The organism is Ruegeria sp. CF3, assembly GCF_056537365.1.
On the sequence record NZ_JBQFRK010000007.1, the window covers coordinates 56,236 to 112,199 of the forward strand.

General features: G+C 57.7%; 57 protein-coding genes, 1 tRNA gene and 1 riboswitch (2 of these 59 only partly in view). Of the genes, 36 read left to right on the forward strand and 22 right to left on the reverse strand.

What is annotated here, in order from left to right:
* Window positions 1–553, forward strand: partial view of an SDR family oxidoreductase gene (locus tag ACR0KC_RS19235; protein ID WP_480772143.1) — the 3' portion only. It extends 149 nt beyond the left edge of the window; 553 of the gene's 702 nt are visible here — the last part of the coding sequence; the start codon falls outside the window, past its left edge; the stop codon is at window positions 551–553.
* A 2-nt stretch (window positions 554–555) separates the two neighbouring features.
* Here the strand turns inward: ACR0KC_RS19235 and ACR0KC_RS19240 are convergent, their stop codons facing one another.
* From ACR0KC_RS19240 to ACR0KC_RS19250, 3 genes are read right to left on the reverse strand one after another with little or no spacing between them, the layout of a single operon-like run.
* Window positions 556–1,827, reverse strand: coding sequence for an NAD(P)/FAD-dependent oxidoreductase (locus ACR0KC_RS19240; RefSeq protein ID WP_480772144.1), 1,272 nt, complete (start codon window positions 1,825–1,827; stop codon window positions 556–558).
* Window positions 1,828–1,868: 41 nt separating this feature from the next.
* Window positions 1,869–2,903, reverse strand: coding sequence for an ACP S-malonyltransferase (locus ACR0KC_RS19245; RefSeq protein WP_480772145.1), 1,035 nt, complete (start codon window positions 2,901–2,903; stop codon window positions 1,869–1,871).
* Window positions 2,900–5,092, reverse strand: coding sequence for a dehydrogenase E1 component subunit alpha/beta (locus ACR0KC_RS19250; RefSeq protein ID WP_480772146.1), 2,193 nt, complete (start codon window positions 5,090–5,092; stop codon window positions 2,900–2,902). Before ACR0KC_RS19250 ends, ACR0KC_RS19245 begins: the two co-directional genes overlap by 4 nt.
* Before the next feature lie 217 nt (window positions 5,093–5,309).
* Here ACR0KC_RS19250 and ACR0KC_RS19255 point away from each other — a divergent pair, with 217 nt between their 5' ends.
* Window positions 5,310–6,209 (forward strand): LysR substrate-binding domain-containing protein, encoded by a 900-nt coding sequence (locus ACR0KC_RS19255; protein WP_223117389.1) that lies wholly within the window; start codon window positions 5,310–5,312, stop codon window positions 6,207–6,209.
* Between the two features lie 7 nt (window positions 6,210–6,216).
* Here ACR0KC_RS19255 and ACR0KC_RS19260 read toward each other — a convergent pair whose 3' ends face one another.
* Window positions 6,217–6,969 carry a nuclear transport factor 2 family protein gene (locus ACR0KC_RS19260; protein WP_170625426.1) on the reverse strand — a complete coding sequence of 251 codons (753 nt, stop codon included), beginning with the start codon at window positions 6,967–6,969 and terminating at the stop codon, window positions 6,217–6,219.
* Between the two features lie 216 nt (window positions 6,970–7,185).
* A complete protein-coding gene (locus ACR0KC_RS19265) occupies window positions 7,186–8,343 on the reverse strand; it encodes an acyl-CoA dehydrogenase family protein (RefSeq protein ID WP_480772147.1) in 1,158 nt (385 codons plus the stop codon).
* 219 nt (window positions 8,344–8,562) lie between these two features.
* Here ACR0KC_RS19265 and ACR0KC_RS19270 point away from each other — a divergent pair, with 219 nt between their 5' ends.
* From ACR0KC_RS19270 to ACR0KC_RS19280, 3 genes are all read left to right on the forward strand, one after another.
* Window positions 8,563–9,204: a pyridoxamine 5'-phosphate oxidase family protein gene (locus ACR0KC_RS19270; protein ID WP_480772148.1), complete on the forward strand. Its 642-nt coding sequence runs from the start codon at window positions 8,563–8,565 to the stop codon at window positions 9,202–9,204.
* A 114-nt stretch (window positions 9,205–9,318) separates the two neighbouring features.
* Window positions 9,319–10,245, forward strand: a complete 927-nt coding sequence (locus tag ACR0KC_RS19275) for an NAD(P)-dependent oxidoreductase (protein WP_480772186.1) — start codon at window positions 9,319–9,321, stop codon at window positions 10,243–10,245.
* Between the two features lie 104 nt (window positions 10,246–10,349).
* Window positions 10,350–13,415, forward strand: coding sequence for an aminotransferase class III-fold pyridoxal phosphate-dependent enzyme (locus ACR0KC_RS19280; protein WP_480772149.1), 3,066 nt, complete (start codon window positions 10,350–10,352; stop codon window positions 13,413–13,415).
* Window positions 13,416–13,460: 45 nt separating this feature from the next.
* Here the strand turns inward: ACR0KC_RS19280 and ACR0KC_RS19285 are convergent, their stop codons facing one another.
* Both ACR0KC_RS19285 and hemP read right to left on the reverse strand, forming a co-directional pair.
* Window positions 13,461–13,937 carry a hypothetical protein gene (locus ACR0KC_RS19285; RefSeq protein WP_170408198.1) on the reverse strand — a complete coding sequence of 159 codons (477 nt, stop codon included), beginning with the start codon at window positions 13,935–13,937 and terminating at the stop codon, window positions 13,461–13,463.
* Window positions 13,934–14,101 carry a hemin uptake protein HemP gene (gene hemP / locus ACR0KC_RS19290; RefSeq protein WP_170398358.1) on the reverse strand — a complete coding sequence of 56 codons (168 nt, stop codon included), beginning with the start codon at window positions 14,099–14,101 and terminating at the stop codon, window positions 13,934–13,936. Before hemP ends, ACR0KC_RS19285 begins: the two co-directional genes overlap by 4 nt.
* Window positions 14,102–14,326: 225 nt before the next feature.
* On the opposite strand from hemP, the gene gph reads away from it, so the two are divergent.
* Window positions 14,327–14,989: a phosphoglycolate phosphatase gene (gene gph / locus ACR0KC_RS19295; RefSeq protein WP_170514506.1), complete on the forward strand. Its 663-nt coding sequence runs from the start codon at window positions 14,327–14,329 to the stop codon at window positions 14,987–14,989.
* Window positions 14,990–15,202: 213 nt separating this feature from the next.
* Here gph and ACR0KC_RS19300 read toward each other — a convergent pair whose 3' ends face one another.
* Together ACR0KC_RS19300 and ACR0KC_RS19305 are read right to left on the reverse strand one after the other, a co-directional pair.
* Entirely contained in the window at window positions 15,203–16,375 is a 1,173-nt protein-coding gene (locus tag ACR0KC_RS19300; RefSeq protein WP_480707427.1) for an acetate/propionate family kinase, read from the reverse strand.
* Window positions 16,375–17,760: a bifunctional enoyl-CoA hydratase/phosphate acetyltransferase gene (locus ACR0KC_RS19305; protein ID WP_170802521.1), complete on the reverse strand. Its 1,386-nt coding sequence runs from the start codon at window positions 17,758–17,760 to the stop codon at window positions 16,375–16,377. The genes ACR0KC_RS19300 and ACR0KC_RS19305 overlap by 1 nt, the downstream gene beginning before the upstream one ends.
* A gap of 582 nt (window positions 17,761–18,342) precedes the next feature.
* On the opposite strand from ACR0KC_RS19305, the gene ACR0KC_RS19310 reads away from it, so the two are divergent.
* Entirely contained in the window at window positions 18,343–20,199 is a 1,857-nt protein-coding gene (locus tag ACR0KC_RS19310) for an SLC13 family permease (RefSeq protein ID WP_170398548.1), read from the forward strand.
* A gap of 9 nt (window positions 20,200–20,208) precedes the next feature.
* On the opposite strand, the gene ACR0KC_RS19315 is transcribed toward ACR0KC_RS19310, so the two are convergent.
* Together ACR0KC_RS19315 and ACR0KC_RS19320 are read right to left on the reverse strand one after the other, a co-directional pair.
* Window positions 20,209–21,309, reverse strand: a complete 1,101-nt coding sequence (locus ACR0KC_RS19315; protein ID WP_223117378.1) for a Gfo/Idh/MocA family protein — start codon at window positions 21,307–21,309, stop codon at window positions 20,209–20,211.
* A 12-nt stretch (window positions 21,310–21,321) separates the two neighbouring features.
* On the reverse strand, window positions 21,322–22,032 hold the full coding sequence (locus tag ACR0KC_RS19320) for a GntR family transcriptional regulator (protein WP_170398311.1): 711 nt from the start codon (window positions 22,030–22,032) through the stop codon (window positions 21,322–21,324).
* Between the two features lie 105 nt (window positions 22,033–22,137).
* Here ACR0KC_RS19320 and ACR0KC_RS19325 point away from each other — a divergent pair, with 105 nt between their 5' ends.
* The 6 genes from ACR0KC_RS19325 to ACR0KC_RS19350 are packed head-to-tail and all read left to right on the forward strand — an operon-like array spanning window position 22,138 to window position 27,715.
* Window positions 22,138–23,292 (forward strand): LLM class flavin-dependent oxidoreductase, encoded by a 1,155-nt coding sequence (locus tag ACR0KC_RS19325; protein WP_480772150.1) that lies wholly within the window; start codon window positions 22,138–22,140, stop codon window positions 23,290–23,292.
* Window positions 23,292–24,182: an aldo/keto reductase gene (locus tag ACR0KC_RS19330; RefSeq protein ID WP_480791461.1), complete on the forward strand. Its 891-nt coding sequence runs from the start codon at window positions 23,292–23,294 to the stop codon at window positions 24,180–24,182. The genes ACR0KC_RS19325 and ACR0KC_RS19330 overlap by 1 nt, the downstream gene beginning before the upstream one ends.
* A complete protein-coding gene (locus ACR0KC_RS19335) occupies window positions 24,182–24,697 on the forward strand; it encodes a flavin reductase family protein (protein WP_170408253.1) in 516 nt (171 codons plus the stop codon). Before ACR0KC_RS19330 ends, ACR0KC_RS19335 begins: the two co-directional genes overlap by 1 nt.
* A 53-nt stretch (window positions 24,698–24,750) precedes the next feature.
* Window positions 24,751–25,338 (forward strand): TRAP transporter small permease, encoded by a 588-nt coding sequence (locus tag ACR0KC_RS19340; RefSeq protein WP_170398319.1) that lies wholly within the window; start codon window positions 24,751–24,753, stop codon window positions 25,336–25,338.
* Complete coding sequence (locus ACR0KC_RS19345) at window positions 25,339–26,628, forward strand: TRAP transporter large permease (protein ID WP_170398321.1); 1,290 nt, start codon at window positions 25,339–25,341, stop codon at window positions 26,626–26,628.
* A gap of 25 nt (window positions 26,629–26,653) precedes the next feature.
* Entirely contained in the window at window positions 26,654–27,715 is a 1,062-nt protein-coding gene (locus tag ACR0KC_RS19350; protein ID WP_170408182.1) for a TRAP transporter substrate-binding protein, read from the forward strand.
* Window positions 27,716–27,745: 30 nt separating this feature from the next.
* Here the strand turns inward: ACR0KC_RS19350 and ACR0KC_RS19355 are convergent, their stop codons facing one another.
* Entirely contained in the window at window positions 27,746–28,216 is a 471-nt protein-coding gene (locus ACR0KC_RS19355; protein ID WP_480707430.1) for a tetratricopeptide repeat protein, read from the reverse strand.
* A gap of 15 nt (window positions 28,217–28,231) precedes the next feature.
* Between ACR0KC_RS19355 and ACR0KC_RS19360 the strand changes: the two genes are divergently transcribed.
* On the forward strand, window positions 28,232–29,500 hold the full coding sequence (locus tag ACR0KC_RS19360) for a cytochrome-c peroxidase (RefSeq protein ID WP_480707431.1): 1,269 nt from the start codon (window positions 28,232–28,234) through the stop codon (window positions 29,498–29,500).
* A 293-nt stretch (window positions 29,501–29,793) separates the two neighbouring features.
* Here ACR0KC_RS19360 and ACR0KC_RS19365 read toward each other — a convergent pair.
* Window positions 29,794–29,869: transfer RNA gene (locus tag ACR0KC_RS19365), tRNA-Lys, on the reverse strand.
* Window positions 29,870–30,078: 209 nt separating this feature from the next.
* On the opposite strand from ACR0KC_RS19365, the gene dapF reads away from it, so the two are divergent.
* A complete protein-coding gene (gene dapF, locus ACR0KC_RS19370) occupies window positions 30,079–30,921 on the forward strand; it encodes a diaminopimelate epimerase (protein WP_480707432.1) in 843 nt (280 codons plus the stop codon).
* A complete protein-coding gene (gene mtaB, locus ACR0KC_RS19375) occupies window positions 30,918–32,174 on the forward strand; it encodes a tRNA (N(6)-L-threonylcarbamoyladenosine(37)-C(2))-methylthiotransferase MtaB (RefSeq protein WP_170648334.1) in 1,257 nt (418 codons plus the stop codon). Before dapF ends, mtaB begins: the two co-directional genes overlap by 4 nt.
* 144 nt (window positions 32,175–32,318) lie before the next feature.
* Here mtaB and ACR0KC_RS19380 read toward each other — a convergent pair whose 3' ends face one another.
* Genes ACR0KC_RS19380 through petA form a run of 3 tightly spaced genes read right to left on the reverse strand, consistent with a single transcriptional unit; the run spans window position 32,319 to window position 35,052 of the window.
* On the reverse strand, window positions 32,319–33,104 hold the full coding sequence (locus ACR0KC_RS19380; RefSeq protein WP_170398299.1) for a cytochrome c1: 786 nt from the start codon (window positions 33,102–33,104) through the stop codon (window positions 32,319–32,321).
* Between the two features lie 17 nt (window positions 33,105–33,121).
* Window positions 33,122–34,453, reverse strand: coding sequence for a cytochrome b (petB, locus tag ACR0KC_RS19385; protein WP_170398296.1), 1,332 nt, complete (start codon window positions 34,451–34,453; stop codon window positions 33,122–33,124).
* A gap of 14 nt (window positions 34,454–34,467) precedes the next feature.
* Window positions 34,468–35,052, reverse strand: a complete 585-nt coding sequence (gene petA / locus ACR0KC_RS19390) for a ubiquinol-cytochrome c reductase iron-sulfur subunit (RefSeq protein WP_170398293.1) — start codon at window positions 35,050–35,052, stop codon at window positions 34,468–34,470.
* Window positions 35,053–35,536: 484 nt separating this feature from the next.
* Between petA and ACR0KC_RS19395 the strand changes: the two genes are divergently transcribed.
* Window positions 35,537–35,983, forward strand: coding sequence for a c-type cytochrome (locus ACR0KC_RS19395; RefSeq protein ID WP_480707433.1), 447 nt, complete (start codon window positions 35,537–35,539; stop codon window positions 35,981–35,983).
* A gap of 22 nt (window positions 35,984–36,005) precedes the next feature.
* On the opposite strand, the gene ACR0KC_RS19400 is transcribed toward ACR0KC_RS19395, so the two are convergent.
* Window positions 36,006–36,620, reverse strand: coding sequence for an FMN-binding negative transcriptional regulator (locus ACR0KC_RS19400; protein WP_480707434.1), 615 nt, complete (start codon window positions 36,618–36,620; stop codon window positions 36,006–36,008).
* 55 nt (window positions 36,621–36,675) lie between these two features.
* A riboswitch (FMN riboswitch) is annotated at window positions 36,676–36,822 on the forward strand.
* Window positions 36,823–36,894: 72 nt separating this feature from the next.
* Here ACR0KC_RS19400 and ACR0KC_RS19405 point away from each other — a divergent pair.
* From ACR0KC_RS19405 to cobO, 5 genes are all read left to right on the forward strand, one after another.
* Window positions 36,895–37,335: a 6,7-dimethyl-8-ribityllumazine synthase gene (locus tag ACR0KC_RS19405; RefSeq protein ID WP_480707435.1), complete on the forward strand. Its 441-nt coding sequence runs from the start codon at window positions 36,895–36,897 to the stop codon at window positions 37,333–37,335.
* 111 nt (window positions 37,336–37,446) lie between these two features.
* Window positions 37,447–38,547 (forward strand): chorismate synthase, encoded by a 1,101-nt coding sequence (gene aroC / locus ACR0KC_RS19410; protein WP_480772151.1) that lies wholly within the window; start codon window positions 37,447–37,449, stop codon window positions 38,545–38,547.
* Window positions 38,531–39,193, forward strand: coding sequence for an HD domain-containing protein (locus tag ACR0KC_RS19415; protein ID WP_480772152.1), 663 nt, complete (start codon window positions 38,531–38,533; stop codon window positions 39,191–39,193). The genes aroC and ACR0KC_RS19415 overlap by 17 nt, the downstream gene beginning before the upstream one ends.
* A 54-nt stretch (window positions 39,194–39,247) precedes the next feature.
* The gene (locus ACR0KC_RS19420; protein ID WP_170398226.1) at window positions 39,248–40,183 is read left to right on the forward strand and encodes a DMT family transporter; all 936 of its coding nucleotides are present in this window, start codon (window positions 39,248–39,250) and stop codon (window positions 40,181–40,183) included.
* Window positions 40,184–40,241: 58 nt separating this feature from the next.
* On the forward strand, window positions 40,242–40,841 hold the full coding sequence (cobO, locus tag ACR0KC_RS19425) for a cob(I)yrinic acid a,c-diamide adenosyltransferase (RefSeq protein WP_170625409.1): 600 nt from the start codon (window positions 40,242–40,244) through the stop codon (window positions 40,839–40,841).
* On the opposite strand, the gene ACR0KC_RS19430 is transcribed toward cobO, so the two are convergent.
* The 4 genes from ACR0KC_RS19430 to ACR0KC_RS19445 all read right to left on the reverse strand — a co-directional run bounded on the left by ACR0KC_RS19430 (window position 40,838) and on the right by ACR0KC_RS19445 (window position 43,726).
* Entirely contained in the window at window positions 40,838–41,047 is a 210-nt protein-coding gene (locus ACR0KC_RS19430; RefSeq protein ID WP_170398221.1) for a hypothetical protein, read from the reverse strand. The genes cobO and ACR0KC_RS19430 overlap by 4 nt on opposite strands.
* A 268-nt stretch (window positions 41,048–41,315) precedes the next feature.
* Window positions 41,316–41,681, reverse strand: coding sequence for an SPW repeat domain-containing protein (locus ACR0KC_RS19435; protein ID WP_480707437.1), 366 nt, complete (start codon window positions 41,679–41,681; stop codon window positions 41,316–41,318).
* Between the two features lie 111 nt (window positions 41,682–41,792).
* Window positions 41,793–42,743: an AraC family transcriptional regulator gene (locus ACR0KC_RS19440; protein ID WP_480707438.1), complete on the reverse strand. Its 951-nt coding sequence runs from the start codon at window positions 42,741–42,743 to the stop codon at window positions 41,793–41,795.
* A gap of 116 nt (window positions 42,744–42,859) precedes the next feature.
* A complete protein-coding gene (locus tag ACR0KC_RS19445; protein ID WP_170566675.1) occupies window positions 42,860–43,726 on the reverse strand; it encodes a branched-chain amino acid aminotransferase in 867 nt (288 codons plus the stop codon).
* A 158-nt stretch (window positions 43,727–43,884) separates the two neighbouring features.
* Here ACR0KC_RS19445 and ACR0KC_RS19450 point away from each other — a divergent pair, with 158 nt between their 5' ends.
* The 14 genes from ACR0KC_RS19450 (at window position 43,885) to ACR0KC_RS19515 (ending at window position 55,760) form a co-directional block, all read left to right on the forward strand.
* The gene (locus ACR0KC_RS19450) at window positions 43,885–44,397 is read left to right on the forward strand and encodes a MarR family winged helix-turn-helix transcriptional regulator (RefSeq protein WP_480707439.1); all 513 of its coding nucleotides are present in this window, start codon (window positions 43,885–43,887) and stop codon (window positions 44,395–44,397) included.
* Window positions 44,394–45,095 (forward strand): response regulator, encoded by a 702-nt coding sequence (locus tag ACR0KC_RS19455; RefSeq protein WP_170513633.1) that lies wholly within the window; start codon window positions 44,394–44,396, stop codon window positions 45,093–45,095. The genes ACR0KC_RS19450 and ACR0KC_RS19455 overlap by 4 nt, the downstream gene beginning before the upstream one ends.
* A 69-nt stretch (window positions 45,096–45,164) precedes the next feature.
* Window positions 45,165–46,091 carry a histone deacetylase family protein gene (locus ACR0KC_RS19460; RefSeq protein WP_480707440.1) on the forward strand — a complete coding sequence of 309 codons (927 nt, stop codon included), beginning with the start codon at window positions 45,165–45,167 and terminating at the stop codon, window positions 46,089–46,091.
* Window positions 46,088–46,330, forward strand: a complete 243-nt coding sequence (locus ACR0KC_RS19465; RefSeq protein WP_010443127.1) for an exodeoxyribonuclease VII small subunit — start codon at window positions 46,088–46,090, stop codon at window positions 46,328–46,330. Before ACR0KC_RS19460 ends, ACR0KC_RS19465 begins: the two co-directional genes overlap by 4 nt.
* Window positions 46,331–47,197 (forward strand): polyprenyl synthetase family protein, encoded by an 867-nt coding sequence (locus ACR0KC_RS19470; RefSeq protein ID WP_170466527.1) that lies wholly within the window; start codon window positions 46,331–46,333, stop codon window positions 47,195–47,197.
* Window positions 47,198–47,211: 14 nt separating this feature from the next.
* A complete protein-coding gene (gene dxs / locus ACR0KC_RS19475) occupies window positions 47,212–49,140 on the forward strand; it encodes a 1-deoxy-D-xylulose-5-phosphate synthase (RefSeq protein ID WP_170819095.1) in 1,929 nt (642 codons plus the stop codon).
* 140 nt (window positions 49,141–49,280) lie between these two features.
* Window positions 49,281–49,790: a ferredoxin-type protein NapF gene (napF, locus tag ACR0KC_RS19480; RefSeq protein WP_170466521.1), complete on the forward strand. Its 510-nt coding sequence runs from the start codon at window positions 49,281–49,283 to the stop codon at window positions 49,788–49,790.
* Entirely contained in the window at window positions 49,787–50,059 is a 273-nt protein-coding gene (locus tag ACR0KC_RS19485) for a chaperone NapD (RefSeq protein WP_170466518.1), read from the forward strand. Before napF ends, ACR0KC_RS19485 begins: the two co-directional genes overlap by 4 nt.
* A gap of 17 nt (window positions 50,060–50,076) precedes the next feature.
* Window positions 50,077–52,569, forward strand: a complete 2,493-nt coding sequence (gene napA, locus ACR0KC_RS19490) for a nitrate reductase catalytic subunit NapA (protein WP_480707441.1) — start codon at window positions 50,077–50,079, stop codon at window positions 52,567–52,569.
* Between the two features lie 27 nt (window positions 52,570–52,596).
* Window positions 52,597–53,415 carry a ferredoxin-type protein NapG gene (gene napG / locus ACR0KC_RS19495; RefSeq protein WP_480707442.1) on the forward strand — a complete coding sequence of 273 codons (819 nt, stop codon included), beginning with the start codon at window positions 52,597–52,599 and terminating at the stop codon, window positions 53,413–53,415.
* Window positions 53,412–54,323 carry a quinol dehydrogenase ferredoxin subunit NapH gene (napH, locus tag ACR0KC_RS19500; RefSeq protein WP_480707443.1) on the forward strand — a complete coding sequence of 304 codons (912 nt, stop codon included), beginning with the start codon at window positions 53,412–53,414 and terminating at the stop codon, window positions 54,321–54,323. Before napG ends, napH begins: the two co-directional genes overlap by 4 nt.
* 12 nt (window positions 54,324–54,335) lie before the next feature.
* The gene (locus tag ACR0KC_RS19505; RefSeq protein WP_170398181.1) at window positions 54,336–54,770 is read left to right on the forward strand and encodes a nitrate reductase cytochrome c-type subunit; all 435 of its coding nucleotides are present in this window, start codon (window positions 54,336–54,338) and stop codon (window positions 54,768–54,770) included.
* A gap of 26 nt (window positions 54,771–54,796) precedes the next feature.
* A complete protein-coding gene (locus ACR0KC_RS19510; RefSeq protein WP_170398176.1) occupies window positions 54,797–55,501 on the forward strand; it encodes a NapC/NirT family cytochrome c in 705 nt (234 codons plus the stop codon).
* A 1-nt stretch (window position 55,502) separates the two neighbouring features.
* Window positions 55,503–55,760: a hypothetical protein gene (locus tag ACR0KC_RS19515; protein WP_170408114.1), complete on the forward strand. Its 258-nt coding sequence runs from the start codon at window positions 55,503–55,505 to the stop codon at window positions 55,758–55,760.
* Between the two features lie 33 nt (window positions 55,761–55,793).
* Here the strand turns inward: ACR0KC_RS19515 and ACR0KC_RS19520 are convergent, their stop codons facing one another.
* Window positions 55,794–55,964: the 3' end of a Crp/Fnr family transcriptional regulator gene (locus ACR0KC_RS19520; RefSeq protein ID WP_170648312.1), read on the reverse strand. Its footprint extends 531 nt past the window's final position; the window shows 171 of its 702 coding nt (coding positions 532–702); the start codon falls outside the window, past its right edge — the gene reads right to left on this strand; the stop codon is at window positions 55,794–55,796.

The following is a 55,964-nucleotide window of genomic DNA, read 5'->3' on the forward strand; positions in this document are numbered from 1 at the left end:
CACCGGCTCGAACCAGTCAAATGATGACCTGCAAGAACTGGTTGATGCAGCAATGTCCCATTGGGGGCGGATCGATGTACTGGTGAACTCAGCCGGGCACGGACCCCGCGCAGCGGTGCTTGAGCTGACCGATGAGGACTGGCACACCGGCATGGATGTCTATTTCATGAATGCCGTAAGACCTACGCGGTTGGTGACCCCTATCATGCAAGCGCAGGGCGGTGGATCGATTATCAACATCTCAACCTTTGCTGCGTTTGAACCGGACCCGGTTTTTCCAACCTCGGGCGTATTCCGCGCCGGGTTGGCGGCCTTCACCAAGCTGTTCTCGGACAAATACGCCGCCAACAACATCCGCATGAACAACGTCCTGCCGGGCTTCATCGACAGCCTTCCGGAAAAGGAAGAGTTCCGCGCACGTATCCCGATGGGTCGCTACGGGCGCAGCTATGATGAGATCGCCTCGGTCGTGGCTATGCTCGCCTCCGAAGGCGGAGGCTACATAACCGGGCAGAACATCCGCGTCGATGGCGGCATCACCCGGTCTGTCTGAATTCAGAACCGCGCCTTAACAAAATGCGTCAGCGCCGCGCCGGTTTCGAAGAAGGCGCGGCGCAGGCCAGTCCAGTTTTCGCTATACTCAGCCACTGACGGAACCGGCAGCAAAGACGGATCGTCCTTCAGCAGGCTCTCTGCCATCAAGCGCCCGAACACGGTGCCCGGCCCGATCCCGCGACCAGAAAACCCATGCGCTGCTAACGCATTTGGCCCGATCTGAGTGATTTTGGGAATATGATCCGAAGTCATGGCAATCCGCCCATGCCAGCCCTCAATCAACGGCTGATCCGCCAATTGCGGATAAAGTGCAGCCAGTTTGCGCTTGATCCAGGATTTGTGTGCAAATCCTCCGGCGCTGCTCAGATCGCCCATGCCGCCAATGATGAACCGTCCTGCATGGTCCAATCGGAAGGATGTCATGATCAGGCCCGTATCCCAGCATCCCTCTGCTTTGGGCAATATGCTGGCCCGCAGGTTATGAGACAGCGGCGCGGTGGCGTATTGGAAGTAATAGACCGGCACATAGTCGGGCGCCATATCGGCGATGCCCTGATGATAAGCGTTGGTCGCCTGAATAACCGATCTTGCGCGTACGGTTCCACCATCCCCCTGCAGCACCCAAGCCCCGGCTTCCTGCCGCAAAGATCGAACCGGGCTTTGCGTATACATCTGCGCCCCCGCATTCTGTGCGGCGCGGGCCAGTCCCACCGCATAGCCCAGCGGCTGAATTGTACCCGCGCGGGGGTCAAACAATGCGCCGTGGACTGCCGGACTGCCCGTCCGCTGGCGCGACGCGTCAGGATCGAGCAATTCGACCAGCGCACCAGAAGCGCTCAGCTGTGCGTGGCGTGTACGTAGATCACCAAAGCCCGAGGCCGAATGAGCACAGTGCAACGTGCCTTGCCGCTCAGGCTCGCAGTCAATCCCGTGCGCTTCAATCAACTCGAACACGTCTGACGGCGCGTTAGCCAGCAGATCGATCAACCGATCCCCCGCCATTTGCCCCAGATGTGACCGAATTTGATCGGGTGGCAGCCAAAGCCCTGCGTTGACGAGACCGACATTCCGCCCCGATCCACCATGGCCGATCTGATGCGCTTCGAGCAGGCACACCGAAGCCCCCGCTTTTGCTGCGGTCAAGGCCGCAGAACACCCGGTGTAACCACCGCCGATCACGGCAAGATCAACGCTTACGTCATCAGACAGCTTTTGCGTGTCGATACGCTCGCGACAGGTCTGCCGCCATAACGATTGATCATAGTCGCGCATGCCCGGGCCTCGCCAAAGTTTCGCCGATCATCAGGCTGGTCTCAGTTGGTTGCAAGGGCGCGCTGGTCAGCCCGCCCCATGGCGATGAGGAATGGATCCGCCTCCTGATGCGACTGGAATGACGCCTTGTCGGTCATGCCCCGCCAGCGCCCCAGTGTCAGTGACTGCGCCACCGCGCCGCTCAGCGTTGCACCGGGGCCGGTGACGATGAACAGATCGGGCGCGAACTCGCGTGCGGCCGTCTGGATCGCATGGGTGAAGTCATAGGTCTCGGTCACCTGATGGCCCAGCGTGTAGTCCCACAACTCACTCGTGTCAGTTGCGCCGGGCCACCAGATTTTGCCACGCCCGTCAATCATCGGGAACTTGGGCTGAGCAAAAAGATCAGAACTCAATTGCGCCCGACCTTCCGCCGCCACCGGGGCCTGCAGCGCCGTATGAAAGGCGGCGTGATTGGCCAGCCGCAATGGGAACCGATCCTGCACGGTGGGGTGTGCCGCCCCAAACGCCGTGAGACCCGCCTCATTGCCTGCCAATACCAGCATCCCGCCCAGATCGATCGAAAGCGCCAGAGAATGATCGCGCGACGCATCGATCCTCGCCACCTCATCCAGCAATGCGGCTTTGCGGGCAGGATCATTCGCCCATGTCTCATCGACGAATGGGTAAACCAGTTGACCGCCGATCAGGTGCTTCTGCATCAGCGTGCCCATCGTATTGACCACGCGAAACCCGTTCCCAGGGGTCAATGCCCCTGCGGTGGCTAGCGCAATATACCAGCCCATCGAGTTACCAGTGACGGCGACGACTTCAATATCGTTGGCCAATGCCTGCGCATCGGCCAACGCGGCAGCATAGATCAGGGGTGAGGCCACATCGCCGCGCGAGTACTTCCCGACGCTAAAGCGATCAGCCCCATCCAAGGCAGTAATCGCATCCTGTCCGGTTCCGGCGCGAATGGCGTCGAAGCTGCGGAACAAGTCCATACGATCCGAATGATGTTGGTGCAGATAGCCCAGCTCAGGCTTGTTATAAGTGCCCCGGCCCGGGCAGATCACAACGGCGGTGCGGGTCATGAGGCTGCTCCTGTCAAAGCCAGCGCTGCGGCAACGATATCGTCTTTCGAAGGAAGAGGTGCGGCATAGGCGGGGCCAGTTGCAATAAAGCAATCCTCGGCCACAACGCGGGCAGTTCGAGTAGAAGAACTTTGTTCGGCGAAGAAAGTCATCAGCGCCTCGGACTGGCTGCCGGTCTTGCGGCATTCGTCGACGATCAAAACATGCGCGCATGTTTTGGTGGCTTCGCGCAAAGCCTCTTCTGGCAGAGGAGCTAGCCAACGCATATCGATAATCCGGGTTTTCAGACCCGCCGCCTCAATTTCTGGCAGGGCCTGTTGCGACAGGTAATGCCCGTTGCCATAGGTCACGATGGCGAGATCGGTACCGTTCCCGTGTACTCCCACCTCGCCCAGCGCAATTTTCTGATCCCGCGCAGGATAGATGGTCATCCACCCGCCATCCTGCGCCGCATGCAGATCGCGCATCGGGTAGAGTGCGATCGGTTCAAGAAACACCACGACCCGCTGCTCTTCGCGCGCCAACCGCACGCATTCGCGCAGCATCAGTGCTGCATCGGCCCCGGTCGACGGGCAGGCGATGATGACACCAGGGATATCCCGCAAGACGGCCAGAGAGTTGTCGTTATGGAAATGTCCGCCAAAGCCCTTCTGATACCCGAGCCCCGCAATCCTCAGCACCATCGGGTTGGTGAACTGCCCGTTCGAGAAGAACGGCAGGGTTGCCGCCTCCCCCCTGATCTGATCCTCGGCATTGTGCAGATAGGCCAGAAACTGGATCTCGGGGATCGGGATGAAACCGTTATGGCCCATACCGATCGCGAGACCCAGAATGGATTGTTCATCCAGCAGGGTATCAATCACGCGGTCCGGACCAAAGCGTTGCTGCAGCTTTTGTGTGACGCCATAGACGCCACCTTTGCGGCCCACATCTTCGCCCATGCAAACGATCTCGGCACGTTCCAACATCAGATCGGTCAGCGCCCAGTTGATCAGGCGGCTGAGCGGCTGCGGCTCATCCATCGCGCGCATATCTGCGCCAAAGGTCTTCGCACGCGCCTCAGCGCTCGGGCCGTTGGTCGCTTTACAAGGGCGCTTAGGCGGGATCAGGCTTGCCATCACTTCGGTCGCATTGGCAAGATGGGGACGGCTGGCAGCCTCTGTAGCCACACGATCCGTTCGGGTGCAGGTATCGCTGTAGATTTTTAACGACTGATCCGGCGACAATGCACCCGCCTGATCCAGCAGTCGTACGGTGTGCAAAAGCGGATCATTGGCCTCATCCGCCTCAACCTCAGTTTTCGGCAGATAGGTCGTGGGCACATCCGCCCCGGCATGGCCATAAAGCCGCACGGTTCTGAGATGCAGGAAGGCCGGTTTCCTGCGCTTGCGGACATAATCTGCAGCCTCTTTCGCGACCGCATGGGTTTCATAAATGTCCAACCCATTGGCCCGAAAATACTTGATCCCCGGACGATGCTCCATCGACGCCTGAATCCAGCCCTTGGGCGTTTTGACCGAAATCCCGATCCCGTTGTCTTCACACACGAACAGCAGCGGCAGCGGCGTCGATTGCACACTGGTCCAGCCTGCCGTGTTGATCGCCCCCTGCGCGGTTGAGTGATTGGCCGAGGCATCCCCAAATGAACACATCGCAATCCCGTCTTCCGGCAACACGCGATGTTCGGGCGCATGTCGCCGGGCTGCCCCCAGCGCATAAGCCGCACCAACGGCTTTGGGCAAATGGCTGGCGATGGTCGAGGTCTGCGGCGGGATCATCAGCGCCCTTGATCCCAACACCTTGTGCCGCCCGCCCGAGGTCGGGTCCTCACTCGAGCACGCAAAGCTGAGCAGCATATCCCACGCGATCTGCTGACCGGGCACCTGTTCGGCACGCGCGATCTGAAACGCAGCATCCCGGTAATGCAGAAAGGCAATATCGCTTGGGCGCAATGCGTGCGCGACGGCGGCCATCCCTTCGTGGCCAGATGAGCCGATGGTGTAGAACCCCTGCCCCGCCTTCTGCATCGCCCGGCTGGTCCGATCCAGCGCGCGACTGAGAACTTGCGACCGGAAAAGCGAAACGGCTTCAGCATCGCCCAGACCGACGCGCGGCGGGGCTCCGTCGGGAAAATCACGATTTGCGACACGGGTCAGGAAATTCTCATGTACGATCTTTGCGCGGTCCATGTCTCTCGCTTTTGTCTTGTTGGTGTCATCGGCCTTGGGGAACCTCTGCGCGGGCGCGACCCGCTTGCTGATTTGTCCCGCGCTCCGACGTGAATTTCAAGATCGCGGATGGTACGGCACCCGCTCGACCACAAAAGTGATGTGGCGCACCAGTCATCGCTCTGGCGGCAGGAAAAAACCAGTGCTATTGCGTTCAATAGGTATGAGGATTTGTCATATGATTGCACCCCGCCGTTTCTTGCCTTCAATCTCGTCCTTGCTTGCACTTGAAGCCGTAGATCGGCTGGGCAGCGCATCTGCTGCTGCGGCTGAGCTGTCCTTGACACAAAGCGCGATCAGCCGGCAATTGAAGACGATGGAGGATCAGCTGGGCGTGCAATTGATTGAGCGCAGCCAGATGCGATTGCACTTGACGCCAGCAGCCAAAGACTATGTGCAAACCGCAAGGTCTGCTGTTCAGGATCTGGCGCAGGCCGCACTGAAACTCAAAGCCAACCCGGCGGGTGGGTCACTTGATCTATCGATCCTTCCCGCGTTCGGCATGCATTGGCTGGCACCCCGCCTTCAGGATTTTGCGCGACGGCACCCTGAGGTCACCGTCAATCTGGGTACCCGCCTCAAACCGTTTGATTTCATGTCTGAACCATTCGATGCCGCGATCCATTTCGGTCAGCAAGACTGGGCGGGCGTTCAGTATCTGCCGATCATGCGGGAAGAAGTCCTGCCCGTCTGCGCCCCTGCCCTTACCGCTGTCAATTTCAATAGCTTGGGTGCTCTCCGCGCCGCGCCACTGCTGCATCTGGAGTCGCGTCCGGATGCCTGGGAGCGCTGGTTTGAGATACAGGGCCAGCCCGTCACCGGCCTACGGGGAATGCTGTTCGATCAGTTTTCGACCATGATTCAGGCCACGATTCATGGGTTGGGCGTGGCTCTGTTACCGTCATATCTGGTGCAGGATGATTTGCGCACCGGGCGGCTTGTCCAGGCATGGGACGGGCCGCGCGTGAGCCTTGGCAGCTATTATCTGGTCTGGCCGAATGACCGCTCGATGCCCGAGCCTCTACGGTCTTTCCAAGCCTGGATCAGTGAACAGATTGGGGCAGACGCCCACGCCTAACGCGGCCTTAGAACTTGCCGTTGTCATTTTTCCATTCGCTGCGTGGTGCAATGGACTCAACCGTGTCCCAGTGTTCGACGATCTTGCCATCTGCAACGCGGTACAGATCATAAAATGCGCTGTGAGTGCCCTGATATTCACCTTCGCACACGGTCAGTACAAAATCCCCTTCCGCCAATACCCGATGCAGATGCTGATAGTTTAGGGCGTTCCTATCGGCCAATGCGGTCCTCAAGGCAGTCAAATTATCAGAGAACTGCGGGCTGTGTTCTACGTAAGCGGAAGTGTTGATACAGGCCTCTATCTGGTCGAGGTTCCCGGCAATCAACGCGGTTTCGACGAAGGCGCGAACAAAGGCCCGGTTTTCCTCGGTTTGCTCGACATCCCGAACTTCGGTCGGACCATCCACCATACTGTGATCCGAGCCGTTTGGCCCCATCCGTTTCTGGATATTGTCCCAATGCTCTACCGCTTGCCCGTCTTCGAACCGGAACACTTCGAAGCCGATATTCCGCCGTGAGAAATCATATTCCGTATGCGCGAAGACAAAATCGCCGTCTTCAAAGGCGCGTACGATATTCACGCGCGGTGAGGTCTGGGACAGCCGTTTGAATAGGGATGCAAGCCCTTCGCTGCCTTCATGGGTTTGCGGATTGTGCTGGATATATCGTGCTTCATTTACCACCGAAACCGGACCCGGATCGCCCGTTTCGATGCTTTTGAGCAGGGCAGATATGCGATCTTTGTTGGACTTCTCCATACCGGGTTCCCTTCAGGTCTGACTACTCCGTGATCACAATGGCAGGCGACGTGTCAGGCATCAACGCCAGCAACAGCCAAACCCTGCGCGGCCTTCGGCCTTGCGTCTTGCGGACGGCAGGGGGCCAGGCAGGCGCGGGCTGCGTCCGCGCCTGCCTGGCCCAACGGGAGGAGACGTTCCGTAAGGAATGTGAACGACGGGCGGGAGTGTTTTGGTTCAGACGTCCAGCGAACGGGCGATGAGTTCTTTCATGACTTCATTCGTCCCGCCATAGATCATCTGGACCCGCGCATCCGCATAGAGCCGCGCGATCGGGTATTCCATCATGAACCCATAGCCGCCGAACAGTTGCAGGCATTCGTGCATCACTTCGTTCTGCACCTCAGAGCCCCAGTATTTCACCATCGAGGCCGTCGCGGCATCCAATTCACCGGCCTCCAGTTTACCAATGCAGTCATTGACGAAACTGCGCAGCACCTCGGCCTTGGTTTTACACTCGGCCAACTTGAAACGTGTGTTCTGGAAATCCATCACCCGCTGTCCGAACGCCTTGCGCTCCTGCACGTATTCCACCGTCTGCGATATGGCGAAATCGATCGCGCCCAGCGCCATGATCCCGATGGTCAGCCGCTCCCACGGCAACTGCTTCATCAGTTGATAGAACCCCTGCCCCTCTTCCGGGCCCAGCAGGTTGGTCATTGGCACCTTTACGTCTTCGAAGAACAGCTCAGCCGTATCGTTGCCCTTCATTCCCAGTTTCTTGAGGTTCCGCCCCCTCCGGAATCCGTCAGCCCCGTCGGTTTCAACCGCAATCAGAGAGACACCCTTCGCCCCTAACGACTTGTCAGTTTTGGCAGCCACGATAACCAGATCAGCCGATTGCCCGTTGGTGATAAATATCTTGGACCCGTTGAGCCGATAAGAATTGCCATCCTTCTCAGCGGTCGTCTTCACCGCTTGCACATCCGATCCCGTGCCCGGCTCGGTCATGGCCAGCGCGCCGATCATCTCACCCGAGGCCAGTTTCGGCAGCCACTTCTGTTTCTGATCCTCACTGCCATAAGCGGTGATGTAGTGGGTCACGATAGACTGGATGCCATATCCCCATCCTGCGTCCCCGCGCGCAGTCTGCTCATACAAAGTAACGGAATCGAAACCCATCCCGCCGCCGACGCCACCATATTCCTCAGCAATCGAACCGGCCATCAGACCCGTCTCTCCCGCCTGCAACCAAAAAGTACGATCAACCGCCCCGTTCTCGGCCCATTTCTCGGTATTGGGTACCAAGGCATCATCCATGAACCGGCCCGCCATTTCAGCAAACATTCGGTGTTCGTCAGTAACCCAGGCGGCGGTGCTGGTAAAAAGCGACATCAAATAGCTCTCCAGATCAGGTGTTTGCCCAAAACTAGCCGGGTGTGTGATTCCTTCCAATCCATGTGACGTGGCGTCCAGGACAGATACTACGCAACGTCCTTGGCACCGTTGCCGAATTTGGGGCCAAACGTTCACATCTGTGTTCCCACGCCTGACAGAGCAGGCCATCATCGACCATATTGCGCATACGCCCCGGACGACCCAGGAGACAGCATAATGCCCCGCGCCTTTTCTGAACTGACCTTCACACCTGCCGTTCGCGCCCATCAAGAGCGGATGGGATCCGCCGCGACCTACGCGAAATTCCTGAGCCGAGGACCAAAACAGGGCCATCAAATCGGACCGACCGAAGAGGCGTTCATTCGCGCCCGCGACGGGTTCTATCAGGCCACCGTCTCAGAAACCGGCTGGCCTTATGTGCAGTTTCGCGGTGGGCCGATAGGGTTTCTGAAAGTGCTGGACCCGCACACCATCGGCTATGCGGACCTGTCTGGTAACAAACAATATATCTCGCGCGGCAACCTGGATGGAAACGACCATGTGGCGTTGATCTTGATGGATTACGCGAACCAGCGCCGTCTCAAGATTCTTGGGCGGATGACATTCAAGGAAGGTGCCGCGGCAGCAACTGATCTTTACATCGAAGGCTCCGAGACCGAGGCAGAACGGGCCGCGATCATCAAAGTTGAAGCGTTTGACTGGAATTGCCCCCGCCACATCACGTCGCGCTTTACCGAGGCCGAGCTTCGGCCACATCTGAATGATCTGGGTCAGCAACTGGCTGTTCTGCAAGCAGAAAACCAGCGTTTGCTGCGGGAATTGGCTGAGCTCAAAGCTGCTGGCGATATACGAAGCTGAAATCCGCGCCAGTTCAGATGTGAAACGAATGGCGCGCGATCCCTATGGATCTGGGCAGCAAATTGTGACGCAGGGTTGCCCTTTGGCCCAAGCTTTGCTTTGTCCTTTCTAAACATCACGACCTGCCGTCCGCCCGAGGCAGGAGCGGATAACAGAGAGGATCATCACATGGCAAAAGTTGCGTTCCTTGGCCTAGGCGTCATGGGCTACCCGATGGCCGGGCATCTTCAGGCTGCCGGCCACGAAGTCACCGTCTACAACCGCACCGCATCCAAGGCCGAGGCTTGGGTCGCCCAGCATGGCGGCGCGATGGCCCTGACACCGCGGCAAGCCGCAGAAGGGGCAGAGTTCGTGATGGCCTGCGTTGGCAATGACGACGATCTGCGTATGGTTTGCACAGGTGAAGATGGCGCCTTTCACGGAATGGCCAAGGGTGCGGTATTTGTTGATCACACCACCGTCTCGGCCAAGGTCACGCGTGAGTTGTACGAGGCTGGCATGACACAGGGGGTTGCTTTTGTGGACGCCCCGATCTCGGGCGGTCAGGCGGGAGCCGAAAATGGTGTGCTATCGATCATGTGCGGCGGTGACATGGACGCTTATCGTGCTGCTGAGCCAGTGATGCAGGTCTATTCCAAAATCTGCCGCCGCATTGGGGACAGCGGCGCGGGTCAAATGACCAAAATGTGCAACCAGATCGCGATTGCAGGGCTGGTGCAGGGCCTGAGCGAAGCATTACATTTTGCCGAAAAGGCTGGGCTGGATGGTCGGGCTGTGGTCGAGGTGATTAGCCAAGGCGCGGCAGGCAGCTGGCAGATGGCGAACCGGTATGAGACCATGCTGGATGACCATTTTGAGCATGGCTTTGCAGTCGACTGGATGCGCAAGGATCTGGGAATCTGTCTAGATACCGCCAATGAGACCGGGGCTTCACTACCAGTGACGGCGCTGGTCGACCAGTTCTACAAAGACGTGCAGAAACTTGGCGGGGGCCGGTGGGATACGTCCTCGTTGTTCAAACGGTTGCGAGCACTGGACTGAGCAAAGGGGGGGCTGTCTGCCCCATCGCGCCAGGGCGCGACTCCGCCCGAAGATATTTTTGGCCAGATGAAGAGGATCACCGTGGCAGTTGCAAGAGATAGCGCATGAGCGACTTGAACACTTTCTGGGCTGGTCGCCTGCGTGAACACTGGGGTCTGGACGCCCGTCTGACGCGTCTGGATGGGGAGTACGACCTCAACTTTCTGGTCGAAGCCACCAACGGGCAGGATTATGTGCTCAAGGTGATGCACGCGGGGTGCGATGCGGCATTGGTCGATCTACAGATCAAGGCGCTGGGACATCTCAGCGCAGCAGCGCCCGGATTGCCCTTTCCTGCCGTTTATCCCGATTTGAACGGGATGATGTTGCCTGAGATTGCCGACGCGCATGGGCAACCGCGACAGGTCTGGCTGCAGGAACGACTGCCGGGGGCATGCTATGCAAGCAGCGCGCCCAAGACCGAAGACCTAATACTAAAACTGGGCCGTGTTCTGGGCGCAACCGACCGGGCGCTGGAGGGGTTCACCCACGAGGGCTTGCATCGCGCCGATTTCAAATGGGATTTGACGCGGGCGAGTTGGATCGTCGACCAACTAGAGGCCATCTCTGATCCGGCACGACGCGCGCGCGTTCAACAAATCACAGCGGATTTTGAGGCGATCTCTGATCAACTGGGTGCATTGCCAAAACAGGCGATTCACAATGATGCCAATGATTACAATATCCTTGTTGAAGGCAATCTGGGCGAACGACGCAGCATCTCGGGTCTGATCGATCTTGGCGACATGTGCGCGGCGCCGCGCGTTTGCGATCTGGCTATTGCCGGGGCCTATGTCGTTCTGGAGCACCCTAAACCCGAGCGCGCATTGGCTGCGCTGGTACGCGGTTATCACGCCGCCAATCGGTTACGCCCGGATGAGATCGACCTGATCTGGCCTTTGTTGCAAGCACGGTTGGCGGTGTCCGTGGTGAATTCGACGCTGATGGCGATTGAGAACCCGGATGATCCGTATGTCACGATCAGCCAGGCCCCGGCGTGGCGATTGATTGAAAATGAGGCAATCAATGGCGCACTCATGCCCGCCCGATTGCGCGCCGCGTGTGGCTTGCCCGTTGTGGATGGGGCCGAGCGCATCCATGCCTATCTGTCCAACCATCGTGGACATTTCGCGCAGATGTTCGGGCAGGATCTGAGCGACACGCCAATGGGCTCACTGTCGGTGGAGAACTCGACCTGGCCGCAAAACCCGTTCCACATGCCGCTGGACGAGGCGGCGCGGGTCGGTGAGGAGTTTGGGGAAGGTCCCTGGCTTGGGTATTACAGCGAGCCTCGCCTGATCTATGCTGAGCCGGGGTTTCGCAAGGGACCGTGGAAAGCGTCGGATCGGCGCACAGTGCATCTGGCCGTGGATGTGTTTGCACCCGCCGGAACAGTGCTGCATGCACCTCTCAGCGGTCGGGTCGAAGCCGTTGAAAACAGGGACGCGCATCTCGACTATGGCGGGGTTGTGATCCTGCACCACGAAACGCCCGAAGGGGATGCATTCTACACGCTTTATGGCCATCTGGACCCTGAGGTGAGTGAGCGTTTGAAACCAGGTGACCCGGTGGCTCAGGGTGCAGCTTTTGCCCGTCTGGGCGATGCCAGTCAGAATGGCGGATGGGCCCCGCATGTGCATTTCCAACTGGCGCTGACGACCGACGGTATGCAGGCCGACTGGCCGGGCGTAGCGGATCCTGATGAGCTCGAGCTTTGGCACGCGGTCTGCCCCAACCCCGCAGCACTGTTGAACTTGCCTGATGAAAAGGTTTTCTATCGACCAACCGACAAGCAGGCGATCCTACAGGACAGGCGCGAACACTTCGGCGGCAATCTCAGCCTGACATACGACGACCCGGTCATGCTGGTGCGTGGCTGGAGGCATCACCTGTTCGATGAATGGGGGCGACCCTATCTGGATGCCTACAACAACGTTCCGCATGTAGGCCATGCGCATCCGCGTATTCAGGCGGTTGCAGCGGATCAGCTGAAGCGCATGAATTCGAACACGCGCTATCTGCACCCGGCGCAAACCGCCTTTGCCGACAAGGTATTGTCGAAACTGCCGGATCACCTTGAGGTCTGTTTCTTCGTCAACTCAGGGACTGAGGCCAACGAATTGGCTCTGCGTCTGGCGCGCGCGCATACCGGGGCAAAAGGGATCGTGACGCCCGATCACGGCTATCACGGCAACACAAACGCTGCGGTGGCGATCTCGGCCTACAAATTCAACAAACCTGGCGGTATTGGGCAGGCAGATTGGGTGGAACTGGTTGAGGTCGCGGATGACTATCGCGGTTCGTTCCGGCGTGATGACCCCGAGCGTGCCCGGAAGTTTGCTGACCTGATTGATCCGGCGATTTCGGCATTGCAGGCAAAAGGGCAAGGCCTAGCCGGGTTCATCGCTGAAACATTCCCCTCAGTCGGGGGACAGATCATTCCACCAAAAGGCTATCTGTCTGCGATATATGAAAAAATCCGTGCCGCCGGAGGGGTCTGCATTGCCGATGAAGTCCAGACTGGCCTCGGGCGCCTGGGCGACTATTACTTCGGCTTTGAACATCAGGGCGCGTTGCCTGACATCGTGGTAATGGGGAAGCCCATCGGCAACGGCCACCCGCTGGGTGTGCTGGTCACTACCAAAGAGATCGCCGAAAGCTTCGACAACGGGATCGAGTTTTTCTCGACCTTCGGCGGCTCAACCCTGTCCTGCAGAATCGGGAAAGAGGTGTTGGACATCGTCGATGATGAAGGCTTGCAAGAGAACGCCCGTGTGATGGGGGCTCACCTGCTGGATGGCCTCAAACAGATCGAAGCTGACTTTGGCTGTGTCGGCGATGTGCGCGGTATCGGCCTCTTCTTGGGTGTGGAACTGATTAACCCGGATGGCTCGGAAAGCGGTGAGATTTGCAGCTACGTCAAGAATCGGATGCGCGATCATCGCATTCTGATCGGTAGCGAGGGACCCAAGGACAATATCCTGAAAATCCGGCCACCGCTAACCATCGAAGCAGAGGACGTCGACATGATTCTTTGGACGCTGCGGGAGGTTCTTGGCGAAGTGGGTGACTACAGCCCTGCCCCCATGTGCGATCACGATCATCATCATGCGGGCTGCGGCTGCTGCTAAGAAACACAAACCCCAGCGAAATTGCTGGGGTATTGTCGCCGTCGATCAGTGGAGCACTGAATGTGGGGGGTGGTGCCCGGTCGTCGGCAAAGGGATCGAAACGGTCATCCGGCGTAACGCCAAGCCCAGTTCCTCGGACAACGAGGCCAGTGCCGGGGCGAAATCGGGCCGTACGATCAGCGAGGCCATCATCATTGCATCTTCACGCGCCCCTTCAGAGGCGGCACCGATCATCTGGGCAAAACAATTCTCATCAGCGCCCAGACATGCACATCCCAGCCCATGACGCACCAGCGGACGGCGACCGTGATGTGCACAAAGTGAACACAGCCGGTCCAGCGTCAGCATCGTGGCGCGTCCCTGATCTGCACCCAGCGCGATGTCAAAATCGCTTGCGGCATTTGCCCGGCCTTCGACCCCATCACCCCAAAGCCGCAGATACATGACGGCTCCGGCCTCAATGGGGTTCAGGTCAGCCAGACGGCCAACAGCCGCCCCGCCACGCGAAGAAGGTGCGCTCATTTTGTCAGGATCAGTTTGCCTGCGCGGGTGATACGCAGCGTATAAAGCTGATCGCCCAGCTCGATATGGGCCAGATTGCCGCCATTGGTGAGGTCTTCCGCCTTGTGGGCCGGAAGCATCGAAACAGCGTAGCTAAGGGTCGAGGTAGGGGTTTGCGCGTTCATTGGGGCATCTCCAGAGCATCTGTGGCACTTGGCCTTGTCTGTCTTCGTTTCGCTTGATCTGGCTGACCCTGTTTTGGGCTGGCTATCTGTTCGTGTGATTAATCTGATAAAAATAGTAAGGTTTGTCAAGCTGCTGTTTTTTCAATCGCTCCCACGGGTCTCTATTGCGCCGTCGCACAGCACGACCTAGGCATTGGATATCAACAAACAAAGGCGGATTCGCAGATGGCAGCAGTTGTCGTATTTGATCTGGATGGCACCCTGATAGACAGCCTTGCCGACCTTGCTGCTGCGGTAAACCGAATGCTGCACGATCAGGGGCAGGCCTCATTGCCTCAGGATACGATCCGGGGATTCGTCGGGAACGGATTACCCAAGCTGGTCGAGCGGGCGATGACGCATTGCGGGCTGGAGCCAACGCTTCACAAGGACCTAACACAGCTTACTCTGAAGCACTACAATGCAGGCGCCTGCGATCAAACCGTAGTTTATCCCGGCGTGATCCAGGCGCTGGACGAGCTTCGAGATATGGGCTGTGCGCTTGGGGTCTGCACCAACAAACCCGAAGCCCCTGCCCGGCATGTGCTGGGCGAACTTGGCCTGCTACCCTATTTCAACACGGTATTTGGTGGAGACACGCTGGATATACGCAAACCCGATCCAGAGCACTTGCACGCCTGTTTCAAGACCCTTCAAGCCGCAGGCCCACAGATCTTCGTTGGCGACAGTGAGGTTGATGCAGAAACTGCGCAACGGGCTCAGGTCCCGTTTTTGCTGTTTGAACAGGGATATCGAAAGTCACCGGTTTCGGACATGCCGCACACGCTCAGCTATGATAACAGTACCGCACTGCCTGCACTTGTTCGGAAAATCCTGACGCAGGCATAGACCCCAAAAAAGGTCGAGGGGCCGGCCAAGGGGGTAAGAAGCCAGCCCCTCATCGGGGGAAATTAGTGAAAGTGGATTGGGCGCACTGGCCCGGTAGTTAATGAAAAGTTAACGCACCTGCGCGGATCGCGAAATTGGGGGATTCCCGTAGTGCTGCGATTTTTTCCCCGATCTTCCAAATTATTTTGCGCGCAGAAGCCTAAAAACTGGGATTTATGCGGCTTTCTCAGCCGCGGCACGCGCGATCACCAGTTCCTCGTTCGTCGGAATGACCATCAGTTTAACACGTGACAGGTCGGTCGAGATGACGCGCAGATTGTCCGCGTTTGCATCGTGGTCCAGTTCAAGACCCAACCACCCCATGTCAGTGCAGATACGATCACGGATATAGGTCGAGTTCTCACCGATCCCGCCGGTAAACACGACGGCGTCCAGACCTCCCAACACAGCGGCCAAAGCGCCCAGCTCGCGGCGTATCCGGAACGTGTAGTAGTTGATGGCATTGCGTGCACCCGGCGTATTCGACGCCTCAAGCGTACGCATATCATTGGTCATTCCGGAAAGGCCAAGCAACCCGGATTTACGATACAGAAGATCCGAAATCTCATCCGCATTCATGCCTTGCTGATCCATCAGATACAGCACAACACCCGGATCCAGCTGGCCACAACGCGTTCCCATCGGCAAACCATCCATGGCCGAGAACCCCATGCTTGAACCGACCGAGCGACCTCCGATCATAGCGCACATCGAGGCACCGTTGCCGAGATGCGCCACAACCACCCGTCCGCCATGTATCAGCGGCGCAGTCTTGGCCAGATGGTCCGAGATGTAATCATAGCTCAGACCGTGGAAGCCATAGCGGCGAACGCCCATATCGTAATACTCGGTCGGCAATGCGAAGGTGTCATTGACCCAAGGGTGGTGGCGGTGAAAAGCGGTATCGAAACAGGCAACCTGCTTGGCATTGGGGAACCTGTCCATCGCAGTACGTGCGCCCTGCAGATTGTAAGGTTGGTGCAGGGGCGCAAAAGGCTCGAGTTTTTCCAGCATCTGCAAGCTTTCGGGGGTCAGCAGAATGGGCCTGTCATTATCCGGGCCGCCATGCACGATGCGGTGTCCAACTGCGGTCACGCCCGCCGACGGGAACTGCCGTTCCAGCAAATCCAGAATATAGTCCAAGGCGCTGGCCTGATCGCACAGCGCTTCAGAAGCGGTATCGGCAAGCACACGGCCATCCGTGGTCTCTGCTTTGATGCGCGCCGCAGGGCTGCCGATGCGTTCCACTTCTCCCGAACAGACAAGGATCGGATCTGCTTCGCCCGCGGAGAACAGCCCAAACTTCAGCGAGGACGAGCCTGAATTCAGTGTGATGATATGGTCCATCAGATCTTACCCGACATCCGCGCCGCATGCAGGGCCGCGACGGCACAGGAAACCAGCCGCGCCTTTTCACCATCTGCGCGACTGGTCAGGATAATCGGTACGCGCGCGCCCAGCACCACCCCGGCAGCCTCGGCGTGCGCGATATACGTCAGTTGCTTGGCTAGCATGTTGCCTGCGTCCAGATTGGGTACGACAAGAATGTCTGCCCGTCCGGCCACCTCGGACACGATCCCTTTGGTGCGCGCCGCGGCCAGGCTGACCGCGTTGTCCATGGCAAGCGGCCCATCGACCAAGCCACCCCTGATCTGCCCCCGCTCGGCCATCTTCGACAGCAATGCGGCATCAATCGACGACCGGATAGCCGGATTCACCGTCTCGACCGCCGACAGAACACCCACTTTCGGAGCGCCAATTCCGATTGAGATTGCCAGATCGATCGCGTTCTGCGTGATGTCGATCTTGGTTTCCAGATCCGGCTCGATATTGATGGCCGCATCGGTCACAAGCAAGGGATGCGGCTGGCCGGGTATATCCATGACGAAGACATGCGTAAATCGGCGCCCCGCGCGAAGTCCACGATCCCGCCGCAACGCCGCCCGTAGCAGTTCGTCCGTATGAAGATGCCCCTTCATCAATGCTTCAGCATGTCCTTCGACAACCAGATCAACCGCTTTGTTGGCGGCGTCCAGATGGTCCTTAACAGGAACGATCTCGACGTCACCCAAGGGCAACTCAATCTCACGCGCTGCTGCAGCAATCTTGTCGGGGTCACCTATCAGGACCGGCTTGATGATGGTTTCACGCGCCGCCAATAAGGCCCCCCCCAGCGAGTTGGGCTCTTCTGGGGCGACAACTGCCGTGGGGATCGGAGGCAGCGGGCGCGAGCGATCGAGCAGTGCATCAAAATGCCGGTGCCGCTCGACGACCAGACCAGGCACTTCAATCTCATTGAATGACAGTTCTTTCTCCGGAGCGATCACGACCGCGATGCCGGACACGATCAGCGCCTCATCACTAGGGCGCATCACCTGAGTTTTCAGAACTACCTCGCGGTTATCGCGTTTTTCGATAACCGTAACTCTGGCCAGCAGTTCTTCACCCGCATATGCCCGGGCGCTAAAATCCAAGCTTTGCGACTTATACAGCGTACCCGCGCCCGGCAGGATATTCCCCAAAACGGCCGAGATCAGAGCCCCAAGAAACATCTCGGGCGCGATCGCCTCGTTTACGTTATCACCGTCCCCATCTTCGTCGGCCAGGTTCAAAGGGTTATGGTTGCCGGAATTCGATGCGAAGACATAAAAATCATCCTCTGTGCAGAACCGAGTCAGCTCGGCGGTGTCACCGATCTGAAGCTGATCAAAGGGCTTGTTGTGATACTGCATTGAAACTCTCGGCGGCTGTTTTGCACCGATCATTATGAGATTTCAGGTAAATTTCCAATGACGTTCGGTGGGTTTTATCGTGTCATGATGCATCGATTTTTGATCGCACTGCATACTTCACGACATGGAGAACAGAGTTTTGATCTGGTTAGTCTTTTCTGACCGAGCATCACGCAGATTGCTGGTCTGAAACTCTTCTTTCCGAAGCCGCATGGAAAACCCCAAGTCGACGAAAGGCGTGTGTCGCGCGGAATGATTTTCATCAACCGCAATGATTTGCGCTGGCATAACGCTTCTGCAGCCTATAGCCCACACAAGACGCTATGCAGTCGATGAAAGTACTGGAGCGAGAGGGGCAATGACCGCTGCCCAAGGGCCTGTCTCGCAGCCTTCGCTCTCGGGGCTATCGTCATCTAACGGTTATGAAGCCTGACCCTACGTCGCCGGTTGTTATTGCAATCATGGATTTCGACCAAACAGACAAAGTCCATGACAGGCCCGCGCTGATTGCCTAGAAATGCCTATTAGATTTGCTTTTGGAACCAGGTGATCCCAGTGGAGCAATTGGCGTTTACATACGAAATGGGTGTGGTCTCGGCGCTTTTGGCCTTCACGGTGTTCTTGTTTGTGTCCGAGATTGTAAGGATCGATCTTTCGGCCATCCTGGTGTTGGTCATTGTGGGTCTGCTGAGTTATGCACCGGGTCTCGAAAATCTGGCAAATGTTCCTCATCTGTTTGACGGGTTTGCGTCCAATGCCGTGATTTCGATCATTGCGGTCATGATCGTAGGGGCGGGTTTGGATAAAACGGGCCTAATGAACAAGGTCGCGTCCGTCATTTTGAAATATGGTGGTAAGTCTGAAAACCGAGTGCTGCCGATCGTTTCGGGCACAGTCGGTGTTATCTCATCATTCATGCAAAATGTCGGGGCGGCGGCGTTGTTCCTACCGGTGGTTAGCCGTATCTCATCGCGATCGGGTATTCCGTTGTCACGTTTGCTTATGCCCATGGGGTTTTGTGCCATTCTGGGGGGGACAATGACGATGGTCGGGTCCTCGCCGCTTATTCTGTTGAATGACCTGATCCAAACTGCAAACGAAGGACTGCCCGAAGCTCAGAAGATGGAACCCTTTGGATTGTTTTCCGTTACCCCCATCGGTGCGGTGCTGATCTTGACGGGGATCGCATATTTCCTGCTGCTGGGGCGTTGGGTGCTGCCGGGCGATTCAGGGTCGGAGAGTACGGGTACCGGGCGCGGGACTCAGGAATATCTTCAGCGGGTCTACGGGCTGAAGGCCGATGTGTTCGAGGTTGTGGTTCCGGCCGACAGCCCGCTGGTTGGGCAGATTCTGGCCGACATCAACTTTGAAAATCACCTCTATATCATCTCGACCTTTTACCGTGGCAAGACCTCGATGGTTCAGGTGTTAACAGCCGAGATTGCCGCACCCTGTCGATTGGCGATAGTGGGTCGGCGCTGGGTTGTCGAAGAGTTTGCCGAAAAGTACGGGCTGACGGTGCTGCCTGATCTGGATGTGTTTGTCGAAGAGTTCGCACCCACGAATGCTGGGGTCGCAGAGGTGGTCGTGACGCCTGACAGCAAGCTGATCGGCAAATGCCCTCGCGAATTGCTGTTCCGTAAAACCTACGGAATGTCTTTGCTCGCCATCCACCGGGGTGAAGAGACGCTGAGTCATGTCGAGACTGAGACGCATGAATCCACCCAGATCGGGCTTGAGAAGTTCAAGGCTGGCGACATGTTGGTTGCTCATACCCGCTGGGACAACCTAATGCGGATAAAGCGTGATCCGGATTTTGTTGTGGTCACCTCGGACTTCCCGCAGGATGAATTGCGCCCGCAGAAAGTAGGCTGGGCGCTCTTGTTCTTCTTGATCTCATTGTCACTGATCCTGTTCACGGATGTGCGGTTGTCGCTCTGTTTGCTGACCGGAGCCGCAGGAATGATGTTGACCCGGGTGCTCAGTGTTGACGAGGCGTATCGAGCAGTTGGATGGAACACGGTCTTTCTGCTGGCGTGTCTGATCCCGTTGGGTCAGGCGGTGCAGAATACCGGGACTGCGGCATGGATTGCGCAGCAGATCATGATCATCTTGGATGGATGGCCGAATTGGGCGCTACAGGCGGGCGTCGCCATTCTGGCGACGGCATTTTCTCTGGTCATGTCAAACGTCGGCGCAACGGTTCTGTTGGTGCCCCTTGCGGTTTCAATTGCGGTTGCGGCGGGTGCCAACCCGGCGGTCTTTGCATTAACCGTCGCGATTTCGACCTCGAACAGTTTCATTATCCCGACCCATCAGGTGAATGCGCTGATCATGGGGCCAGCTGGGTACAAAGTGACCGATTTCGTCCGTTCGGGCGGGATCATGACGATCATCTTCTTGATCGTCTCACTGTTGATGCTGAATGTGATTTTCTGACCCTGTTAATTACCCAGCTAGGCTGATCGTTTGGCCCTGCTCTGACGCCTGTTGTGCGGCAAGGCCGATACGCACGGCCCAAATCCCATCACGCAGTGAGACCTCGGGTTTGGCGCGCTCGCCCCTGACCAGCTCCAGAAAGCCTTTGTGCTGGTAATAAGTCGAGCCATTGTGGTCGCCAGCCGCCAGCAACTCGGGATCAACGGGGATGTCGCGCTGGATTGGACCTTTCGGTGCGCGAGGGCTGATGATCAGCTGTGGTACAGGCGCGTCGCCCAGATGTTCGGGCCAGAAGCGGCCCGGGCCGGGCACAAGCGCTTCGATCTTGGCATCGCGCCCAATGGCCGAGATTTCTTCTTGATACCGCGAACCCTCGGCAAACATGCAAAGCTCGAGCATCGCGCGTGTGCCCGAAGCAAAATCGACAATGACATAGCCGTGGTCCAGAATATCTGGAGTATCGCCGTCATAAACTTCGTCCAAATGATTGACGGCTTGGCCTCCGCTTGCGGAAACACGAACCGGGTCTGATTGCAGGATCAGGCGCATGAGGTCGAAAAAGTGGCAACATTTTTCGACGAATGTACCGCCAGTGTTACGGTTGAACCGGTTCCAATTGCCGACCTTTTCGAGAAACGGAAAGCGGTGTTCGCGGATCGTGAGCATCTTGATCTCACCACCTGCGGTCGCTGCTTCATCGATCAGCGCCGTGATCGGGGGCATATAGCGATATTCCATCGCGACCCAGATCGGGTGCGGAAAATTGCGCTCTAACTCTTCAAGCCGTGCAAGATCGGCGGGATCAGTGAACAACGGTTTCTCGATCAACAGTGGCAGTGGGCGGGTTTCCGCAATCTCGGCCAGTTGATCAACATGCAGGTGGTTGGGGCTGGCGATGACCAGACAGTCCAGATCATTGACCGTCAGAAGGTCCTGAAGGGAAGACACCATCTGCGCGTCGGGTGCAATCGCCTGCGCCTTATGCGCCATCTCCGGGTCGGGTTCGAAGATTGCGGCGACTCGTGTGCCCTCAAGCAGAGCAATGTTGTGCAGGTGTTCCTGCCCCATCATGCCGCATCCGATCAGCCCGTAATTGGTGGTCCGGGTCATGCGCAGTTCCTTTTATTTCAGGCGTTGAACATATGTGGCTCGATCTGGATCAAACCATGTTTTTGAAAACTCGATAGGTTCAGCTTTCTCAGACCAACTGAACCGTTCGATATACCCTGCGGCTTGGCCCGCAGGTTTGGTGAAGCCTTCAGGTGTCCAGTCGGGCAGGGCACTGACAGAAACGCGATCCTCTGCCCGTGTGATCCAGAAGCCAAGTTGTTGCTGGTAATAGCGATAAAGCGAGTCGGACAGCAGGTTCTGGTCGATGGTCCCGGCTGATTCGTCCAACCAGATTTCTTCGACCGCGATGATTGTGTCATTCAGATAACGCATCCGACGTACACGCGAACCGCTATCAGACAGGCCGAACTTCGGCAGTTTCGCAGGCTTCTTGAGATGATCAACCGACAGGATGTCGGCACGCGGCAACCCGCCGCCTTCGGGCAGTTCCAGCCGGAACATAGCATAGACGCTGTTCTGCGTTCCGGTCTCGCGGATGTAGTTGCCCGAACCCTGAATACGCTCCAACATGCCTTTTTTCTCAAGCTCGGCGAGGGATTTTCGCAAGGTCCCGACCGAGACATTTAGGTTCGAAGCCATGTCCCGTTCAGGTGGAAGACGCTCACCATCAATCAGACGGCCCGCAGCAATATCGCGGATCAGAAGCTCTGAGATCTGGACATAGATCGGCAGGGCATTTGGATTGCGGCTGTTGGCGGACATTGAGGGCGCTTCACTCGGTCGCAGGAAAAATTGATACACTATTGATCTACATCAATGCGCTTGCTACGCAAGAGGAAAGTCAAAGATGTACGGAGCGTGAATCAAATGACCATCGTCCCCATCACATCCCCCGACCTGGATGCGGCCGAGGTTTCGTGGTTTGCAGCGCTTTGCTCGGATGACTACCAGTTTCTGGGTGTGCCCGATGGTGATCTGCGATCCAGTTGGGAGCATTGTTTAGGCATCGTGAAAGAGGCCGAGGCGCAAGGCTTTCGCAACATCCTGTGTCCGTCATCGTACCAGGTCGGTCAGGATACGTTGAGCTTTGTTGCAGGCTGCGCCCCGATCACTGAAAAGATCAACCTGCTGGCCGCCGTGCGCTGTGGCGAAATGCAGCCCATCATGCTGGCCCGTACCATCGCGACGCTGGACCACATGCTAAAGGGGCGGCTGACGGTTAACATCATCTCGTCCGATTTCCCGGGCGAGAAAGCCGACAGTGCGTACCGCTATCAGCGTTCGCGCGAAGTGGTCGAGATCCTGAAACAGGCCTGGACGCAGGACGAAATCAACCATGCGGGCGAGGTCTATAACTTTTCAGGCCTGACCACCGACCCGGCTCGGCCTTACCAGACCGGTGGCCCACTGCTGTATTTCGGCGGCTACTCGCCGTCTGCTTTGGACCTGTGCGGTGAACATTGCGATGTCTACCTGATGTGGCCGGAAACAAAGGATCAGTTGGCCGAGCGGATGAAAGCCGTTCATGCAGTTGCCGAGAATTACAATCGTACTCTGGATTACGGCCTGCGCGTCCACATGATCGTGCGGGATACCGAGGCTGAGGCACAGGAATACGCCGACTACATCGTCTCGAAACTGGATGACGAATATGGTCGTGCGATCCGCGAGCGGGCACTGGACGCGACATCCTTGGGCGTGGCGCATCAATCCAAGAACCGCGATCTGGCCGACGAATATGGCTATGTCGAACCTGGACTGTGGACCGGCGTCGGACGCGCACGGTCGGGCTGTGGTGCTGCGCTGGTCGGTTCGACCGATCAAGTTATGTCTAAAATCGAAGAGTATCAGAAGATGGGCATTCGCGCCTTCATCTTTTCGGGCTATCCGCACATGGACGAGGCCAGGCATTTTGGCTCCCGCGTGATGCCCAACCTGAAAACCTGCTCGCTTCCCGAAGCCTACGGGCGCGTGCCAGCAACCACCCCGGCAACCCCGCTGGGCAACGGAGTTCGTCGCTGATGCAACGTGTGAAACTATCTGACACGCTGGAAATGAGCCGTCTTGTCTATGGCATGTGGCGCTTGGGTGATGACAGTGACACCTCGACTGCGCATGTTGAGGCCAAGATTCAGGCCTGTCTGGATCAGGGCATCACCACCTTCGATCAGGCCGACATTTATGGCGGATACGCGGCCGAAGCCGTTCTGGGCAATGCCTTGCGCACCAATCCCAGCCTTCGCCAGAAAATGGAGATCGTCACCAAATGTGACATCGTCGCGCCGATGGGGCGTTATGCCGAGGCCAAGGTCAAATATTACGACACGTCAAGTGCGCATATTCTGAAGTCGGTCGATACATCTCTGTCGGAAATGGCGATCGACCACATCGACTTGCTACTGATCCACCGCCCGGATCCAATGATGGATCACCATGAAACCGGTGCAGCGCTGGATGAGGTGGTTGCCAGTGGCAAGGTCGGCGCGGTTGGTGTGTCCAACTTCCGCCCTTGGGACTGGTCTTTGCTGCAGTCGGCGATGAAAACCAAGTTGGTCACCAATCAGATCGAGATATCTCTGGGCGAGATCAGCCCGTTCACTAACGGCGATCTGGCGTTCCATCAGCAGCATGGTCATCCGCTGATGGCGTGGTCCCCACTTGGCGGGGGCCTTTTGATGGCCGGGAACCCTCCGGTTGGTGTTGTTGCGGATGAGATAGCCGAGGAATTCGGGGTGGACCGCGCCGCCGTTGCGGTTGCCTTCCTGCTCGCGCATTCGGCGAACATCCTGCCGGTTTTGGGCACAAATAATCTGGGCCGTATCAAACGCGCCTCGGATGCGTTGAAGGTCAAGCTGGATCGTGAAAGCTGGTACCGCCTGTATGAGGCGGCGCTGGGACATGAGGTGCCATGATGAACGCAATCTCGCGCGATATGAACCATACATTCGTCCCGCATAAGGACGACACGCGAACCCTGCGCGATGCTTTTGGCCGTTTTGCCACCGGAGTTACTGTCGTGACCTGCGACAGTGAGGATGGGCCAATCTGCATTACCGCCAACAGCTTTTCGTCCCTGTCGCTGGATCCGCCGCTGGTGATGTGGGCGGGCGACCGCAATTCGCGCCGGTTCCGCTATTTTCACGCGGCGCGTCACTTCAGTGTGCATGTTCTGTCTGCTGAACAGGCCGAGCTGTGCTTTGGCTGTTCAAAAGACGCCCATGCGCTGCGTGATATCGAACATGACCGTTGTGAAAACGGCACCCCGTTGTTGCCGGGCAGTCTTGCCCGGTTCGAATGCGAGCAGCACGCTTATCACGATGCAGGCGATCATGTGATCGTGGTGGGCAAAGTTCTGAAAGTCAGCATGGCGGATGGAGACGCGCTGACGTTCTTTGCCGGAAAACTCGGCCAATTCGCGCAGAGCTAAGCGCGATATGAAGACTGCGGGTCAAACCCGCAGCTGACAGTGGGAGGATCCGCATGGGCGGACTGGCATCGGCGTTGACGCCGATTGCATTCGTGAACGAAACCGTGCTGCGTCTGGGCCGCGCGGTCGGTGTTGTTGCGATTGCAGTTATGGTTATCGCGATCCTGATTCAGGTGTTCTTCCGATATGTCTTGGGTAACGCCCTGCCATGGCCGGATGAGGCTGCCCGGTTCTGCATGCTCTGGATGACGGGCCTGATGGCCCCCACAGCTTTCCGTCGCGGAGGGTTCGTCGCCATCGATATGCTTGCACGTTTCCTGCCGCGCGTGCTTGGTCAATCGCTCAATTTGTTCCTGCTGCTGATCTCGCTGGCCGTGTTGCTGGTTGCGGTCAATATCGGCTGGTCTGAGGTTACGGGCTTTGGTGGCCGGTTCGCCACTGCGGCGTTGTACCTGCCTACCTCTTTCGGGTTCGATGAATGGTACCGTATTCCGCGCAGTTGGATGATGGCCTCTCTGCTGGTTGGGATCATCTTGCTGATCTCGGTCAATATCGAACTGATCTTGCGGTCGATAGTAACCATGTTGGGCGGAGCACATCTTTTGCCTGAAATTCCCGAAGCTGCGGTGGGGGCTGAATAAATGCTGATTTGGTTCCTGCCCACCTTCCTGATTTTCCTGCTGATCGGCCTGCCGGTCTTTTTCGCACTGCTGGCAGCGCCTGGCATTCTGCTATGGCTTAGCGGTCAGACCAACGACATTACGCTGCTCTATCGCAATGTCTATAACGGTATGGATAGCTTCCCGCTGATGGCGATCCCTTTCTTCATGCTGGCCGGAGAACTGATGAACCGGGGCGGCATTACCATCCGACTTGTGGAGTTCAGCCAGGCCCTGATGGGCCACCTGCGGGGCGGCCTTGCGCATGTGAACGTCCTCAGCTCGATCCTGTTCGCGGGCCTTTCAGGATCCGCTGTCGCCGATACTTCGGCGCTTGGGTCAATGCTGATCCCGGCGATGGAGAAGCAAGGCTATACCCGCAAATTTGCCGCCGCGATCACGGCAGCCAGTTCGGTGATCGGGCCGATCATCCCGCCCTCGGGCATCATGATCATCTATGCCTATGTCATGGGTGAAAGTGTGGCTGCGCTCTTTCTCGCTGGCATCGTGCCTGGGGTCATGGTCGGTGTCGGTTTGATGCTCATGATCAAGCTGATGGCGGATCGCTACGACTTCCCGGTCGCCAGCCGTAAATACACTTGGCCGGAACGCCGTCAGGCCAGCCTAAAGGCGTTCTTCCCACTGATGACCCCTGTGATCATCCTGGGCGGAATACTGGGTGGCATCTTTACCCCAACCGAGGCCGCCGCAGTCGCAGTAGGGTATGCCTTCATCATCGGTTTCTTCGTCCTGCGCACATTGACGTGGAAAGAAGTCCCCGAAGTGCTCAGCAATGCAGGTATGACCTCAGCTGTCGTCCTGTTGTTGGTCGGGGCGGCAATGGCCTTCAAGACGGTGGTCAGCCTCAGCCATGCGCCCGAACAACTGGCCTCGCTGATCCTCAGCCTGTCGGAAAACCCGCTGATCCTGCTGTTCCTGATCAACCTGCTGCTGTTCATCGTCGGAATGTTCCTGGATGCAGGCCCCGCTATTATCATCCTTGGCCCGATCCTCGGTCCGATCTTCACCAGCCTCGGTGTAGACCCGATCCATTTTGCCATTATCATGAGCGTCAACCTGACCGTCGGTCTGGCCACCCCGCCCATGGGGCTGGTGCTGTTCGTAGCCGCCGCCGTGTCTCGGGAACGGGTTGAAACCATCGCCAAGGCAATCCTGCCGTTTCTGGCGGTCGAAATCATCGTGATCTTCTTGATCACATACATCCCCGCACTATCCATGACGATCCCGAGGATAACGGGATTTGCAAACTGAACTGAGTATCACAGGGAGGAAACGCATGCTCAGAAGATTTATCAAAACCGCAGCGGTGGCCACGTCGCTAGTGGCCGCGTCTGCGATTGCCGCGGCAGCCGCCGACTACACGCTACGCGCCACAGCAAACTCGAATGAAAACGACGAAGACTATGACGGTCTGGTCGTTTTCAAGAACTACGTTGAGGCGGCCTCGAACGGAGCCATTGAGGTTGAGCTGTTCATCGGTACGCAGCTCTGCTCGAACGGTGCTGAGTGTCTGCAGGGCGTGGCAGACGGTACGATCGACATCTACATCTCAACCTCTGGAGGGGCCTCGGGCATCTTCCCTTACGTGCAGGTTCTGGACCTGCCTTACCTGATGGCCGATGACCGCATTGCCGAACATGTCCTATCTGGTGATTTCACCCGGCAGATGCGCGACATGGCGCTGGAGGATTCCGGCGGTGCGATCCGTCTGATGACAATCGGCAATACAGGTGGCTGGCGCAACTTCGCCAATACACAACGCCGTGTCGCCGAGCCGGCTGACATGGAAGGTCTGAAAATCCGCACCGTGGTTGCCGACCTGCCGCAGGAGCTGGTCAAAGCACTGGGTGCATCACCGACCCCGATCCCGTGGCCAGAACTGTTCACCAGCTTCCAGACCGGCGTGGTTGAGGGCTCGAAAAACGGCATCACTGACATCATGGGTATGAAGTTCCCTGATGCAGGCCTGCAATATGTCACGCTGGATGGGCATGCCTACATGGGTGCGCTGTGGTGGATGAACAACGCCAAGTTCCAGGAGATGCCAGAAGATATGCGCCGCGTGGTAGTCGACGGGTTTTATGCGCTGCAGCAGGCGACCTTTGCCTCACCCAAGCGCAAGTCGATCCAGGCGTATGAGGATTTCGTTGCCGGCGGTGGTGACCTTTATGTCCTTACACCCGACCAGAAAGCTGCGTTCAAAGAAGCCGCAACCCCGGTCTATGACTGGTTCCAGTCCAATGTGGCACGTGGTGATGAGATCTTTGTAGCGTTGACTGACGCTGTGGCAGCAGCCGAGGCGGATGTTAATGCCTCACGTGATGCGGATCTGAACTGAATTGCTGGGCCGGGCTCTGGGGTCCGGCCCTCACCGAAACGGGTACATCCACCCTTTGTAGTCGTTGACCAGAAGATGCGCCTTCTCGATCTGCTCCGGCGACATTTTTTTGACCACTTCTTCAAGGCTGATCGCCGCATCGGGGTCGCCGCCGATGGCGCTGAGCGTATACCACATGTACGCTCGAACCAGATCAGGCGCGGGCATGCCCAGACCCAACTCGTAGTACCAACCGATACCAGATTGCGCTCCGGGATGACCTTTCATCGAGGCGCGCAAGTACCATTCAAACGCGCGTTCATAGTCCTGTTCGACTCCAAGTCCCAACCCGTACATCACACCGATCAACTCCTCGGCTTCGGCATTGCCGGATCGCGCTGCTGGCATCAACTCTTCGCGCGCAGCCTCAAACTCTCCGGCCTCCATCAGATCGCGTGCTTGTTCCAGTTCAGCCAGCGCTGGGGTCGCGAGAAGGCAAAGGGCAAATACAAACTGGCGCATGGGATTTCTTTCCTTTTGGCAGGGACTGTGGCTGCTCAGGATCTGCCGCGCCCGCTGACGGATGACGATTTCATCCCCTTTGATATGGAACAGGCCGCTATCGGTCATCAACTGTTTTACGATTCCATTTTATCGGGAAACCGGAACATAAGCTGCGCCCATTGCCATCACCCGGATTTCGGCACCTCGGACGGCTTGTCGCTTGGCATCGGAGAAGGCGGGATGGGCTTGGGGCCAGACCGGACGCCGGGCATCGGAACGGACAAAATCCGCAAGCGAATTCCCCGCAATTCGCCGGGGCTTTGGAACCTTGGTGCAAAGGAACTTCACACGGTTTTCCATGATGGCCGTCTGAGTATCTCTGACGTCTACGGTAACGGTTTCAACTCACCCGCGCAGGAGTGGTTGCCGGACGGCTTGAATTCGCTGCTGGCCGCGCAGGCGCTTTTCCCGCTGACTTCGCAGTTTGAAATGGCCGGGAATGTGGCCGAAAATCAGGTCACCGGCGCGGTGCATGACCGCATCGACAAGGGCTGGCCGATCCTCGCCAAACGGGTACGCACCGATCCGCGCTATGGGCCCGCCATGGTCAAGGCGTTCGATGACATCGACACGACCGAGGACATCACGATAACTCAGATCACCAACGCGCTGGCCGCATTCATGGCACTGGAGTGGCGCAGCACCAACAGCCCGTTTGATCAATATCTGGCCGGAGACCATGCCGCTCTGACGCCAGAGCAATACGATGGTATGACCTTGTTCTATGGTGAGGCAGGTTGCGCAAACTGCCATTCCGGCCCGTTGCTATCGGATCAAAAATTCCACGCGCTGAGCTTGCCGCCATTTGGACCGGGCAAGACCCGCCAATGGGACCCCTATGCCCGCGACGTGGGTCATATGGGTGAAAGCAACCGTCTTGAGGACGCCTATCGTTTCCGCACACCGATGCTGCGCAATGTGACAGAGACGGCGCCCTATGGTCACAACGGTGCCTTTCCCGATCTGGAAGGCATTATTCGCCACCACTTGAACCCATCTCAGAGCCTCGCTGCCTGGACCCCTGATTTGGCCGGGCTGCCCAACGTGCCGTGGCTTGAGAATGTTGATTTCATCGTCTGGCAGGACCGGTTCGAGATGGAGCGTCATCGCCAGAAAATTGACATCGAACCGCTGGAACTGACCGATGCCCAGGTCGCAGATCTGGTGGCGTTCATGGGTGCATTGACCGGGACCACACTGGATGCGCCACTGTTCGGTGTGCCAGATGGGTTTGAGCCCTAGAGCCAAGTCTCATAGCGTGAAAACAACTAATGCGCCAAGTGCGATTGTTGAGAGAAAGAATACCAGGCTTCGGTCATATCGGTTCTCTACGCGTCGCCAATCCTTCAGGCTGCCGAATATGAACTCGATCCGATTACGGCGTTTGTAGCGACGCTTATCGTACTCCACCGGTCTCTTTCTCTGTTGCCAATCTGGAATACACGCGCGTAAACGCGGTAACTGCCGTCCGACTCTGACATTCGGACGGACGGTTTGCCACCAAGGAGGCAAGCATCTATTTTCTTTGAAAAAAGTGGTGAGCCGTGCAGGATTCGAACCTGCGACCCACTGATTAAAAGTCAGTTGCTCTACCAACTGAGCTAACGGCCCACTCTTTTTAGGATCTCTTCGATCCGCAGCACTCTGTAAGGTAAATACCCGACCGGGTTCAAGACCTTATTTCGTACTTCAGTTCGCCGTCATTCGTATGAGTTCGGCGCCCCGATAGGCGGCCTAATTAGGCAGGTGGAACTGGGGGGTCAACCCCTTTTTTCAGGAATCTACGCGACAGGGTGGATTCATGTCCGGACCGGCGTTATATGCCCGCCATGCAACAGATACTCGACACCGGTTTGGCCTTTATGAAGATGCACGGGTTGGGCAACGACTTTGTCGTTGTCGATGCGCGCGCGCATGCCGTGCCGGTCACCCCGGCCCTTGCCAGGGGAATCGGGCACCGGCAGTTCGGCGTGGGATTCGATCAGTTGGCGGTGATCGAACGCGGCGAAGCGGATGCGCATCTGGTGTTCTACAATGTCGACGGGTCGACTTCGGCTGCGTGTGGCAACGCCACGCGCTGTATCGCTCGGTTTCTGATGGACGAGACGGGCAAATCCGAACTCACGCTCACAACTGAACGCGGCACACTGCAGGCCCGCGACGCTGGCGATGGACTGACGTCGGTGAATATGGGGCACCCCCAACTTCTTTGGAACGAGATTCCCCTGGCGGAAGAGATGGACACGCTGGAACTGCCGATAGAAGGTGGTCCAACAGCGACCGGCATGGGCAACCCGCACTGCACTTTCTTTGTCGACAACGCCGAGGCCATTCCGATGGAAGAGTTCGGCGAGCGTTACGAATACCATCCACTCTATCCCGAACGCACCAATGTTCAGGTCGCACAGATAGTCACACCCGACCACATCCGCATGCGGGTGTGGGAGCGAGGAGTGGGGATCACTCTGGCCTCGGGGTCATCGTCTTGTGCCACGGCCGTCGCTGCAGCACGCAGAGGCCTCACTGGGCGCAAAGTACAAGTTGACCTGGATGGCGGCACAATCTGGATCGACTGGCGCGAGGATGGGGTCTGGATGACGGGACCCACAGCCCATGTGTTTTCGGGCACGCTGACGCCTGAATACCTGAGGTCACTGGAATGAACCCGCCTAAGTTCAGCACTCTGGGCTGCCGCCTGAACGCCTATGAGACCGAAGCGATGAAAGAACTGTCGCAGCAGGCTGGCCTAACGGATGCTGTGATCGTCAACACCTGCGCGGTGACCGCCGAGGCCGTCCGCAAGGCGCGGCAGGAGATTCGCAAGCTGCGCCGCGAAAACCCCTCGGCACGTCTGATCGTCACCGGGTGCGCGGCGCAAACCGAGCCGCAGACCTTTGCTGCTATGGACGAAGTAGACGCGGTCATCGGCAACACCGAAAAGATGCAACCGGATACCTGGAAAGGCATGGCCGCCGATTTCATCGGTCAGACCGAGGCGATTCAGGTTGACGACATCATGTCTGTCACGGAAACCGCCGGGCATCTGATTGATGGCTTCGGAACCCGCTCACGCGCCTATGTACAGGTTCAGAATGGCTGCGATCATCGCTGCACCTTCTGTATTATCCCTTACGGCCGGGGCAATTCTCGCAGCGTCCCTGCGGGCGTTGTGGTGGATCAGATCAAACGATTGGTCGATAGGGGCTACAACGAAGTTGTTCTGACCGGGGTCGATCTGACCTCATGGGGCGCGGATCTGCCCGCTCAGCCGAAACTGGGCGATCTCGTGATGCGCATCCTTAAACTGGTGCCCGATCTGTCTCGTCTGCGCATCAGCTCAATCGACTCGATCGAAGTCGACGAGAACCTGATGCATGCCATCGCGACCGAGCCGCGCCTGATGCCCCATTTACATCTGTCCTTGCAGCATGGCGACGATCTGATCCTGAAGCGCATGAAACGCCGCCACCTGCGCGAAGATGCGATTCGTTTCACTGAAGACGCCATCAAACTACGACCCGACATGACTTTTGGCGCGGACATCATCGCTGGCTTCCCGACCGAGTCCGAGGCTCATTTCGAGAATTCCCTCAAGCTCGTCACCGAGTGCAACCTGACCTGGCTGCATGTATTCCCCTATTCCAAACGCGAAGGCACTCCGGCAGCCCGCATACCGCAACAGATCAACGGCAATGTCATCAAAGAACGCGCCGCGCGCCTACGCGCCGCTGGCGATGCACAAGTCATCAAGCATCTGACGGCACAGATCGGCAAAACCCACAATATCCTGATGGAAAATCCCACAATGGGCCGCACCGAACAATTCACCGAAGTAACCTTCGGCAACGCCCAACCCGAAGGCGAGATCGTAATCGCGACGATACGGGGGCACAGCAAAGCTCAATTACAAGTGTGATCCGTTGTTCATCTGGCCCAAAATACCTCGGGGATGAATTGGCCGCAGGCCAAGAAGGGGCTGGCCCCTTCCACACCATCGCAACAAAAAAAACCCCCGTCACCGTGATGGCGCGGGGGTTTAGTTTTTAGTTATACGTCGACCTTAGTCCAGACGTTTGCCCTTTATCGGTGCCCACAGGCGCTTGTTCACAAGGTACAGCAGAACAGACAGAACTGTCAGGAACAGAACACCGACGAAACCGGCATTTTTGCGCTCCATCATTTTCGGCTCGGCGCTCCACATCAAGAAGGCTGCTATGTCTTCGGACATTGCCTCAACGGTTGCAGGATGTCCGTCGGCAAATTCAACCTGATCTTCTGCCAGCGGCGGAGCCATGGAAATCCAACCACCGGGGAAGGCCTTGTTCTCATAGAGAACAGTACCGGCTTCTTCCTTTTCTTCACCGGTATAACCATCCAGAAGCGAGGCAATATATTCCGCGCCCCCCATGCCTTTGACCAGCTGGTTGATGCCCAGACCGTAAGGACCATGGAAACCGGCACGGGCCTTCGCCATCAGGCTCAGGTCAGGCGCGCCGACACCGTTGTTGGCCGGGAAGTGGTCGGTCGGGATTGCCGGGCGGAAATCGTCCAGCTCGGGATCGAACACCTCGAAGTTGTCGGCCGCGTAGGTGATGACTTGCTCTTCCGAATACCCCAAATCTTCAAGGGTCCGAAGAGGTACATATTGCAGACCATGGCAGGCTGCGCAGACCTCGGTATAGATCTGTAGGCCGCGCTGAAGCTGGTTCTGATCCCAGGTTCCAAACGGTCCCTCGAACGAGAAGTCGAAATCTTCGATGTGCTGCTCACCGCCACCTGCCGCAAAAGTCGAGGCGGGCGCAAGGGCCAAAGCGAACGCGGCACCGATTGCAAGTTTCTTGAACATGTTTCCGGTCCCTCTTCTTACTCGGCCGGCGTGGCGTCGGCGTTTGCCTTGCCATAATGCGCGTTGAAGTCTTCTTCGATGGTTTCCGGCTGCGCCTCGGGTTTTTCGATGACACCCAGGATCGGCAGGATCACGAAGAAATAGGCGAACCAGTAAGCCGAAGCGATCAGCGAGAAGGTCGCATAGGGCTCTTCCGCGGGCATCGCACCCAGCCACATTAAAGCAAAGAAGTCGATGATCAAAAGGTAGAACCACCATTTGAACATCGGACGATACTTGCCCGAACGCACGGTCGAGGTGTCCAGCCAAGGGGCTAGGGCCATGGCCAGGATCGCACCAAACATCGCAATCACACCAAAGAACTTGGCGTCGATGATGCCGCCGGTGATGAAGCTGGCGAACTGAACGACCCAGACTTCGCCAGTGAACGCACGCAGGATCGCGTAGAATGGCAGGAAGTACCATTCAGGGACGATGTGCGCAGGAGTAACCAGCGGGTTGGCTTCGATGTAGTTATCCGGGTGACCCAAGTAGTTCGGCATGTAGCCCACGATGGCCCAGAACACGACCAGAATGACCGCCAGCGCGAACAGGTCCTTGATCACGAAATAGGGCCAGAACGGCAGCGTGTCTTTCTCTGCCTCGGCTTTCGAGCCACGGCGAACCTCAACACCTGTCGGGTTGTTGTTGCCTGTGGTGTGGAAGGCCCAGATATGCACGATCACAAGCGCCGCGATAACAAACGGCAGAAGGTAGTGCAGCGAGAAAAAGCGGTTCAGAGTGGCGTTGTCCACCGCAGGTCCGCCCAGCAACCAGGTCTGGATCGCATCACCAACAAACGGGATCGCACCAAACAGGCCGGTGATCACGGTCGCACCCCAGAAGGACATCTGCCCCCAGGGCAGAACGTAGCCCATGAACGCAGTGCCCATCATCATCAGGTAAATGAGCATCCCGATGATCCACGTAATCTCACGCGGGGCTTTGTACGAGCCGTAGAACAGGCCGCGGAAGATGTGGATGTAGACTGCTACAAAGAACAGCGATGCGCCGTTCATGTGCAGATAGCGCAGCATATAGCCGCCGTTCACGTTGCGCATGATGTGTTCGATGCTGGCAAAGGCCAGATCAACATGCGGGGTGTAGTGCATCACCAGAACGATACCGGTGACGATCTGCAACGCCAGGCAGAACGCCAGGACGATGCCCCAGATCCACCACCAGTTCAGGTTCTTGGGGGTTGGGATCATCAGGGTGTCATAAAGCAGGCCGACGATGGGCAGACGGCTGTTCAGCCACTTCTCGCCATTTGTCTTCGGCTCGTAATGATCGTGGGGAATTCCGGACATAAGTTAGGTCTCCCTTAGCCGAGCTTGATGGTGGTGGCGTCCACCCATTCAACGGGCGGAATGGGCAGGTTTTCAGGCGCGGGGCCTTTGCGGATACGACCGGCAAGATCGTAGTGCGAGCCGTGGCAGGGGCAGAACCAACCGCCAAAGTCGCCAGCATCGCCAAGCGGCACACAACCCAAGTGTGTACAAACACCCATCTGAACGATCCACGCCCCTTCTCCTTCGCCTTCGGGCGAAGGCATGACGCGATTGGCATCGGTCGCTGGTGCGTCGGCGTTCAGGTTGAAGTTACGAGCCAGCGGGTCAGGCAGCGCGTCGACACCTTCAGCGTCCTGCTCCTGAGCTTCCTGAATCTCGGCACCTGTGCGGTGACGGATGAAAACAGGCTTACCCAACCACTTTGCAGTCAGCTGCGTACCCGGCTCTACCCCGCTCACATCCACACGGATCGAGGACAGCGCCTGAACGTCTGCCGATGGGTTCATTTGATTTACCAGGGGCCAAACGGCAGCCCCGGTGGCAACGACACCTGCGCCGCCAGCGACGTAGTAGAGGAAATCTCTGCGGGTGCCTTCGTGGTCTTCAGCTTGGGACACGAGGTTATCTCCGATTATCTGGCGCCCGCGAACGGGCATAAAGCTCGCGCACCGCACAAGTGCGGCGTCTTAAACGGGGTATCTATCGGGGAGAATAGAGTTCGTCCAGCGCTCTTAAACGCGCAATACGCCGCATCTAAGCATTCATGTCACGGTGAAAGGGCAAAATTTCAATCTCAAATGCAGATTTTAACCCTCAGAGCGGCGAATTGCGCCAGGCAGATGGGACGTGATTCGACATCGACCCGCGCTGGTAGATCCCCAAATTGAAATCTCCTCACCCTATGCGAACGCCGCCGATTTCACGTGCAGCTCTACCTTAAGAACACTGTATTCCTTCTATTTTAGCGCGATACGATTTCTCTTAAATTATTAATATAAAATAGATATTTCAAACACGTGATTATCTACCAGAATTCGATTGCACTCTAAACGGGAATGCGTGAAAGGCCACAGGCGCAATATTCCCAGCCGGAGATGTTCAATGCTCAAGATAGCAGCAACCGTAGTTTTTGTTTCGTTTCTGACTTCAGTACAGGCGATCGCAGCCGGCGATCCGGCGAAAGGCGAACAGCTCTATAACAGATGCTCTTCGTGCCATGCGATCATCAAAAATGGCGAGGTTCTGGTCAAAGGCGGCATCACCGGGCCGAATCTCTTTGGCGTAGTTGGCCGCACCGCCGGAACTGAGAACGATTATCTTTATGGAAGTGAACGTTTGCCCATCGGGATGTTCACCGACGACATGATCCGCGCCGGGCAAGAAGGGCTTGTGTGGACTGAAGAAAACATCGCCGCCTATTCTCGGGATCCGATCGGGTTCATCAAGGAATATCTGGGTGATGACACCGCCCGCCCGAACATGAGCGTCAAGCTGAAAAAAGGCGCAGATGACATCGCTGCTTATCTCGCCACATTCAGCGCTCAATGAATGGAAGGCGAGAACGCGTGCCTCAGGCCTTGCGCATCAACGAGGCCAAGCGCGCCACCTCGCTGCCAAGTCCTGCTGAGTGCACGTGATCAGCCGCGCGATGTCGCGCCTCATCGGGCTTGTTCTGATTCAGCTTCCAAGTGCCGTCGATATCCGAGATCATGAGTCGGCAGGGAACGATCATGCGCATCATTCTATCCAGCGCGTCTGGTGTCATCTTAGACGCCAACCATGGCGGCTTTGGCAGCAGGCGATTTTCAAAGTCTGCCGCCTGCCGGTCGAGCAGATTTCGCAGGTCGTCCGTTGGCCGCATCTCAAGCACTCCAGTCAGATGCACCGCTACATAGTTCCAGGTCGGCACCTGATCATCGACTTCGTACCAGTCAGGCGAGATATACCCATCCGGCCCCAACACAGCGATCTTCGCAGGTTGCGGCTGTTTCAGCGCCCTAACAATCGGATTTGACCGGACCAGATGCAGGTCAGCCGATGAAGCATCCTCGTTCAGAAGAAAGGGAACGTGGCTTAACAACGGTACACCCGATGTCGACACCGCCAGAACACCAAAGGCGCGGTCACGCGCAAACTCGATGTGACGCTCGCGCGTCTCGGCGCGAAAGGTGGGATTGGGATGCATATTCGTCCTCCTGCCAATTTCTCTTGCAGAAGCGATATCTCCTTGGCAAGGTCCCACTCGTTCTCAGGGCGGGGCGAAATTCCCCACCGGCGGTATGCGGGCATGACCCGTAAGCCCGCGAGCGGCCCCGGTCTCCGGGGTGTCAGCAGATCTGGTGAGAAGCCAGAGCCGACGGTTACAGTCCGGATGAAAGAGAACGTGCAGCACGCCGGTAATGCGGTGTGCCTGCTCGTGATCGCCTTGGGTGACGTGTCTGTTACGAAAGGAGATCATGATGACACACACCCGCTATGCTTTTGTCAAAGCCAACTGGCATTCAGATATCGTGGATCGCGCGCTGGATGGGTTTCTCGAACTAATTCCAGCCGATCAGGTTGATGTATTCGACGTTCCGGGCGCTTTCGAGATGCCCCTGCTGGCCCGTGACCTGGCGCAAACGGGGCGCTACGCCGCCGTAGCCTGCGCTGCCTTTGTAGTGGATGGCGGCATCTACCGGCATGACTTCGTCGCACAAGCGGTTGTCGATGGCTTGATGCGGGCCGGGCTCGATTCAGGTGTTCCGGTCCTGTCGGTCTCGCTGACACCGCATCAGTATCAGGAAACGGATCACCACAACGCCATCTATCGCGCGCATTTCATCGAGAAAGGGCGCGAAGCAGCTCATGCAGCGCTCAAGATCAACGCAACCCGCGCCGCGGTGGCTCAAGCCGCCTGATTTATTCCAATCGCGCCGCCCACAGGGCGGCGCTTGCTTCTCTGCAAATGCAAATCCGCTTGAGGACCAAGGCACTCCCCGCTAATCACATCGCTCAAAGGAGCATGCCCCATGTCGATGAACAGTTTTGGCCACCTCTTCCGCGTTACCACCTGGGGTGAAAGCCACGGGCCCGCTTTGGGTGCGACCATAGATGGCTGCCCTCCGGGCGTCACGATCGATGAAGGCATGATCCAGCATTGGCTGGACAAGCGCAAACCAGGTCAGAACAAATTCACCACACAGCGGCGCGAACCCGATCAGGTCAAAATCCTGTCTGGTGTTTTCGAAGGCCAGACCACAGGCACACCGGTGCAGTTGATGATCGAGAACACCGATCAGCGCTCGAAAGACTACGGCGACATCATGGACAAGTTTCGTCCGGGACACGCCGACATCACATATTGGCAGAAGTACGGGATCCGTGACTATCGCGGCGGCGGGCGCAGTTCGGCGAGGGAAACGGCATCACGTGTGGCGGCCGGAGGACTCGCGCGTGAGGCTATCAAACAGATCGCTCCGAATGTTCAAATCACCGGTTATATGACCCAGATCGGTCCGCACAAGATCGACCGTGCCAATTTCGACTGGTCGCAGATCGAACAGAATACATTCTGGACGCCCGACGCCAAAGCAGCCGAAGATTGGGCCGTTTATCTGGACGACCTGCGCAAATCCGGCAACTCGGTCGGCGCAGTGGTCGAAGTGGTCGCGCGCGGCGTTCCGGCGGGGCTCGGCGCGCCGGTTTATGCCAAGTTAGACACTGATCTGGCTGCAGCCATGATGTCGATAAACGCCGTTAAAGGGGTTGAAATCGGTGAAGGCATGAGCGCCGCCGAACTGACTGGCGAGGCCAACGCCGACGAGATATTCATGGGACAGGACGGCCCTCAATACAGCTCGAACCACGCTGGCGGTATTCTGGGCGGCATTTCGACCGGCCAGGATCTTGTGGTGCGCTTTGCGGTCAAGCCGACCTCGTCCATTTTGACCACCCGCAAGACCATCACCAAATCCGGCGAAGAGACCAAGATCATTACCAAAGGCCGCCACGACCCCTGCGTCGGCATCCGCGCCGTTCCGGTAGGTGAGGCAATGATGGCTTGCGTGATCCTCGATCACCTGCTCCTGCATCGTGGTCAAATCGGCGAGAACCGTGGACGGATTGGCTGATCTGCGCGCTTCGCTGCGCGCTGTCGTCAGGCAACGGATGCAGACGGATCCGGCGCATGATCTGGCGCACCTGGATCGGGTTTGGGTTAATGCGCAGGCGATTGCGGATGATGAAACCAACCCGCGTGTCTTGCTGGCGGCGTGTTATCTGCATGATCTGATCAACCTGTCAAAAGATGACCCGGATCGGCATCTGGCCTCGATGCGATCCGCCGATGAATCAGAGCCTATTCTTGAAGAATTCGGCTATTCCACCACTGAAATTGGAGCCGTGCAGCACGCGATTGCCGCCCATAGCTTTTCGGCTAACATCCCGCCCGAAACACCCGAGGCGCGAATACTACGGGATGCCGATCGTCTGGATGCGTTGGGTGCTATCGGTATTGCCCGCAACTTTTCAGTCTCGGGCGCCCTGGGACGCACCCTTTATGACCCGTCAGATCCGTTTGCCGAAAACCGTTTACCTAATGACCTGATTTTTTCAATCGATCACTGGCAAATAAAACTGCTGCGCTTACCCAATGATATGCTGACCGAAAAAGGCAGGGCCATCGCGCAGGACCGAGCCGCGCGGATGATGAGGTTTCTAAAGGACCTGTCAGAGGAAATTGGAGCTCAGCTTCCACTAGACTGGTCCAATCTCTGATACGGCAACTTTGGCCAGTTGATCTTTCCGCCTCAAAGGCGCAGGTTCGCGACCATGGCGAAATCCTTAACATCGCATCGTCCGGCATTGGCCGTGGCGCTCAAGCTCAGTGCGCTCGTGCTGTTCACGACGATGTCTGCATTGGTCAAGGCTTTGTCAGATGATTTCCCGCCGGGAGAGATGGTGTTTTTCCGCTCGCTTTTCGCGATTCCGGTTATCATCGCCTGGCTGGTCTGGCGAGGAGAGCTGGTGCACGGCTTTGTCGTCAAGAAGCCGATGGGCCATTTCTGGCGCGGGGTTCTGGGAACCTCGGCCATGGGACTGACCTTTACTGGTCTTAGCCTGTTGCCGCTGCCCGAGGTAACCGCCATCGGATATGCAACCCCGATCTTCACGCTGATTCTGGCTGCAATCATGTTGGGCGAGCGGATACGAATGATTCGTATCGGGGCCGTCGCGCTTGGCCTCGTCGGCGTTCTGATCATGATCTGGCCCCGGCTGGGTTCAGGCACTGCCGAAACCGCCGCAACAATAGGTGCGCTTTGCGTGCTGGCTGCAACCGTTGCCCGTGCCTTTGTGCAGATACATATTCGACAACTGGTACAGGTGGATCATCCCGCCGCAATCGTGTTCTATTTCTCTCTCACAGCGACCTTGCTTTCGGGTCTCACAGTGTTTTGGGGCTGGGTTATCCCGACATGGGAGCAAGCCGCATTGCTGGTGACAATCGGCCTGATCGGCGGAGTGGCGCAGATTCTGGTGACCTCGTCCTACAAGTTTGGACAAGCGTCAATGCTGGCACCTTATGACTACACCACAATGCTGTTCGCCATTGTCATTGGTTATTTCTGGTTCGATGAGTTGCCAACCCTGGTGATGCTGGGCGGCGCGGCGTTGGTGATTGCAGGCAACGTCGTGGTGATCCTGCGTGAACGACAACTTGGCCTTGATCGGACCAAAGCGCGATCAGCAACGGATCCCAAAGCCTGACTTTACCTTTCGCAATCTTTCCCTAGGTTGGGTCGCGATACACCTATGAGGTTTCCCGATGAGCGACGCACAGAACCACAAAGAAAAGATGCAAGAGGTGCAAGCCAAGCACCGCAAGAAAGTCTCGGAAGCGGTCGATCCCGGCCGGGGACTGGTGCTGATCAATACAGGTAAGGGCAAGGGAAAATCCTCGGCTGCGTTTGGCGTGGTGATCCGGGCATTGGGCTGGGGCCAGAAAGTGGCTGTGGTTCAGTTCATCAAGGGCAAGTGGAAAACCGGTGAGCGCAGGTTCTTTGAGGGACGCGATCTGGTCACCTGGCACACGATGGGCGAAGGGTTTACCTGGGATACGCAGGACCGCGAGCGCGACATCGCGGCAGCGACTTCGGCCTTCAACAAGGCCTGTGATCTGATGAAAAGCGGCGACTACGATCTGGTTGTTCTCGACGAGATCAATATCGCCCTGCGCTACGAATACCTTTCAGTAGACACTGTTATTGAGGGGCTTCAGACCCGATCAGACAAAACCAGCGTGTTCCTGACTGGCCGGGATGCCCCGCAAGCCCTCAGGGACTATGCGGATCTGGTAACCGAGATGACCGAAGAAAAACACCCGTTCCAAGCTGGCATCAAAGCCCAACGTGGTGTGGATTTCTAGGCCCGCGCACCACCCTCATTCAGCGCGCGCATCGAATCGCGCCTGACTGCGTACATCGTTGCGGCTGAGCGTTCTTCGAGCGCCCGGCAGCGCTCGGCGTTGCAGGTCTTGTGATCGAGATAGGCCGCGACTTCTGAGGTTAGCGCGTCGCAATCACACGATGCACAGCAGGGATCGGCCATCAGTTCTTCAAATCGATCACGCAATCGCGGGCTCCTTTGGTCGTTCCCGGGGCGATGGCGGGCCTTCACATCTGCTTTTGCTGAGCCCACAGATCGCCCCGGAACCAGTTGCTTGATGGTGTCATCTGGCGTTGCGTTATATCTGATAGTTTTTGTCGGAAAATTCAAGCCTGAAAACCTGATGCAAAAGGGGCGACCTATTGGGCAAATTTGGCCTTATTAGTGTCTAAAACAAAAAAGGGCCATCCGGATGCCCGCATGGCCCAGCTGATCGCTACGGTTCTGACTCACTTCAAGCAATAGCGCTCTGTTCGGGCGCGCTGAGCGAGATCACTACAACGACTGCGGCCCCGTTCACCCAGTAGAACAACGCATCAAGCCCAGAAAACCCAAACAGGCTGGGTGCCAAAAGGAAGGTGACGCCGACAAGCAAATCAACAGCCAAGTGAAACTTGTATGGCAGAACCCGCCAAATCCCAAGGTGATGATCTGTCAGAACGGTCAGTAAGAATGCTGCAATGCCGGTCACAACGGACAGCCAGAGTGCCAGCGGGTTGGACTGGCCCAACCCCAGTACAAAAGGCAAAATCATCAGCGCAATCGCAACCGGGTAGTCAAGATAGGCATGGACAGAGCGGGTGACAAAACGCAGGGACATGTGAACTTCCTTTCTTCAATCAGTGATGATCAAAGATTAGGGGCACGCGATTGAACGCAACATCTCAGTTCGTTTTGCATTTATTGCAGATCGTTCAATTGATCAGTACGATTAGTGCATCGCACGGTACGCGGCGGGCGACAGTCCGACCTGCTTCTTGAACACGCGTGAAAACGCAGCCTCGGACGCGTATCCCACTTCTGCTGCGGCATCCGCAACGTTCCAGCGATTTTCGGTCAACCCATGGCACGCGATCTGCATCCGCCAGTCCGTCAGGTACTGCATCGGGGTAGTCCCCATCTTTTGTGAGAAAAGCTGCGCAAATGCGGTGCGTGACATTGCTGCTTCTCGCGCGAGCATCGCAACGCTCCACTCCTGCGCCGGAGACTGGTGAAATGCAGTCAGCGCCCGCGAGATGCGCGGATCGGCAAATCCGGCAAGCGCGGCATCATGAGGACTTTGATGTTCAAGGTATGCCCGGATCGCTTGCGCAAACAGCACTTCGGACAGTTTCAGCGCGATCAGGTCACCGCCGATACGAGCACCGGACACTTCAGATCCGATCATGCGCAATGTCGCCTCGATCCAGGCACCCGCTTCTTCACCGTAATTCTCGATCAGTATAAAAGGTGGCAACCGGTCGATCAGCATATGACCGGTTCCGTTTCGCCCGGCTGGCCCGGTGAATGAGAAATGTCCGCAAATCAGTTGCGTATCGCGCTCATCTTCCTCACCGCCATAAACCAGGACACCATCGCCTTTGTAGCCTGACAGCTCTAACACCTGCTCAAGGGGCAAGGCATCATAGGGTTTGACTTCATTACACAGCAGCGCATGCGGCGCACCGTGGGGAATAAGGATCAGATCACCCTGCCGCAACCGCAAGGTCTCGCCGGTTGTTGTCAGGTGCACCTTCAATTCACCGCGTTGCACAAAGTGAAACCGGGCCACGTTCTCGAAGCCCGGCACCTGTATCCCAAACGGCGGAGTAAAGGATGTGCGGAAATAAAATGTGCCACGCAGAGACAGGCGTGTAAGGATATCGCTGAGAAGATCTAACATGAGCCAACAATACGGCTTGGCCCGGCAGCGTCCATACCTTCGAACGATCTGCATGCATATTTGCATGATCTGCAATCAAAACCCCCGCCTGAGCGGGGGTTCAATACGGTGTTAACTTACGCGCGGACCAATTTCTCGTAATCTTCGGCGATTTCGCGGGTCAGATCGCCGACCTCGAAGGTATAATCGCCGATCTGCCCGACAGGTGTAACCTCGGCTGCAGTGCCAGTCAGCCAGCATTGCTCGAAATCGGCCATCTCCTCGGGACGGATCCGACGTTCATGAACAGTGATGCCCTTGTCTTTCAGCATCTGGATCACCGTCTGACGAGTGATGCCGTTGAGGAAGCAATCGGCCAGCGGGGTGTGCACTTCGCCATCCTGAACGAAGAAGACATTTGCCCCCGTCGCCTCGGCGACGTTGCCATTATAATCCATGAACAAAGCGTCCGAGCAGCCTTTGGCCTCAGCTTTGTGTTTGGAAATGGTGCAGATCATGTAAAGACCTGCTGCCTTGGCATGGACTGGAATGGTTTCCGGACTGGGTCGTTTCCACTCGGCGATGTCCAACTTGGCGCCTTGCATCTTAGCGTCACCGTAATAGGCACCCCAAGGCCAAACAGCGATGGCCATCCGAACCGGATTCTTGGCGGACGCCACACCCATATCCTCGCCCGAGCCACGCCAGACCAGCGCACGTACATACGCATCTTGAAGACCACTGGCTTTGAGCGCTTCTTCCTTGGCGGCCTCGATCTCATCGACCGAGTATGGCATCGGCATATCCAGCGCCTCTGCCGACGCGATCAGGCGTTCGGAATGTTCGCGGCTTTTGAAGATCTTGCCGTTGTAAGCGCGCTCACCCTCGAACACCGAAGACGCATAATGCATCGCGTGGGACAGGATGTGCACATTGGCCTCACGCCAGGGCACCAATTCGCCATCCATCCAGATGACACCGTCGCGATCGTCATATCCAGCCATGCGAAACCTCCTGAACCGGTCGATATTTCCGAATGTTGCGCCGTTTAGGTCCGTATCGGACACAATGTTGCGCAAAAACTGCGATTCGATACCTGTGCGCTCTTGGAATGTCAATAAGGCTGACATAAAGTCAGATTATATTGCGAATGAGGCCCAACATGACCGAAATCCGTCCCGCCCCGGTCTTTGGCGGAGAAAGCCTGTTGTTTCTGACAGATGAACAACTGAGGCAGGGCATCGAGGCCATGTTTTTTGCCTATCGCGGCTTTACCGCTGATCCGGACCGTATCCTGACTGAATTGGCCTATGGCCGTGCTCATCATCGGGCCATCCACTTCATCAACCGTGCGCCGGGTACAACCGTCAACAACTTACTGGCCATATTGGGTGTCACGAAACAATCGCTGAATCGCGTCTTGCGCAGCCTGATTGAAGATGGGTTGGTCGAAAGCCGGGTCGGAACAGTGGACAAACGCGAACGCCACCTATTTCTGACGGATAAAGGAAAGGCACTCGAGGCCAAACTATCTGACGCCCAGCGCGCCCGGATGCGTGCGGCCTACAAAGATGCGGGCCCCGAAGCGGTGGCCGGGTTTCGCAAAGTGCTTGAAGCGATGATGGATGCTGATATGCGTCGTGCATATACGAAACTGCGGGATACGACTTCATGAGCGAAATGGACGCCCATCTTCTGATCGTCGACGATGACGAGCGTATTCGTGATTTGCTCAAGAAATTCCTGATGCGCAGCGGTTTTCTTGTAACCGCGGCGCGGGATGCAGCGCACGCACGGCGGGTTTTGTCGGGGCTGGATTTCGATCTGATTGTGCTGGATGTGATGATGCCCGGCGAAGACGGCGTTAGCCTGACCCGATCCCTGCGCGACACCCATTCCACCCCGATCCTGCTGTTGACGGCCAAGGGCGAGACCGAGCATCGGATTGCCGGGCTTGAGGCGGGTGCGGATGACTATCTGGCCAAGCCATTCGAGCCGAAAGAGTTGCTGCTGAGGATCAACGCCATTCTGCGTCGGATGCCAGAGACACCTGCACAGGACACGGCGGCGAAGATTCTACATCTTGGGCCCATTCGCTATGATATCGAACGCGGTGAGATGTGGCAGGGCGAAGACCCGGTGCGCCTAACCGCGACCGAAAGCCAGTTGATGAAAATATTCTCGGCTCAACCCGGCGAACCGATCAGCCGAGCCAAGCTGGTCGAAGATCTGGGGCGTGACAAAGGTCAGGCACAGGAGCGCGCTGTGGACGTACAGATCACCCGCTTGCGTCGGAAGCTTGAGCAAGATCCGAAGCAACCCCGGTATCTGCAGACCGTACGGGGTGCAGGGTATATGTTGGCACCGGATTGATTTTGCCGCTGCGCGGCGATCTTAGGCCTTCGGCGAAGGTATTTTTAGCCAGATGAAGATGGGATCCTGATGAAAACCGCCCTTTTGACCCATGCAGATTGTTTGCACCATGTGACACCTGAGGGACATCCGGAACGGGTGGCGCGGTTAGAGCATATCCTACATGCACTTGAAGGGCTGGATCTTCAGCGTGTGACGGCGCCGTTGGCGGCGGATGATGATCTGCTAAGGGTGCATCCGCAGAACCATATCAGCGATATTCTCGACCACAGGCCCCCGGATGGGTTCAAACAGATTGATGGGGATACGTTCATGTCTCCGGGATCTGTTGATGCAGCCTTTCGTGCGGCGGGTGCCGCCGTGCGGGCCGTTGATATAGTTCTGGCCGGCGAAGCGCCGAACGCGTTTTGCGCTATTCGGCCTCCGGGGCATCATGCCGAGACCGAGACGGCCATGGGGTTCTGCCTGTTTGGGAATGCCGCGCTGGCTGCAAAGCACGCGTTGGATCATCACGGGTTGAACCGCGTGGCAGTGGTGGATTTCGACGTGCATCATGGCAATGGCACGCAAGACCTGCTGTGGGACGAGAAACGCGCTTTGGTGATTACCAGCCAGCAGATGCCCTTATGGCCCGGCTCGGGCCGCCCGGATGAGACCGGTGCTTATGAAACCGTTTTGAACATACCATTGGCTCCGGGCACGGGTGGGGCCGAGATGCGGGCAGCCTATGAAGCGCAAGCCTTTCCGCGTCTGCGGGCGTTTAGGCCGGAACTGATCATTATTTCCGCTGGGTTTGATGCGCATCAGGATGATCCGTTGGCCAATCTCAATTGGTCCACTGGCGATTTCGCCTGGATCACGGCGGAGCTGTGCAAGATTGCCGATGACGTGTGTGATGGCCGTATCGTCTCGACTCTGGAAGGCGGTTATGATCTGAACGCATTGGCCGAGGCGACACGCGCCCATGTGGAAGAACTGATAAAGGCAGCACGATGACCGATACCCCAGTTGAACAAATGACGTTCGAACAAGCGATGAAAGAGCTTGAGGCCGTGGTTGGCCAGTTGGAACGTGGTGATGTGGCGCTGGATCAATCGATTGCGCTGTACGAACGTGGCGCCGCATTGAAGAAGCGCTGCGAGGATGAGCTGAAGCGTGCTGAGGAAAAAGTGGCCGCGATCACTCTGGACGCAGATGGCCAGCCAACCGGGACGACGCCTGTCGAAGGTCAGTAAATGTTTCGTGAAAAGCTGGCACAGGATGCCACGCTGATTCAGAGCCATTTCGATCTGGTTCTGAGCGCGCTGGATGATCTGGATGTGACACGGGCCATGGCCTATGCCACCGAGGGCGGCAAGCGTCTGCGAGGGTTTCTGGTATTGGAAAGCGCGCGGTTGCTTGGCGTCGATACAGCTCGGGCAATCTGGCCAGCGACGGGTATCGAAGCGCTGCATGCATACTCTCTGGTCCATGACGACCTGCCTTGCATGGATGATGACGACCTGAGGCGTGGACGCCCGACGGTGCACGTGAAATGGGATGAGGGCACCGCCGTTCTGGCCGGGGATGCGCTGCAGACACTTGCGTTTGAGCTTTGCACGCGGCCAGAGGTCGGAAATGCTGAAATACGCGCTGAACTGGCTCTAACACTGGCAAAAGCGAGCGGCGCACAGGGTATGGTTCTGGGTCAGGCGCTGGATATCGCCGCTGAGACGGCGGCGGAGCCGCTGACACTGGATGAGATTACACATCTGCAAGCGGGCAAGACCGGTGCGTTGATCGAATGGTCCGCCTGTGCGGGTGCGCGATTGGCGCAGGCCGATCCCACCCAATTGCGCCAATATGCCCAGGCGCTTGGGCTTGCCTTTCAGATCGCGGATGACATTTTGGATGTCGAAGGAGATGCCGAAAAGGCCGGAAAGCGGCTGCAGAAAGACGCCGAGGCGGGCAAAGCGACCTTTGTCTCGCTACTGGGTTTGGACGCCGCCAGATCCCGTGCAATTGAGCTTGTGGAACAGGCTTGTGCTGCGCTGGACGAACATGGCTCCGCTGCAGAAACCTTGAAGCAGGCTGCCCGCTTCGTTATTGCCCGGGACAGCTAAGCCAGGAACACCAAATGTCTGACCGCCCGAATACGCCCTTGTTGGACCTTGTGAGCCGCCCAGCGGATCTGAAGCAGTTTTCAGATGCGCAGTTGCATCAGGTCGCACATGAGTTGCGGGCCGAGACGATTTCAGCAGTTTCGGTGACCGGAGGGCATCTGGGCGCGGGTCTGGGTGTCGTCGAGCTGACCACGGCGCTGCACGCGGTATTCGACACGCCACGAGACAAGATCATCTGGGACGTAGGTCACCAGTGTTATCCGCACAAGATTCTGACAGAACGCCGGGACCGAATTCGCACCCTGCGCACAAAAGACGGCCTAAGCGGATTCACCAAGCGCAGTGAAAGCGCCTATGATCCATTCGGCGCTGCACATTCCAGTACCTCGATCAGTGCCGCGCTAGGCTTTGCTGTCGCGCGTGATCTGGGCGGCGTTACGCCTGAAGGGCTGGGCGATGCGATCGCTGTGATCGGCGATGGCTCTATGTCCGCCGGCATGGCCTTTGAGGCGATGAACAACGCAGGCCACCTGAAGAAACGCTTGATCGTAATTCTCAATGACAATGAGATGAGCATTGCACCGCCGGTGGGTGCCCTATCGAATTATCTATCGCGCATTTATGCCGAAGAACCATTTCACGATCTGAAAGCTGCTGCCAAAGGTGCGGTGTCGTTGCTGCCGGAACCCTTCCGCGAAGGGGCAAAGCGCGCCAAGGATATGCTGAAGGGCATGGCCATGGGCGGGACGCTATTTGAAGAGCTCGGCTTTTCCTATCTTGGCCCGATCGACGGGCATGATCTGGACCAGTTGCTGCCGGTTCTGCGTGCGGTCAAGGCGAAGGCAAGCGGACCGATCCTGATCCATGTGTTGACCAAGAAAGGCAAGGGGTATGCCCCCGCCGAACAGGCCCGCGACAAGGGTCACGCGACCGCCAAGTTCGATGTGGTGACGGGCGAGCAGAAAAAGGCGCCTTCGAACGCGCCTTCCTATACCTCGGTCTTTGGCAAGACACTGGTCGATGAAGCAGCGCGGGATGACAAGATCGTCGCGGTTACAGCCGCGATGCCGGACGGTACCGGGCTGAACCTGTTTGCCGAGCGCTATCCGTCGCGCTGTTTCGACGTAGCGATTGCCGAACAGCATGGCGTGACCTTCTCGGCTGCGTTGGCCGCCGGGGGGATGAAGCCTTTCTGTGCGATGTATTCAACCTTCCTGCAGCGTGGCTATGATCAGGTTGTGCATGATGTGGCGATCCAACGCCTGCCGGTGCGATTTGCCATCGACCGTGCGGGTCTGGTTGGGGCAGACGGTGCGACCCATGCGGGGTCGTTTGATATTGCTTACATGGCCAACCTTCCGGGTATGGTTGTCATGGCGGCTGCAGATGAGGCCGAATTGATGCACATGGTCGCCACTGCGGTGGCACATGACGATGGCCCGATCGCTTTCCGGTATCCTCGCGGCGAAGGAGCGGGCGTTGATCTGCCCGAGCGCGGAGAAGTATTGGAGATCGGCAAGGGCCGGTTGATCCAGAAAGGTGCCCGAGTGGCGCTGCTGTCTTTCGGTACGCGGCTGGCCGAGGTGCAGAAAGCGGCAGAGGCGCTGTCGGCGCGCGGGATCAAGCCCACCATCGCCGATGCACGCTTTGCCAAACCGCTGGATCGGGACCTGATCCTTGATCTGGCTGCCAATCACGAGGCACTGATCACCATCGAGGAAGGGGCCATCGGCGGCTTTGGCAGCCATGTTGCGCAATTGCTTGCGGATGAGGGCGTGTTTGACGAAGGGTTGAAGTATCGCTCGATGGTGCTGCCGGATATCTTCATCGATCAGGCGAGCCCGGCGGATATGTACGCCGTCGCAGGAATGAACGCAGAACAGATCGAGGCAAAGGTGCTTTCGGTTCTTGGCGTTGCTACAATCGGTGAGAAACGCGCCTGATATTCGGGTGTTGCCGCCCCTGGATGCTGAAAAAATAAGCAGTTCAAAAATGATCTAGGTCAATTCCTTACACGCTGTGCTACGCTAACACCCGAGTCAGGCAGGCCAACCCCTGTCGATCACTCAAAGGTCGCGAGCGAATGAACAAGCTAGCCAGCCGACGCGCATTCCTGAAAGGGAAAGTGCTGCGCGAGGATACATCAGCCATCCACCCACCGGGTGCGGTGAACGAGTTTCTTGAGCTTTGCACCCAATGCGACGAATGCCGCGAGGCCTGCCCTGAAGATATCATCCGTTTCGACACGCAAGGCTGGCCTGTTGTGCAATTGGATGCAGGCCCCTGCACTTTTTGCGGTGATTGCGCCAACGCTTGCCCGACCGGGGCGCTGAATCCTGAACACGTGGCCGATTGGCCTTGGCGCGCTGCGGTGTCGGCCTCTTGCCTGTCGATGAATGGTGTCAGCTGTCGGGTCTGTCAGGATGTCTGCGACCACAATGCGATCCGCTTTCGGCTGCAAACCGGTGGTCGTGCTGAACCCCAACTCGACACCGATATTTGTACCGGCTGTGGCGCTTGTGCCAGCGCCTGCCCTGCCGGTTCTGTCAGCTTTGAACGCCACACCCCGCCCACTCAGGAGGTAGCCTTATGAATATCTGTGGATGCCTCGTCCATGTAACCCCCGAAACCACGCAGAGTGCACAGGCCGCGATTGCAGGTACATACGGGGCAGAAGTTCACGCGGCATCCGAGGATGGCCGCATTGTTGTTGTGGTCGAGGATACGCCGGAAAAAATGGCTTCTGAGACGATCATGGATCTGCATCAGATCCCGGGTGTGATCTCTCTGACCCTGACCTACCACCATTTCGAAGACCTCGCGGAGACCCGTCCGCACCTTAATGCTTCTCGCCAGATCTAAAGCCGGAGACCCATGTCATGACCATCTCTGAATCCCGCCGGACCTTCTTGAAATCAACCGCCGCTGCTGCGACAGCATCAGCCGCAGGACTTCCCCTTGCGACCGGACAAGCCAGCGCTCAGGTCGGCAACCTTGATATCCGTTGGGACAAAGCCGCCTGCCGGTTCTGCGGCACCGGATGCTCGGTTCTGGTTGGCACCAAAGACGGGCGCGTGGTCGCCACGCAAGGCGACCCGGATGCGCCGGTGAACCGCGGTCTGAACTGTATCAAGGGCTATTTCCTGTCCAAGATCATGTACGGCAAAGACCGCCTGACCACGCCGATGCTGCGCAAAACCAACGGCGAATATGACAAGAATGGTGAGTTCGAACCCGTCAGCTGGGACGAAGCCTTCGACGTCATGGCTGCCAAGTGGAAAGAGGCCCTTGCCAAGAAAGGCCCGACCAGTGTCGGCATGTTCGGTTCGGGCCAGTGGACCGTTTGGGAAGGCTACGCCGCTGCCAAACTGATGAAGGCTGGTTTCCGGTCCAACAACATCGACCCGAACGCGCGCCACTGTATGGCCTCGGCGGTTGTCGGCTTCATGCGCACCTTCGGCATTGATGAACCAATGGGCTGCTATGACGATTTCGAGCACGCAGACACATTCGTGCTCTGGGGCTCGAACATGGCCGAGATGCACCCGATTCTGTGGTCACGCCTGACCGACACACGTCTGACCAAACCGGGATCCGAAGTGCATGTACTGTCGACCTATGAACACCGCTCGTTCGAGTTGGCCGACAATGGAATGGTCTTTGCGCCGCAGACCGATCTGGCGATCCTGAACTATATTGCCAACTACATTATCCAGAACGGCGCGGTGAACGAAGAGTTCGTCAACAAACACGTCAACATCACCAAAACCGCCACCGATATTGGCTATGGACTGCGCGATAACAACCCGCTGCAGGAAGAGGCAGAGAATCCAAACTCTGGCAAGATGGAGCCGATCAGCTTCGAAGAATATGCCGAAGCGGTATCGGAATACACGCTGGAATACACATCGGAACTCTCCGGTGTTCCTGCCGCTCAGCTTGAGCGTCTGGCCCAGCAATATGCCGACCCCAACCGCAAAGTGATGAGTCTGTGGACCATGGGCTTCAACCAGCACACTCGCGGATCGTGGGTGAACTCGCTGATGTACAATGTGCACCTGCTGGTGGGTAAGATTTCCGAACCCGGAAACTCGCCCTTCTCGCTCACCGGTCAACCTTCGGCCTGTGGTACGGCACGTGAGGTCGGAACCTTCGCTCACCGTCTGCCGGCTGATATGGTTGTGGCAAACGACAAACACCGCGAGATTTGCGAGACCGCGTGGAAAATTCCTGCGGGCACCATCCCACCCAAACCCGGATTCCACGCCGTTTTGCAGCACCGCAAGCTGAAGGACGGCGATCTGAATGCCTATTGGGTGCAGTGCACCAACAACATGCAGGCCGCGCCCAATATCAACGAAGAAGGCTATCCCGGCTATCGCAACCCGGAGAACTTCATTGCCGTCTCCGATCCCTATCCTACTGTAACAGCCCTGTCGGCTGACCTGATCCTGCCTACCGCCATGTGGGTCGAGAAGGAAGGCGCCTATGGCAACGCCGAGCGTCGCACCCAATTCTGGCGGCAACAGGTCAAAGCTCCGGGCGAAGCGAAATCCGATCTGTGGCAGTTGATGGAGTTCTCCAAACGCTTCACCGTTGAAGAGGTTTGGGGCGAGGAACTGCTGGCCACCATGCCAGAACATCGTGGTAAGACCATGTATGACGTGCTGTTCGCCAATGGCACGATCGACAAGTTCCCGCTGTCAGAGACCGCAGAAGGATTCGACAACGACGAGTCCGAGCACTTTGGCTACTACGTGCAAAAGGGCCTGTTCGAGGAATATGCCGAGTTTGGGCGCGGCCACGCGCACGATCTGGCCCCATTCGAAACCTACCACCAGGCGCGTGGCCTGCGCTGGCCAGTCGTGGATGGCAAGGAAACACTGTACCGCTTCCGAGAAGGCTATGATCCGTATGTGCCTGAAGGCGAAGACGTGAAATTCTATGGTCATAAGGACGGCAAGGCCAAGATCATCTTCGCGCCATACGAACCCGCCCCCGAGGTACCGGATGAGGAATTCAACCTGTGGCTCTGCACAGGGCGTGTGCTGGAACATTGGCATTCAGGTTCGATGACCCGCCGCGTGCCCGAACTGCACCGCTCCTATCCCGCCGCCGTTGTCTATATGCACCCGGATGATGCGCGCGACCGCGGTCTGCGCCGCGGGCAGGAGATCGTTCTTTCCACCCGCCGCGGCGAAGTTAACAGCCGGGTCGAAACCCGAGGCCGGAACAAAGTGCCGCGTGGCCTGGTGTTCATGCCATGGTTCGACGAAGGCCAGTTGACAAACAAGCTGACTTTGGACGCGACCTGCCCGCTCTCGAAAGAGACCGACTTCAAGAAATGCGCCTGTAAGGTCGAGCGCGCGTAAAAGGCTGGCAAGGCAAAGGTCGTCCCCATGTCTCGTGTTGGCACTCCCCTTTCGCCGCAGCGGCGCCGGTTCCTGCAGGACTCGGCGCGCGCAGCGGGCGGCTGCGTAGCAGCCGGTTCCTTGCTGGCCTGGCTGGCGCGGGACGCACGGGCGTTGCCGGCCGAGGCATTGCGCCCCCCCGGTGCCTTGCCGGAAAAAGACTTTCTGTCAGCCTGCATCCGCTGTGGTCTGTGCGTACGAGAGTGTCCCTATGACACGCTGAAACTGGCCGAGCTGGGTGTCGATGCGGTGGCCACCGGCACGCCGTATTTCACCGCCCGTGATATCCCTTGCGAAATGTGTGACGACATCCCCTGCGTCGCTGCCTGCCCGACCGGGGCGCTGGACCCCGGACTGGACAATATCGACGACGCCAAGATGGGTGTCGCCGTTCTGGTCGATCAGGAAAACTGCCTGAACTTCTTCGGCCTGCGCTGCGATGTCTGTTACCGCGTCTGCCCCGTCATCGACGAGGCCATTACGCTGGAGACCGAACACAACGCCCGCTCGGGCAGTCATGCAATCTTCATTCCAACCGTTCACGCCGATCATTGCACCGGCTGCGGCGTTTGCGAGAAAAGCTGCGTTCTGCCCGAAGCGGCGATCAAAGTTCTTCCCGCCCGATTGGCTCGGGGCAGCAGCGCCGATCACTACCGCAAGGGCTGGGAAGAGAAAGAAGCCAAAGGCGCGCCCGTCGTCGAAGGTATCATCGATTTGCCTGATCGCCTGCCGGGGCCGGGCACCGATAACCTTGTCGCACCGGGCGGGTTTGAGCCCAGCTTCAAATTGCCGGAGTTCACTCAATGACCGTCCGCACAAACATGCCGCTGGGGCATGAAGCTATCGCCGCCAAAGGTTGGCTGAGTGCCCATAAATACCTGCTGCTGCGCCGCGCCAGCCAGGTGTTCTTCCTGGTACTGTTCCTGTTGGGCCCGTGGTTCGGCCTCTGGATCGTGCAGGGCACTCTGGCCGGGTCGCTGACCCTAGGCGTACTGCCCCTGACCGATCCGTTCGTCTTGCTGCAAAGTCTGATCGCAGGGCACTGGCCCGAGCTGACCGCCGCCATTGGTGCCGTCATCGTTCTGGCGACCTACGCGTTGGTCGGAGGCCGCGTCTATTGCTCGTGGGTCTGCCCGATCAACCCTGTAACCGACGGCGCGCACTGGCTGCACCGCAAGCTGGGCCTGCAAAAAGGCTGGCAGCCCAAACGCGGAACGCGGCTGTGGATCATGGCCACCGTGCTGGTCGTGTCCGGCCTGACCGGCGCAATTGCATGGGAACTGGTCAACCCGATCACCATGCTGCATCGCGGACTGATCTTTGGCATGGGCTTCGTCTGGACGATGGTCGCCGCGATTTTCCTGTTTGACTTGCTTGTCTCGCGCCATGGATGGTGCGGCCATGTCTGCCCCGTAGGCGCATTCTACGGACTGGTGGGCAGCAAGACGATGCTGCGGGTCAGCGCCGCCAATCGCAACGCCTGTGACGATTGCATGGACTGCTACGCGGTTTGCCCGGAAAACCATGTGATCTCTCCGGCGCTGAAAGGCAAAGACAACCCGCTGATCCTGTCGCCCGACTGCACCAATTGCGGACGCTGCATCGATGTCTGCGCTGAAGACGTTTTCAAATTCACCCATCGGTTCGACGCCCTGACCGTCGCGCCACCGGAATCAACCGCCGCGCCCCAGCCGCGCGCCTCAAGACCTTTTTGAAGGAGTGAGAAGATGAAAAAGCCGATCCTAGTGGGCCTTGCCCTGATCCCGCCGCTGCTCCTCGGTGGCCTGGCCCTCGCGCAGTCTGCCGGAGTTAACAGCCTACGCGGTGCCGAAGTCGATGAGCCCGCCGTCCTGGATCAGGTGCATCGGACAGTCGAAGGCCGAATGCAGCGTAATTATCGCCAGCAGCCGCCGCTGATCCCACATTCGATCGAACAGTACCAGATCGACCTGCGCACCAATCAGTGCCTCTCCTGCCATGACTGGACCAAGGCTGGTGAACGCAACGCTCCGACGTTGTCGATGACTCACTATCTGGACCGCGAAGGGCGAGAGTTGGATCAGATCGCCGGCACACGGTATTTCTGCAATCAGTGCCACGTACCACAGGCCGATGCGCTGCCTCTGGTCGATAACACTTTTGAACCTTCCTCCGGAAACTGAACACAGGTCGAAAAGGAGAGCGCGACATGTCCGACTCCCAAGAAAAACAAGGACTCATCCGGCGCCTCTGGACCTGGTTCTGGAGCCCGATCGCCGTCCTCAGTGTCGGCTTTACACTACTGGCCGGGTTTCTGGCAGGCATCCTGTTCTGGGGTGGGTTCCACTGGGCACTGGAATTGACCAACACGGAAGAGTTCTGCGTATCCTGCCACACGATGGAAACCAATCTGGGCGAATATCGGGAAACGGTCCATTACAATAACGATTCCGGCGTGCGGGCCATCTGTTCCGATTGCCACGTTCCGGACGAGTGGAACCACAAGATCAAGGCCAAGATCATGGCCGTGAAGGACGTCTACCACGAACTGGCAGGCACCATCAGCACGAAAGAGAAGTATGAGGACCATCGTCTTTCCATGGCGTCGGCCGTATGGAAGAAGATGAAGGAATCCGACAGCCGGGAATGCCGCAACTGCCACAACTTTGACTATATGGACTTCACCCTTCAGGAAACCCGCGCAGCCAGCGAACACCAGCGCGCAATCGACACCGGCATGACCTGCATCGATTGCCACCAGGGCATCGCACACAGTCTCCCACCCAACTATTTGGAAACGTATGAGAAGATTGCGAAAGAGGTAGATGGTGAGGTTCTGCAGGAACACGCTGCAGCATCAGGGGACGACATCCGCGCGTTCCTGAACAAAAGCTCGGAACAAGGTGGGGACTGAGATGTTAGAGATACTTGGAACCATCGGCGGTAACGTACTGGGTCTGCCCGGCATTCTGGGTCTGGCACTGGGAATGATGACGCGCCAATACTGGTTGGGCGCACTGATGGGTGGATTGGTTGGCCTGATCGCACCTCTGCTCTTTGCCGGTTGGCAGATTTCCCACGTTGGAACGATAGCGCTGCTGATCGCAATTATCGTTGGTCTCTGCGCCGGAAGTCTGGGCACCGCCATTCGCCGCAAGGGCGCAACCGTCTGAAGTGGTTGGTCGGGCCCGGCGGCAATTCCGGGGTCACCGCCCCCAGTTTTCCGCCGGATCGCTTTCCGCATAGTCCCGCAAACGCGCGATATCCGAGATTTCGGCGTGGTTGCGGTTGATCTTCACACCCACCGCCTTGAGCCGCGAAAACGCCCGGCTCAGGCTTTCCGGCTTCATCCCCAGACGGCCTGCGATGAGCATCTT

Bases quoted from the DNA above. Each gene is read 5' to 3' on its own strand.
- ACR0KC_RS19240 (WP_480772144.1), bottom strand. From the start codon at position 1,827: ATGCGCGACTATGATCAATCGTTATGGCGGCAGACCTGTCGCGAGCGT.
- ACR0KC_RS19245 (WP_480772145.1), bottom strand. From the start codon at position 2,903: ATGACCCGCACCGCCGTTGTGATCTGCCCGGGCCGGGGCACTTATAAC.
- ACR0KC_RS19250 (WP_480772146.1), bottom strand. From the start codon at position 5,092: ATGGACCGCGCAAAGATCGTACATGAGAATTTCCTGACCCGTGTCGCA.
- ACR0KC_RS19255 (WP_223117389.1), top strand. From the start codon at position 5,310: ATGATTGCACCCCGCCGTTTCTTGCCTTCAATCTCGTCCTTGCTTGCA.
- ACR0KC_RS19260 (WP_170625426.1), bottom strand. From the start codon at position 6,969: ATGGAGAAGTCCAACAAAGATCGCATATCTGCCCTGCTCAAAAGCATC.
- ACR0KC_RS19265 (WP_480772147.1), bottom strand. From the start codon at position 8,343: ATGTCGCTTTTTACCAGCACCGCCGCCTGGGTTACTGACGAACACCGA.
- ACR0KC_RS19270 (WP_480772148.1), top strand. From the start codon at position 8,563: ATGCCCCGCGCCTTTTCTGAACTGACCTTCACACCTGCCGTTCGCGCC.
- ACR0KC_RS19280 (WP_480772149.1), top strand. From the start codon at position 10,350: ATGAGCGACTTGAACACTTTCTGGGCTGGTCGCCTGCGTGAACACTGG.
- ACR0KC_RS19285 (WP_170408198.1), bottom strand. From the start codon at position 13,937: ATGAGCGCACCTTCTTCGCGTGGCGGGGCGGCTGTTGGCCGTCTGGCT.
- hemP (WP_170398358.1), bottom strand. From the start codon at position 14,101: ATGAACGCGCAAACCCCTACCTCGACCCTTAGCTACGCTGTTTCGATG.
- gph (WP_170514506.1), top strand. From the start codon at position 14,327: ATGGCAGCAGTTGTCGTATTTGATCTGGATGGCACCCTGATAGACAGC.
- ACR0KC_RS19300 (WP_480707427.1), bottom strand. From the start codon at position 16,375: ATGGACCATATCATCACACTGAATTCAGGCTCGTCCTCGCTGAAGTTT.
- ACR0KC_RS19305 (WP_170802521.1), bottom strand. From the start codon at position 17,760: ATGCAGTATCACAACAAGCCCTTTGATCAGCTTCAGATCGGTGACACC.
- ACR0KC_RS19310 (WP_170398548.1), top strand. From the start codon at position 18,343: ATGGGTGTGGTCTCGGCGCTTTTGGCCTTCACGGTGTTCTTGTTTGTG.
- ACR0KC_RS19315 (WP_223117378.1), bottom strand. From the start codon at position 21,309: ATGACCCGGACCACCAATTACGGGCTGATCGGATGCGGCATGATGGGG.
- ACR0KC_RS19320 (WP_170398311.1), bottom strand. From the start codon at position 22,032: ATGTCCGCCAACAGCCGCAATCCAAATGCCCTGCCGATCTATGTCCAG.
- ACR0KC_RS19325 (WP_480772150.1), top strand. From the start codon at position 22,138: ATGACCATCGTCCCCATCACATCCCCCGACCTGGATGCGGCCGAGGTT.
- ACR0KC_RS19330 (WP_480791461.1), top strand. From the start codon at position 23,292: ATGCAACGTGTGAAACTATCTGACACGCTGGAAATGAGCCGTCTTGTC.
- ACR0KC_RS19335 (WP_170408253.1), top strand. From the start codon at position 24,182: ATGAACGCAATCTCGCGCGATATGAACCATACATTCGTCCCGCATAAG.
- ACR0KC_RS19340 (WP_170398319.1), top strand. From the start codon at position 24,751: ATGGGCGGACTGGCATCGGCGTTGACGCCGATTGCATTCGTGAACGAA.
- ACR0KC_RS19345 (WP_170398321.1), top strand. From the start codon at position 25,339: ATGCTGATTTGGTTCCTGCCCACCTTCCTGATTTTCCTGCTGATCGGC.
- ACR0KC_RS19350 (WP_170408182.1), top strand. From the start codon at position 26,654: ATGCTCAGAAGATTTATCAAAACCGCAGCGGTGGCCACGTCGCTAGTG.
- ACR0KC_RS19355 (WP_480707430.1), bottom strand. From the start codon at position 28,216: ATGCGCCAGTTTGTATTTGCCCTTTGCCTTCTCGCGACCCCAGCGCTG.
- dapF (WP_480707432.1), top strand. From the start codon at position 30,079: ATGCCCGCCATGCAACAGATACTCGACACCGGTTTGGCCTTTATGAAG.
- mtaB (WP_170648334.1), top strand. From the start codon at position 30,918: ATGAACCCGCCTAAGTTCAGCACTCTGGGCTGCCGCCTGAACGCCTAT.
- ACR0KC_RS19380 (WP_170398299.1), bottom strand. From the start codon at position 33,104: ATGTTCAAGAAACTTGCAATCGGTGCCGCGTTCGCTTTGGCCCTTGCG.
- petB (WP_170398296.1), bottom strand. From the start codon at position 34,453: ATGTCCGGAATTCCCCACGATCATTACGAGCCGAAGACAAATGGCGAG.
- ACR0KC_RS19395 (WP_480707433.1), top strand. From the start codon at position 35,537: ATGCTCAAGATAGCAGCAACCGTAGTTTTTGTTTCGTTTCTGACTTCA.
- ACR0KC_RS19400 (WP_480707434.1), bottom strand. From the start codon at position 36,620: ATGCATCCCAATCCCACCTTTCGCGCCGAGACGCGCGAGCGTCACATC.
- ACR0KC_RS19405 (WP_480707435.1), top strand. From the start codon at position 36,895: ATGACACACACCCGCTATGCTTTTGTCAAAGCCAACTGGCATTCAGAT.
- aroC (WP_480772151.1), top strand. From the start codon at position 37,447: ATGTCGATGAACAGTTTTGGCCACCTCTTCCGCGTTACCACCTGGGGT.
- ACR0KC_RS19420 (WP_170398226.1), top strand. From the start codon at position 39,248: ATGGCGAAATCCTTAACATCGCATCGTCCGGCATTGGCCGTGGCGCTC.
- cobO (WP_170625409.1), top strand. From the start codon at position 40,242: ATGAGCGACGCACAGAACCACAAAGAAAAGATGCAAGAGGTGCAAGCC.
- ACR0KC_RS19435 (WP_480707437.1), bottom strand. From the start codon at position 41,681: ATGTCCCTGCGTTTTGTCACCCGCTCTGTCCATGCCTATCTTGACTAC.
- ACR0KC_RS19440 (WP_480707438.1), bottom strand. From the start codon at position 42,743: ATGTTAGATCTTCTCAGCGATATCCTTACACGCCTGTCTCTGCGTGGC.
- ACR0KC_RS19445 (WP_170566675.1), bottom strand. From the start codon at position 43,726: ATGGCTGGATATGACGATCGCGACGGTGTCATCTGGATGGATGGCGAA.
- ACR0KC_RS19450 (WP_480707439.1), top strand. From the start codon at position 43,885: ATGACCGAAATCCGTCCCGCCCCGGTCTTTGGCGGAGAAAGCCTGTTG.
- ACR0KC_RS19455 (WP_170513633.1), top strand. From the start codon at position 44,394: ATGAGCGAAATGGACGCCCATCTTCTGATCGTCGACGATGACGAGCGT.
- ACR0KC_RS19460 (WP_480707440.1), top strand. From the start codon at position 45,165: ATGAAAACCGCCCTTTTGACCCATGCAGATTGTTTGCACCATGTGACA.
- ACR0KC_RS19465 (WP_010443127.1), top strand. From the start codon at position 46,088: ATGACCGATACCCCAGTTGAACAAATGACGTTCGAACAAGCGATGAAA.
- ACR0KC_RS19470 (WP_170466527.1), top strand. From the start codon at position 46,331: ATGTTTCGTGAAAAGCTGGCACAGGATGCCACGCTGATTCAGAGCCAT.
- dxs (WP_170819095.1), top strand. From the start codon at position 47,212: ATGTCTGACCGCCCGAATACGCCCTTGTTGGACCTTGTGAGCCGCCCA.
- napF (WP_170466521.1), top strand. From the start codon at position 49,281: ATGAACAAGCTAGCCAGCCGACGCGCATTCCTGAAAGGGAAAGTGCTG.
- ACR0KC_RS19485 (WP_170466518.1), top strand. From the start codon at position 49,787: ATGAATATCTGTGGATGCCTCGTCCATGTAACCCCCGAAACCACGCAG.
- napA (WP_480707441.1), top strand. From the start codon at position 50,077: ATGACCATCTCTGAATCCCGCCGGACCTTCTTGAAATCAACCGCCGCT.
- napG (WP_480707442.1), top strand. From the start codon at position 52,597: ATGTCTCGTGTTGGCACTCCCCTTTCGCCGCAGCGGCGCCGGTTCCTG.
- napH (WP_480707443.1), top strand. From the start codon at position 53,412: ATGACCGTCCGCACAAACATGCCGCTGGGGCATGAAGCTATCGCCGCC.
- ACR0KC_RS19505 (WP_170398181.1), top strand. From the start codon at position 54,336: ATGAAAAAGCCGATCCTAGTGGGCCTTGCCCTGATCCCGCCGCTGCTC.
- ACR0KC_RS19510 (WP_170398176.1), top strand. From the start codon at position 54,797: ATGTCCGACTCCCAAGAAAAACAAGGACTCATCCGGCGCCTCTGGACC.
- ACR0KC_RS19515 (WP_170408114.1), top strand. From the start codon at position 55,503: ATGTTAGAGATACTTGGAACCATCGGCGGTAACGTACTGGGTCTGCCC.